Below are 57671 nucleotides of genomic sequence, written 5' to 3'. Positions count from 1 at the left end.
TGAAGAACCTTTCCCAAAGAACATGTATGCCAGTAAAATACCGAGTCCAGGCCCGGGGTTCGCTTCCACTAAGAACAGAATGGATTTACCCGCTTTGGCGGCCTGCTCGATTCCGATCGGACTTAAAATGCCGTGGTTGATCGCGTTATTCAGGAACAGGACTTTCGCAGGTTCTACGAAAACGCTTGCAATTGGCAGCAAATTCGCGTGGACAATGACTTCCACACCCGCCGCCAGCAATTTGTTAAGAGACAGGACGACCGGGCCGATCGCATAAAACGCGATAATCGTCAGCACCGCGCCGATAATTCCCGCCGTGAAGTTGTTGATCAGCATTTCAAAACCCTGTCTGACTTTATCTTTAAACACACGGTCTAATTGTTTAATGAGATAACCGCCCAAAGGCCCCATAATCATTGCCCCTAAGAACATCGGTATGTCCGCCCCGACAATGACTCCGATGGCGGCTGTCGCTCCGACGACTCCCCCGCGGTGATCGTAAATCATTTTTCCGCCCGTATATGCGATTAAAAGCGGCAGAAGATACGTAATCATCGGGCTTACCAATGTATTCAGCTGCGGATTCGGAAACCATCCCGCAGGAATAAACAGCGCGGTGATAATTCCCCATGCGATAAATGCGCCGATATTCGGCATGATCATACCGCTTAAATAACTGCCGAACCGCTGTATCTTTACTTTCATGCCAGCTTGCTGTTCTTGCTGCATATCATTTCCCTCCCTGTTTGCCTGCCTTAAGATGAAAATAAATAAGACACGGGGTTTTCTTTCGCCCCTGTGCCTTCATCATAAAACGCTTACAATCCTCATTCAATGAAAAGTAAAGAGGAGTTTGGCACAGAGACTGTGACAAATCCTTAACTAAAAAAAGACACCTCATCAAAGGTGTCTTACCGCTTCCTGTATATAATGTGTCCTTTTGTAACGACGAGTTTGGCAATGATCCGCTCACTGACAATAAACACCGGATACGCACATACGAGCGCAAAAATGGCGGCCGGCACATACCGCGCGGCCGGAAACATCGGCATGACGGCGGTTCTGGCCATCTGCACAAGATAAATCAAAAGCACGGTTATCGCAATGGCTACAGCCATAATTGGAGCTGATACTTTATATTCACGCAATTTCACATGGCAATGTCCGCACTGAAACTGGCACGGGATCATGGATGATCTGACCATGTCGCCTGTAATCGGCTTGCCGCAGTTCGGGCAGGTCGTTTCTTTCATATTTATTCCTCCATTCAACTCTTCTATTATAACAGAGTCTGTCTCCGCGTTTTACATTTGTGATTGTTCAACATATTTTCACACATTTTATCATCAGGCTCTTGTGCACATTTGTGAAAACATCTACTCTTAAAAGGAGGTTCATCACTCATTCGCATAAAAAGGAGGATGCAGAATTGCTTCCGATTAACAGACAGCAAACCTTGCTTGAATGGCTGAAAGAGGAGGGCGCGCTGAAAATCTCTGACATAAGCGAGAGATTCGGCGTCTCCGAGATGACCGTGTACAGAGACGTCAATCAGCTGGCGGATGCAAACCGGATTATCCGGACACCCGGCGGCATTACGCTCCCGCCCGCTTCAGAAAAAAGCGCCAATCAATGCGGCTATTGCCTGCGGCCGATTCAGCATTCATATTCTGTCCAGCTCATTACTGTTTCACAAGCCGTTGAGCAGATGTGCTGCATTCATTGCGCGATTTTGCGGTATGAGGATAAAAAGGAAGAAGTGTCTCATGTCATTTGTAAGGATTTTCTTCTCCAGACGACGCTGACGGCCGCTTCTGCTTACTTTTTAGTCCATGCCGATATTGACCTTCACTGCTGCCGGCCTCAGGCGATTCCCTTCTCAACGCGTGATTACGCAGAACGGTTTCAAAAAGGATTCGGCGGGGTCATTTGCACCTTTGACGAGGCGGCGGACATCATCTTACACGACAGGCAGAAGGGATGCACCTGCAGCAAGACATAACAACAACCAACCGGAAGGCGGTGTCACAAGCCATGAGACAGAACAAACGCTGGCTCATCTTTTTGCTGTTCCTTGTTTTGATTCCGAAAACAAGCTTCGCCCACGCCTACATCACAAACTCAAATCCGGGTGAGAACAGCGAATTAAAACAAGCGCCGAAGCAGATTGAAATTACGTTTAATGAACAGGTTGAAGAAGGCTTCCACTCCATTAAGGTCTATAATTCATCCGGTGAACGGGTCGATGCCGGCAAAACGGTGATTCAAAAAAGTGATGCCCGCATCATGACCGCGGCCTTGAAAAAAAATCTGCCGCATGATATTTACAGAGCGGAATGGAACGCGGTGTCGGCCGACGGTCACCCGGTATCCGGCGTCATTCCTTTCAGTATCGGGAAAGCCGGCGGTGAACTTCAGGAGCAAACATCATCGCAAGCGGCGCTTCATCCCGAAGCGGCCATCGACCGCGGTATTTTGTATACCGCTCTCTCCCTGTTTATCGGCACGGCGTTTTTTCATCTGTTTTGGTACAGAAAAAACGATTCATCAAAAGCAAAACGAACTGTAAAGCTGCTCGTGATTTCCTTATGTTTAACGGGGCTTGCGCTTGTCTGCCAGCTCCCGATTCAGACGAAAGAAAACGCGGGCGGCGCTTGGAGTTCCGCGTTTCAGCCGGACTATGTAAAAGAAACGCTTCTGAAAACGGCAGGCGGGTATGTCTGGATGATCCAGATCAGCCTATTTATCCTGCTTGCCCTGTCCATGATCCCGCTTTTGAAGAAGAAAGCTTTCCGCTCATTTGCGTACTGGACGGCGCCGCTGCTGTTCTTTTTCGCTTCGCTTTTGGCAAAAGCGTTCGCCGGACATGCGGCGGTTATTGACGAAAAAGCGGTCGGCATCACGATGGATTTTCTCCATTTATCAGCCGCGTCTGTATGGACCGGCGGTATAGCCGCGCTTGTGCTCCTTCTTTCTACAGAGTGGAGAAAAACAGATAAAACAGCTGCCTGGGAAACGGTCAGACGCTTTTCTCCTTGGGCGTTCGCCTCTGTCGGCGTGCTTTTATTTTCAGGTGTGCTGAACGGATTTTTCATTATCCGTTCGTTTGATTCACTCTTTCACACCGCTTACGGCAAGACGCTCCTTTTGAAAATCGGGCTGTTTGTCATCATGCTTGCGCTCGGCGCCATTCACGTATGGATGACGAAGTTCCGCAGAAAAAGGAGCATCAGCGCAACGATAAAGGCCGAATGGGCAATCGGCATTGCGGTGTTATTTACAACCGCCGTCTTCACAAGCCTGCCCAGCCCGCCGCCGCCCGCGCCATTGCCTTTTAACGGCTCAGAAATGATCGGAAACGGGGAAACCCTGTCCCTGCATATTACGCCGAACCAGCCGGGTAAAAATGAATTTCAAGTCATTGTCACCGATCATAACGGCGGCTTGGTGAAAGACATTCAGCAATTTACGGTGACGGTTTATCAGACGGGCTTCAGCGGCAAACAGCATGAAAGCACCTTTGATTTGAAAAAGACGAAGGAAGGCACATTCGAAGCCGCCAACCTGTCCATCACCGAAAAGGGAAACTGGAAGATCAAAGTCCACGGACTGACAAGCGATTTCAATGAAATCAACCAAGTATTCTCAACGACAAACTAAGGAGTGTATCTCATGTTGAAAAAAAAGGCTTTCGTATTCATATTTGCCGTGACCCTGTCACTCACCGGTTTTACGGCTGCAGCAAGCGCCCACGTCTCCGTCAAACCCGCGGAATCCGCGGCGGGTTCCTGGGAAACGTACACAATGAAAGTGCCTGTGGAAAAAAATGAGCCGACAACGAAAGTCGTGCTGAAAATGCCCGCGGGCGTTGAATTCCAGCAGTATCAGCCGATTCCGGGCTGGAAAACGTCCGTAGCAAAGCATGATGACAAGGCGGTCTCCGTCACTTGGGAAGCAAAGGACGGCGGCATTCAGCCCGGCCAATTCCAGCAGTTCACATTCGTTGCGAAAAACCCTGAAAAGACCGCGGATGCGGCTTGGGACGCCTACCAATACTACAAAGACGGCAGCATTGTAGAATGGACGGGTGATGAGAACGCCGACACGCCTCACTCGATTACGAAAATCACAAAAGCGGCGAACGTGACGGATGCGCACGGAGCTGAACAGTCAAATGAAGAAAGCAAATCCGGTGTATCTGCGCTTGATATTGCGGCCATCGTTCTGTCAGCTGCAGCGATTATCCTTTCGATCGCGGCGCTTGTAAAGAAAAAACGCGCGTAAGCAAAAAGCGATCCGGCTCTAAAGAGCCTGAGATCGCTTTTTTTCTTATCCGCGGCCTGCCTGGAATGAAGGATATTTGGTCATTCCGCCGTCAGCAAACAGTGTAATGCCGGTCACGTAGCTCGATTCCTTTGAAGCGAGCCAGACGGCGACGGCCGCGATTTCTTCCGGCTCACCGATATATCCCATCGGAATCATGCTTTCCACATCTTTTTTCTGGACGGGGTCCGCGAATTTTTCCGCATTGATCGGCGTATTGATCGCGCCCGGTCCGATATTGTTAACACGGATGCGCTTCGGCGCGTACTCAAGCGCCAGCGTTTCCGTCATCAATTTAATGCCGCCTTTACTTGCCGCGTAGTGGACAAACAGCGGCCACGGAATCATTTCGTGCACGCTCGACATGTTAATGACGTTTCCTTGAATATCATTTTCTACGTAATATTTAATGGCTTCGCGGCTTCCCAGAAAAGCGCCGGTCAGATTGGTATTGATGACTTTGTTCCAGTCTTTTAACGGCATTTCATGCGACTGAACCGGGTTTTCCATGCCGGCGTTATTGATCATGATATCCAATGTGCCGAATTCTTTCACCGCGGTCTGGACGATGTTTTTCACATCTTCTTCTTTTGTGACGTCACCTTGAATGATGACTGCTTCACCGCCCGCTTTTTGAACCTCTTCTTTTACGGTTTGGGCCTCTTTTTCATTACTGTAGTAGTTAATGACGACTTTCGCCTGCTCCTGTCCGAAGCGGAGCGCCATCGCTTTTCCTAATCCTGATGATGCTCCCGTAATGGCTACGACTTTTCCTTTTAAATCCGTGTACATGTTCAAACCTCCTGCATGTTGTTATGAATTTGATTTTGCAATGCCTAAGAATATTGCGGCCACGATGATCAGGATAATCCCGATGGCAATGGCGACCAGCTGGCGCTTCGTTTTGCTCTCACGGAGGATGAAGATTCCGCCGAGCGTGCTGATGACGATTCCCATTTGAGACAGGGAAAAACTTGTCGCAACACCGACGCGCGGCTGTGAGATGAACAGAAACATATTCCCGAGCGCCCAGATGATTCCCGGCAGAATGTTCTTGAGGGCGTACTTATTAAACGGTTTATGCTTGTACGTCAGGAGCAGCCCGCCGATAACCATCCCGATCGCCTGCGGCAGAAGCGCTGACCAGCCGGATACGCCGAACAGCCGGGCCACGACGACATAGACCAAATAACCGAGCGTAGAGATCAGCAGGATGACAATGCCTTTTTTTAAGTTTCCCGGTTCTCCGTCCGCCCGCCCTTTTTTATCTTCTAAAGATGTGAGCACTATACCGACGATGATTAAAATAAGGGCGAGAATACCCAGCGTAATCGCAATGGGGGTTGACCATTCTTTGAATACGATCACCCCGAACAAAGAAGTCGAGACGAGCTGCATTCCCGTTGATATCGGCATCGTTTTTGAAACGCCCATCAGCTGGATGCTTTTTAGCTGATTGCTTTGGCCGAGCGACCAAAACAGCCCGGATATGATGCCGACAATAAAAATGCGCCCAGACAGCACCGGATGGACAAACAGATACAGTACAAACGAAACGATGAGCGCCCCGATTGTCGTACCCAGCGTCTGGCTGTAAGGCCCGCCGCCTAATTTGACGTTAAATAACACGATGCTCCCCCAAAACAAAGCCGGGAGAAGAGCCAGTAATATATCCATGATGGCGACCTTCTTTCAATCGTATTTGCTGTTATTTTGTCTGGAATTGAACCGATTATTCTCAAATCAGAACAAAAAAGCCTGCCGGCGATTTTACCGGCAGGCTGCCCATTAAAAAAAGCCCCGCTCAGAAGCAGGGGCTCTTTTTTGGCTATTAAAGTCCGATTGACATGTATTTGGTTTCCAGATACGGCTCAATGCCCTCCGTACCGCCTTCACGGCCGATGCCGCTTTCTTTCATTCCGCCGAACGGCGCTTGAACCGCTGACGGGCCGCCGTCATTCCAGCCGATGATGCCGTATTCAAGCTGTTCTGAAATATAGATGCCGCGGCGGTAGTTTTCTGTAAAGAAATAAGCCGCAAGCCCGAACGGCGTATCGTTCGCAAGCTTGATCGCTTCATCGATATCTGAGAACGTAACGATCGGCGCAACCGGGCCGAATGTTTCTTCATGCATGATGTTCATGGATGTATCTACGTTTGACAGCACGGTCGGCGTCACGAAATAGCATCCTTTTTCATCGTTTTGGTCATATGTTCCGCCTGTCAGCACTTCTGCGCCTTTTTCCACGGCGTCATTAATTTGAGCGACGATTTTATCGAAGCCTTTTTTGTTGATGACTGGGCCGACGTTTACGCCTTTTTCAAGACCGTTTCCGACTTTGAGTTTCGCAGCTTCTTCACTCAGTTTTTTCGCAAACTCGTCTTTCACGGATTCGTGTACGATCAGACGGTTCGCACAGACGCAGGTTTGGCCGGCATTTCTGAATTTAGAGGCCATTGTTTGGGCTACCGCCAGATCAAGATCAGCATCTTCATCTACGATCAGCGGCGCATGTCCGCCAAGCTCCATCGACATATGTTTTACGGTGTCGGCGCTGTTTTTCATCAGGATTTTACCGACAGGCGTTGAGCCGGTAAAGGTAATTTTGCGGATTTTCGGGCTGCTGGTAAAAACGTTTCCGATTTCGGCTCCGTCACCGATCACCACTTGCAGCACGTCCTTCGGAATTCCCGCTTCATATGCGAGACGCGCAAGGGCGTAAGCGGAAAGCGGCGTATCCTCCGCGGGTTTGATGATGAACGTACAGCCTGCGGCCAAAGCGGGTGCGGCTTTTCTTGTAATCATCGCATTCGGGAAATTCCACGGCGTGATCGCGGCTACCGGGCCGACCGCCTGGCGGGTGACGATGATCCGTTTGCCCGTTGTCGGCGCAGGTACGGTTCTGCCGTAAATCCGTTTTGCTTCCTCGGCAAACCATTCAATATAGCCGGCGCCATATAAAACTTCTCCGACCGCTTCTTCGTACGGTTTGCCGTTTTCTTTCGTAATTAATTCCGCAAGTTCTTCTTTATTTTCAACAATCAGCTCATACCATTTTCTCAAAAGTGAGGCACGTTCTCCCGCTGATGTTTTGGACCATGATTGAAACGCTTGATGTGAACGTTCAATCGCTTTTTCAACTTCTTCGGCCGTCTGCTGGGGGATGCTTTCGATCGCCTCTCCCGTTGCCGGGTTGTACACTGTTAATTGTTCTGGCATATTGAACATTCCTTTCTCTGCTATAGTAAAGCCATTGAATGCTTGTTGATATATCTCACACTTTCATGATAGCAGACCCATCCGCAGGCATACCAATAATTGAACTCACAGAGCTGCTTCGATAATGGAAAGGCCTTCTTTGAGCTGTTCATCCGTCACGACAAGCGGCGTCAGAAATCGGATAATATTGCCGTTAATTCCTGCCGTCAGCAGCAGCAGTCCGTTCTCATTCGCCGTTTTAGCGATCGCCGCGGCTTTTGCTTTGTCCGGTTCCCGCGTGTCCGGATCTTTGACAATTTCGATGGCCGCCATCGCGCCGAGTCTGCGCACTTCTCCGATACACGCATGCTCTTTTTTCCACTCGAGCGCTTGATGCTCGATGATGCGGCCGATCTCTTCGGAACGCTGATTAAGCCCTTCCTCTTCAATAATATCCAGGACGGCAAGCGCAGCCGCACAGCCGAGAGGACTTCCCGCATATGTGCCCCCAAGTTCCCCCGGCGCAGCGGCATCAAGCATTTCCGCCCGGCCGATGACGCCGCTCAGCGGCAATCCGGCCGCAAGTGATTTGGACACGGTGATCAAATCAGGGACGGCCCCGAAATGCTCGATTGCAAAATACGTTCCCGTTCTCGCAAATCCGGTCTGAATCTCATCTGCCACGAAAACGATGCCGTGCTTTTTACAAAAAGCGGCGACGTGCTGCACGAAACGTTTTGAAGGAATGATGAAACCGCCTTCTCCCTGAACCGGTTCCATTACGATACAAGCGACCGTTTCCGGCGCAACTGCAGCGATAAAGAAATCATCAAAAGCGCTGATGATAAAGTCGTCATACTGCTCGTCAGTCATGCCGGCCGGCTTTTGATAATAGTAAGGAAACGGCGCCTGATACACTTCCGGGGCAAACGGGCCGAATCCGTATTTATAAGGTTTCACCTTGCTTGTCATGCTCATCGTCATGTTCGTACGGCCGTGAAACCCTCTTGTAAATGACACGACAGCCTGGCGCTTCGTATATTTTCTGGCGATTTTCACGGCGTTTTCGACCGCTTCCGCTCCGGAGTTGAGAAAAATCGCTTTTTTCGCATGATCTCCCGGCGCAAGGGCGCAAAGTTTTTCGGCAAGCTCAATATAAGACGGATACATCATGACGTTAAATCCCGGGTGAATCAGATCCTCCGCCTGTTTCTTCACCGCCTCCACCACTTTCGGATGGGAATGGCCGACATTCAGCGTTCCGATCGCGCCGGCAAAATCAATGAATCGTCTGCCGTCCAAATCGTATAAAAGCGCCCCTTCCCCTTTTACCGCCATGCTGCGGTTTCCGTTGCCGACCCCTTTGGAAACGAATTGATCCCGTTTTTGCTGCCACTGGGCAGTTGTCACTTCCGTTGATGCTGTTTGACTCATAGATTTCATCCCCCTGCATTGTTTTCTTATCATTCTGACTTCTTTTTGGTATGATGAAAAGTACCAAAATTAATTTATCTATGGTACCAGAAAGGGGGGATGGACTTTATGCTGACAATTTCCATTGATCATTCGGAAACGGCGGATTATATATACCAGCAGATCTATCAGCACATAAAAGCGGCCGTTTTGAAGCGCAGCCTGATGCCCCACACAAAGGTGCCGTCTAAACGGGAACTTGCCGAGACACTGAAGGTCAGCGTGAATTCAGTGAATTCGGCTTATCAGCAGCTGCTTTCGGAAGGTTATTTATATGCAGTTGAAAGAAAAGGTTTTTTCGTTGAGGAAATTGATACGGTTTATCATGAAGAAACGCCTTCGCTCTTATTGCCTGAAGATTTAAAAGAGCGGGAGACGGATAAAAGCGGCTGGATTTCATTTTCACATATGAGCGTGGATACGGCGCATTTCCCCCTGAAAAGCTGGTTCCGCTGTGAGCATAAAGCAGCCGCCCGTTCATTTCATACACTCGGAGAACTCGTCCATCCGCAAGGCTTATATGAAGTCCGTGAAACAATTTCGAGGCTTATTTCCCTGACAAGGGGCGTTACATGCCGCCCGGAACAAATCGTGCTCGGGGCGGGCACGCAAATGCTGATGCAGCTGCTGACGGAACTGCTGCCAAAAGACGCGCTGTACGCGATGGAGAACCCGGGATACATGAGGATGTACCGGCTGCTGCAAAACCTCGGGAAAAAGACGGCCACGATCAGCCTCGATGAAAAAGGCATGTCCATGGCCGAAATCGAAAAGCGCCGGCCCAGTGTATTGATCACCACGCCGTCCCATCAATTTCCCTCAGGGGTAATCATGCCCGCTTCCCGGCGGATTCAGCTTTTAAACTGGGCCGCCGAACAGAACGGCCGCTTCATTATTGAGGATGACTATGACAGTGAATTTAAATATGACGCCGACACGATCCCAGCGCTTCAAAGCCTTGACCGGTTTCAAAATGTCATCTACATGGGGACCTTTTCAAAGTCCCTTTTCCCCGGCCTGCGCATCAGCTACATGGTTCTGCCGCCCGGGCTTTTGCGGACGTTTAAAGAGAGAACGTATGACCTTAATACGTGCAGCACGCTTGCCCAGCTGGCGCTTAAAGAATTTATCGATTCAGGTGAATATCAGAAACATATAAAAAAGATGAAGCAGCATTATAAGAACATGCGGGAGCGCCTTATTTCGGCTTTGGACGAAACCTTCGGGGAAAGAATCCATGTAAAGGGCGCCAATGCCGGGCTTCATTTTGTCACGGAGTTTGACTGCGCCCGTTCAGAAAAAGAAATGTTGGCGCGGGCGGATGCAGAACAGCTCGATCTGTTTGCGATGAGCCGGTTCCGCCTGAAAACGGGAGGCGATTCAAATAAGCCGCAGCTCATTCTCGGCTTCGCCCGCCTGAAGGAGAGCGATATTCAAGAAGGCGTCGCAAGGCTTTACCGGACGGTTTTTGGCGCATAAAAAAACCCCGGAATTCGGGGACTATTTACCAGCGGTCCGGCTCTGTCTGCAAAATCGCCTCCAGCAGGCCGGGAAACGCCGCTTGTAAATCATCTTTGCGCAGGGAATAATAACGGTGCTTCCCGTCTATGCGCACTTGGGCGATCCCCGCTTCCCGGAGCACTTTAAAGTGATGGGACAGCGTTGATTTGGCGACCCGGACATCCGCACATGTGCCGCACGTTTTTTCAGTTGTTTCCGCCAATTGTTTGACCAGCTCTAAGCGGAGCGGATCACTCAGAGCATGAAGAACCTTTGTCAGCTGTAAGCGGTCGGTTTCAGGATGATTTGGAATGTTCATGAGTCAAATGTAACACATAAAAGCGGCGGGTGACAATTTAGGCGGTGAGGGTTTTTTCTTTACCATTCACTGCGAAACATGTTACAGTTAGTTCGATAATATTCGAACTATAACAAATAAACCCAATCAGGAGGAATAACAATGATCGTCTTACAGGCTTACATGAAAGTAAAAGCGGATAAACGCGAGGAATTTTTAGGAGAAGCGCAATCACTTGTTCAGCATTCACGCGCGGAAGAAGGAAATGTGCAATACGACCTTTTCGAAAAAGTCGGTGAGGAAAATACGTTCGTCATGCTTGAGCAATGGAAAGATGAAGAAGCGATGAAATCCCACAACGCAACTGACCATTTCCAAGGATTCGTGGCAAAAGCAAAAGAAGTGCTGAGTGCGCCGCTTGACGTCGTCCGCACAGAACTGTCAGAGTAACGAAAGGATGAATGACATGAACGAAGTCCTTCAAATATTAACAGACCACCGTTCCATCCGCAGCTACACAGATGAACCCGTATCGGATGAGCAGCTGGATCTTATCATCCAAGCAACTCAGGCAGCGCCGACTTCCATTAACGGCCAGCAATTTACCGTTATTGCGGTGAAAGATAAGGAGCGGAAGAAAAAAATATCCGAATTGGCCGGCGGCCAGCCGTGGATTGACCAAGCGCCTGTTTTCCTTTTATTCTGCGCTGATTTTAACCGCGCCAAAATTGCGCTTGAAGAATACAATGATACGCCGCTTGAGATCACGAACGGTTTAGAGTCCGTTCTTGTCGGCGCAGTAGACGTCGGGATTGCGCTCGGTACGGCAACAGCCGCGGCTGAATCAATGGGACTCGGCACTGTGCCGATCGGAGCCGTGCGCGGCAAGCCGGATGAACTCATTGAAATGCTGAAACTCCCGAAATACGTTTTCCCGGTTTCCGGTCTCGTCATCGGCCATCCGGCAGACCGCTCCGCGAAAAAACCGCGTCTGCCGCAAGCAGCCGTTCTGCATCATGAAACGTATCAAGAGGAAGATTTAAGAACACATATCGAAGCCTATGACAAGCAGATGTCCGAATACATGAAAAACCGCACAGGCGGACAGGAAACAAGAAACTGGTCACAAGGCATCACTTCCTACTATAAGCAGGTTTATTATCCTCACATTCGTGAAATGCTTGAAAAACAAGGATTTAAGACGGATAAATAAACGTATCAGCCTGCCGGAAACGCTCCGGCAGGTTTTTTCTATTTCTCAAACAAAAGCGTTGACACTGCGCAAAAATTTTTGTTAATATTTTCATCATATACTCATTGGTTTTCTGTGAACCGATGGGTTTTCTATTGTGACGAAAGAAGGAATCTGGGCTTATGAATGATAAGAAAACGGATATTCTGCTGGCGGCAAGAAAGCTTTTTTCGGGGAGAAGCTTTTCGTCGGTATCGATGCAGGCGATTGCTGAGGAGTGCAAAGTCTCCAAAGCATCTTTATATAAGCTGTTTGAATCGAAGGAAGACCTGCTTCTGGAGCTGCTCGATTTTAACCAGAAACAGATGGTAGCGGCCGCTTCACTATTGAATGAAGAAACAAGCCTGTCTCCTGAGGAACGGTTTGCCAAAAAACTGATGGCTGAGCTTGAAGGCTTCAGGCGCAATCAGCAGTTTTTTAATATGCTGATGTACGGAAGCCCTTCCTCTATTAATGACCGGGTAAAACGGCATATTCACAGGGCCCGTTCCACTTTTATCTGCTGGCATCGCGATTCACTGATTCAGACGTACGGCGAAGACATCATTCCTTATGTATGGGAGCTGGTGATTGTCCTGCAGGGGCTCCTGAGAGAATGCATCACGCTGATTAAGCTGGAAAAAGAACCGCTCGACCTGGAACCTCTCACGGAGTTTATCATCCGCCATCTCAATCTCATCGTCGAAAACAGGAAAACCGAAACCGCTTTGCCGCAGGAGATGATTGACCTTTATATCGCCTCCGCTTCCTCATTTGAGCCGAAAGACAAAACCGTATTGCTGGCTGAAAGCCTGAAGGAGCTGAAAGAAGCCGTCTCAGCCCTTCCTGAGGAGAAATATGATGCCGCGGGTCTCGCTTCCGCGGCGGCCATGCTGGAGAAAGAATCAGCGGACAAACAGCCGCGGGATTTTCTCATAAAAGCGCTCATCGGTTATTTGGAACAGGCCGGACCGCTGCACCAGCCGCTTGCAGCCGTTAAAACATTGCTCAAACTATAAAGAAAGAAGGAATCAGCTTGAATAAGAGTATTGAAACTGCACCATACAACCGCTCTGTCATTGTCGGGATTCTTTTGGCGGGAGCGTTCGTCGCCATTTTGAACCAGACGCTGCTTATTACGGCGCTGCCGCACATCATGAATGACTTCAATATAGACGCCAACAAAGCGCAATGGCTGACAACATCGTTTATGCTGACGAACGGGATTTTAATCCCGATTACAGCGTTTTTAATAGAGAAATTTACGAGCCGCACCCTCTTGATTACCGCCATGAGTATTTTCACGGCCGGAACCATTGTCGGTGCATTCGCTCCGAACTTTCCGGTACTGTTAACAGCCCGGATTATCCAGGCGGCCGGCGCCGGAATTATGCTGCCGCTCATGCAGACGGTATTTCTCACGATTTTCCCGATTGAAAAGCGCGGCCGCGCAATGGGTATGGTCGGCTTGGTGATCTCGTTCGCGCCGGCAATCGGTCCGACGCTTTCCGGATGGGCGGTCGAAGCATTCTCTTGGCGCTCTTTGTTTTATATCATCTTTCCGATCGCGGTCATCGATTTGCTTTTAGCGATTATTCTGATGAAAAACGTCACGACATTACGAGAAACACAGATTGATATTTTATCCGTGATCTTATCGACCCTCGGATTCGGCGGCCTGCTTTACGGCTTCTCAAGCGCCGGTTCATCAGGGTGGACCAGTACTGAAGTGCTGACCTCGCTGCTTGTCGGAGCGGTCGCGCTGATTTTCTTTATCGCAAGACAGATGAAGCTCAAAAAACCGATGCTGGAATTCCGCGTGTTTTCTTTCGGGATTTTCAGCCTGACCACCCTGCTCGGCACGCTTGTTTTCGCGCTGCTGATCGGAACGGAAACCATTCTCCCGCTCTACACGCAGAAGGTCCGGGGCGTATCCGCGTTTGATACCGGATTAATGCTTTTGCCGGGCGCGGTTGTGATGGGGATGATGTCTCCGTTTATCGGCCGGATTTTTGACAAAATCGGCGGAAAGGGCCTTGCGATGACCGGATTCTTTATCATCCTGCTCACGTCCCTGCCGTTTATGAATCTGACGGACTCGACTTCTCTCATTTGGATTGTCGTCGTTTATACCGCGCGGCTTTTGGGAACAGCCATGATTATGATGCCGGTGACGACAGCGGGAATCAACGCCCTGCCGCGCCACTTAATTCCGCACGGCACAGCCATGAACAATACCGTCCGCCAAATCGGCGGTTCTATCGGTACGGCGCTGCTTGTTTCCATTATGAGCAGCCAGGCCGCACACGCAAATACGTCAGCTCCGGCAAACGCCGCTCTGCACGGCATGAATGCGGCATTTGTCGTGGCCGCCTGCATCGCGCTGGCCGGCTTCCTGCTATCTTTCACTTTGAAGAAAAAACCGCGTCAGCCTGAGCAGCAGCAGGCCGTCACGCGTTAAACCAAAAAGAACCCGATCACGTATGTGACCGGGTTCTTTTTTTACTTCTCGATTCCGTCTTTTACTTCTTTCACCATTTGCGCCATGGATTCCAGGCCGCCTCCTGATAAATACCATGTAGCTGAGTCAAGGTAGACAACATGGTTGTTTTTCACGGCTTTCACCGATTTCACATAATCATTTTCAACCACTTGTTTTGTTGAAGATTTTGTGCCGATCGCTGTTCCGCGGTCAACGACAAACATGTAATCAGGGTTTGTTTTGGCGATATATTCATAGGAAATGCTTTGTCCGTGCAGTGAGGCTTCGATGTTTTTGTCAGCCGGTTTAACGCCGAACACATCATGAATGAAGCCGTATCTTGATTTAGATCCGAACGCGCTGATTTTGCCGTCGTTCGCCATCACCACTAAACCGTTTTTATCCGTGCTGCTTGTCTTTTTCTTCAGATCGGCAATGGACTTGTCAATTTTCGCAAGCTTATCTTTCACTTCATTTTCTTTGTTAAAGATTTTGCCGATCACTTCGGTGTTGTGTTTGAATCTGTCAACGTAGTTTGTATAGTCATCATCAAGATAAATCGTCGGCGCGATTTTTGAGAACTCTTTATAAGAATCAGATTGTCTGTGGGCGATAATGATTAAATCCGGATCAATATCTGCGACTTTTTCAAAATCCGGTTCTTTTAAACCGCCTGTATTGGCGTAATTATCACTATTGTATGAAGATAAGTATTTTGGAAGGTTTTGTTTCGGAAGTCCCGCCACATGGTCCTGTAAACCGAGTTCATCCATCGTGTCCAGCATTCCGAAGTTGAATACGACGACTTTTTTCGGGTTCTTCGGCACTTTGACTCCTTCTTTGTTCATGTCGTCCTTAATCGTGATCATTTCTTTTGATTTGCCGGATGTTTTGTCCCCGTTTCCGCATGCAGAAACAACAAAAATCGTAACTAGCGCAATGAATAGCAATGCGAATTTTTTCATGTCTCTCACCTCATCTGGTTTTTAAGAAAAATACACACCGATCCGCTGACTGTCAATCTCTTGAATCGGGATGGTCATATCATAAATGTCTTCAAGCACGGAAGTGTCAATAATCTCCTCCGCCGGCCCTTCTTTGACGATCCGGCCGTTTTTCAGAGCAACGATATGGTCTGAGTATACGGAAGCGAAGTTGATATCGTGAATCACTACGACGACCGTTTTTCCGAAGTCTTCCACAAGCCGCTTCAACAGCTTCATCATTTCAACGGAATGCTTCATATCTAAATTGTTCAGCGGCTCATCGAGAAAAATATAATCCGTGTCCTGAGCGATAATCATCGCGATAAACGCCCTCTGGCACTGTCCTCCGCTGAGCTGATCGAGATATTTATCCTTTAAGTCATCAAGCTTCATATAACTGAGGGCCTGGTTGATGTGCACCCAATCCTCATCCGTCAGTTTCCCCTGGGAATACGGAAATCGGCCGAAGCTGACCAAGTCTTTAATCGTCAGCCTGATATTGATTTGGTTCGTCTGTTTCAGGATGCTGATTTTTTTCGCCAGGTCATTGCTTTTGCAGGAACCGATCTCTTGCCCGTCAACCGTGATTTCTCCGGAATCCGTCTTAATCAGCCGGCTCATGATAGACAGCAGCGTGCTTTTTCCCGCGCCGTTCGGACCGATAAACGAGGTCAGCCTGCCCTTTTGAATGGAAAGAGATGTTTTCTCAAGGACGACTTTCCCGCCGTATTGTTTGCTTACATTTTTGACCTCTACCATGATTTATTCTCCTTTAACAGCAGATAGATAAAATAAATCCCGCCGGCAAAATTAATGATGACGCTCAGCGTTGTGGAAAACGTGAACACTTTTTCCACGACGAACTGGCCTCCGACAAGCGCAATGATGCTGATCAGAACAGACCCCGCGATTAAATACGTGTGCCTGAAGGTTTTTAAAAACTCCCTCGCCAGATTGACGACAAGCAGCCCTAAAAACATAATCGGCCCGACAAGAGCCGTAGAGACAGACACAAGAATAGCAACAACAATGAGCATCTGCTTCACAAGCTTATCGTAATCAATCCCAAGGTTGACTGCGTGTTCCCTGCCAAGCGACAGCACGTCAAAAAACCGTGTGAACCGCCAGACATAAATGCCTGTCAGAAGAAAGACGGCACCGGCAAATCCTAAAAGATCGGTGTTGATATTGTTAAAGCTGGCAAACATTTTGTCCTGAACAACCTGAAACTCATTCGGATCAATCAGCATCTGCATAAAGGATGACAGACTGTTGAACAGCGTGCCGAACACGACGCCGACAAGCAGAAGGAAAAACACGTTCCGCCCCTCGCCTTTAAACATGAGCTGATATAAAACGAGTGACAAGAGCACCATCAGCCCGACGGAGATGACGAAATTAAGGTTTTTGTTCATCATGACGATATTCATTGAACCGAACAGGAACACGATAACGGTCTGAATGAGCATATACAGGGAATCGAGGCCTAGAATGCCTGGTGTCAGTATGCGGTTATTTGTAATCGTCTGGAAGATGACCGTTGAAAATGCGATCGCTCCCCCGGTGAGCATCATGGCGAGCACTTTGAAGCACCGTCTCGGCAGGGAGTATTCCCAGTTGCCCAGTCCGTAGAACAAAAAGAATCCGATACATATCATGGCGAGCGCCGCCAACAGCGTAATTTTTTTATTATGACTCATATGCTTTTCTCCTTAGCAGCATATACAGGAAGATGCCGCTGCCGATAACACCGACCATCAGGCCGATGGAAATTTCGTAAGGGAAGATGATCACCCTTCCCAAAATGTCGCAAAACAGCACAAAAACAGCGCCCAAGAGAGCTGTGTGGGGCAGGCTGCTCCTCAGGTTGTCCCCTTTGTAGATCGACACGATATTGGGAATGATCAAACCGAGAAACGGCAGCATCCCGACGGTCAGAATCACAAGTGACGCGATGAGCGACACGATAATCAGACCGATATTGACGACGCGTTTGTATTTCATGCCGAGATTGACGGAAAAGCTCTCTCCCATTCCCGCCACCGTAAATTTATCCGCATAGACATAAGCGATGATCACCAGCGGGATACTCAGATATAAAAGCTCGTACCGGCCTTTGACGACCAATGAGAAATCCCCCTGCAGCCAGGACGACAGGTTTTGGATCAGATCGTATTTATACGCGATAAACGTGGCGACTGAACTGACGATATTCCCAAGCATTAAACCGACGAGAGGAATAAAAATCGCATCATTGAACTTGATTCTCTCGAGGATTTTCATGAACAGGAAATTTCCCGCCAACGCGAAAATAAAAGCGATAGACATTTTCACAAGCGGACTCGCTGACGTAAAAAGCATTAATGAAATCAAAATCCCGAGCCTTGCCCAGTCCATCGTTCCCGCAGTTGTCGGCGATACAAATTTATTCCGGCTGATCTGCTGCATGATTAATCCGCAGATGCTCAGGCTCATGCCGGCAATGATAATGCTCACCAAACGCGGCAGCCGGCTGTCAAATAATGTACTTGCCTGTTCTTTATTTAAATGAAAAATATCCAGCGGCGACAAGTCTTCTACACCGATAAAAATAGAAGTACACGCCAATACCGCCAGTAGCAAAAGTAAGTAACGTAGCTTCATGCTGCCTCCCCGCACCCATCACAAACGGTATGACTCATTGCCAAACAACTCCCATATATCCCCACTCGTAATGATTATCATTATCAACGACAATTATAATCTTATCATCTTTCCAAGCGCAGTCAATACGGTTTTGCTTTTAAAAGCGGTCATCCGCGGGCCGTACACTAAATTCTTTTACAATCAGTCTATCAAGAATTTTCAGGATTTACTATAACCTTCATTTGGCTGCTTATCATTTTTTGCACAGGATGACACACTTTAAGGAAGCAAATCTGACAAACAGCGACGAAATTCCTCTCCGAGAATACAAATGTTCTTACCACGTAGAAAAAACCCTTGATTTACCTCTTTGAAAGAGAGATAATAAAAATTAAATTTGTGAGAAAATTTAAATATTAGGGGATGTAAATCATGAAAGTTGTAAAATTCGGAGGCAGCTCCCTTGCGTCAGGAGCCCAGCTTGAGAAAGTGTTTCAAATCGTGACGGCCGATCCCGCGCGGAAAGCCGTCGTTGTATCGGCGCCGGGAAAACGCTTCTCGGACGATACAAAGGTGACGGATCTGTTAATCCGGTGTGCGGAGCATTATTTGCAAAAAGGAGCGGCGCCCGAGCTTGCCGAAGCGGTCATTGAGCGGTACGCCGCCATCGCGCGCGAGCTGGATCTCGATCCCTCTATTATAGAAAGAATCCGCCGTGACTTATTCGCTCTCTTAAACAGCAGCAAAGCCAATCCCGATCAATATATGGATGCGGTGAAAGCGAGCGGCGAGGACAATAACGCGAAGCTGATCGCGGCCTACTTCCGCAGGCAGGGCGTGAAAGCCGAATACGTAAGCCCGAAAGAAGCGGGGCTGTTTGTAACGAATGAACCCGGCAGCGCACAGGTGCTCCCTGAGTCTTATGATCATTTGTACCGTCTGAGAAACCGTGAAGGCTTGATCATTTTTCCTGGTTTTTTCGGCTATACGAAGGAGCATGAGATTGTGACGTTTTCCCGGAGCGGTTCAGATATTACCGGCTCCATTCTCGCCAACGGCTTAAAGGCCGACCTGTACGAAAACTTTACCGATGTGGACGCCGTCTATTCCGTCAACCCGTCGATCGTGCAGCACCCGAAAGAAATTAACGAACTGACGTATCGGGAAATGCGTGAGCTCTCCTATGCCGGGTTTTCCGTTTTTCATGATGAAGCGCTGATTCCCGCTTTTCGGGCCGGCATCCCCGTTCAGATTAAAAACACGAATAATCCTGATGCGAAAGGAACGCGCGTCGTCAGCAGCCGTGACAATACGAACGGGCCTGTCATCGGCATCGCAAGCGACACGGGCTTTTGCAGCATCTACATAAGCAAATATTTAATGAACCGGGAAATCGGCTTCGGCCGCAAAGCCCTTCACATTTTGGAGGAAGAAGGATTGACGTATGAGCACGTTCCATCCGGGATTGACGATATCACAATCATCCTTCGGCACAATCAGATGGACTTAGAACTGGAAGAGAAGCTCGTCACCCGTCTGAAGCAGGAACTTCAAGCAGATGAAGTCACCGTCAGGCACAATCTGGCGCTGATTATGGTAGTGGGCGAAGCGATGCGCCAAAATGTCGGCACAACCGCCAGGGCATCCAAAGCACTGTCGGGAGCCGGCGTCAACATCGAGATGATCAATCAGGGATCATCGGAAGTCAGCATGATGTTCGGGGTGAAAGAAGAACAGGAAAAACACGCGGTGCGGGCACTGTATGACGAATTTTTCGCCGGGGTCTTACTCTCATAGGGCACAGCCTCTTTTTTTCTCTTGTCCACTACTATCCCTTACAAAACAGCTTCTGAAACATATTGTATGGTATAGACAATATGGAGGTGAAGCATAATGGGATACTCAGGAGAAGGAATTAGCTCTTTCGCTTTGATCGTTGTTTTATTTATCCTGTTAGTAATTGTAGGTACTGCCTTTGTTGGCGGTTTCTAAGCATCACTCCGTCTATATGAGGACGCTGCGGGTTTTGACCTGCGGCGTTTTCTTTTTTTCTTTGAGCCGCTTCCGTACGCAAAAAAAGACTGCCGAGAACATTCTCTGGCAGTCTTTTCTTTTGTTCAGGTTATTTTCTTCTCACGTCATTCCTCTTTCAGTTACATGGAAGTCAGCCTGATCTGTCTGGCCTGCACCTGCAACTGTAAAAATCGCGGCGGCTGCTAAACAAATAACAAACCATTTAGATTTCAATTTCATACAAACCCTCACTCCTTTGTATTTGTTTTCTTGCCTCTTCGACTTTCAGAAAATAGTCAGAAGAAATTTTAAAGCAATTTTGTTCATAGTAATATTTAGCTGCTTCTAGTGCTAAATCCTCTATATCGGCGTACAAATTTTTATTCTCCAGGTAACGGAAACATGCGCTGATTTTTTCCTCATCCGGTTTCGCCTGATACAGAGCCTGCAGCCATTCGAATTTTACCGTGTAAACGGGATCGTCTGTTTCTTTAGCATATTCATATCCCCGCTTGTGATATTCCGACGCTTTATCTTTTTTTCCGAGTTTAAAGTAAATGAGTGTGATTAGAAAATATGCTTGAGGAAGAGAATTGACGATTCTTTGTGATTCAAATGTATCAACCGCCCGTTCAAAGTACGGAATCGCTTCGTCGGTGCGGTCCTGATTGTAGTAGCACAGTCCGAGGTTATACAGCGCCCTCCCGACAAGCTGCGCTTTTTGTTCTTTTTCAGCCATTTGCAGAGCGTGCTGAAAATGTTTGGCCGCCTGTTCAAAACGTCTTTCATCCATTAAATTGACGCCGAACACAAAATGGCATTGAATGATCCGGACGTTGTATGTGTCCTGCTCTACGTAAATTTCATAAGCATTCTTTATATGTATCAAAGAAAAATACGTTTGTTTCATATGATAATAAGCTTCGGCCACCTTAAAATAAAACTCTGCCCGCTCCACGTGATCCGATACGAAGGCCAGTTTTTTCTCTGCCTGTTTATAATACGTAATTGCTGATATAAATTCTCTTTTATCAAATTCAAACATGCCTTTGAAAAAGTTGACGTAATAATCGAGAAGCCCTTTGAGGCCGGCCTGGCTGTTATCAATGTTATCAAGAATTTCCGACAGGGTCGGCTGGTCTTCTATCTTCAGTTTTTCCAGCGGCTCCAAGTAGTCCAGCATCAGCTGATGGCGAAATTCCATGAGGGAATAATAAAGCACCAAGTTCGAATCAGGCTCCATATGGTCAAGCTCTTGTTTGATCTCGGCCTTCAAGATCTCCGCATCCGGCACGCTGAATGTTCTTATGTATCGATACCACTCGTTAATCTTCTGCCCGACTGCTGAAGAAGGAATTAACCCGCTCTTCATTCCTTCACCCTCCCCATCCAAGACCTGTTTACCAGTTATTTTATCACGTTTCCGTGTCTTTCCATCCCGAAAAACACGCAAACTTTGTTTCGGCAGAGCGCAATTTTGCGCAGTGAAGATGAAACAGCCGGCAGCCAAACAGGACTGCCGGTTTTAACATGATTCATGTTTCGTATTCAGCGGAAGGCGGATTGTAAAGGTTGTGCCTTTTTCCTTTTCGCTTTCAATGTCTATCGTGCCTTTGTGCATTTCGACGAGCTGCCTGACGATGGACAGGCCGAGTCCGTATTCGCCGTATGCCGTATTCGTTCGGGACACATCCGCCTTATAAAAACGCTCCCATATGTGCTCGATTTCTTCTTTCGAAATACCGATTCCGGTGTCTTCAATTTCAATAACCGTTTCCTTATAGCCTTCATACCCGCGCAGCGTAATGTCTCCGTTTTGCGTGAATTGAATGCTGTTTTTCGTAATGTTGACGAGAATCTGGATCAGCCTGTCATAATCGGCGAACACTTTGACGCCGTCCTCCGCTTCAATCCGGAGCCGGTTTTGTTTTTCCTCTGCCTGCTGATTGAGATGCTCTTTAATAATCTCAAACACCTCGATGAGCGGCAGACTCAGCTTGTCCAGCTTGATCTGCTGGGATCTGATTTTTTCATAATCCAGGTTTTCTTTCACGAGCCTGAGCATCCGCTTCGTTTCTTCGCTGATCAGCGAGAAGCATTTCTCTTTATCTTTTTCCGGGATGGTGTTGCTGTTAAGGCCCTCCACCAGCCCGTTAATGGTCGTCAGAGGCGTTCTCAGCTCATGGGAAACATCGGCGATAAATTGGCGCCTCCGCTTTTCAAGGCGGTCAATCTGCTCTCTCGATTGCTTCAGATTTTTAGCCATCGTATTGAAATCTAACGCCAGCATGCCGATTTCATCGCCGCCGCTGTTCTTGAGCGAAATATCGTAATCACCGGAAGCCACTTTTCCCGTCGCATCCCGCAATGTCTGAATCCGCTTGACGTGAAACTTAGATAAAAGCCAGCTTAACAAAATCGTGATGATAAGGGTGCTGATAATCGCGTAAATCATATAGCGGTTGACCTGGCTGATCATCTGCTCGACCCCTTTGACGGGAGACACGAGCAGCACCGCGCCTTTAAATTGACCGTTGATAAAAAGCGGTTTTGCGACGAGCGATACTTCTAAGCCTTCCGTATTAAAACGATTCACCTCCGCTCTGATCTGAACGGTTTTCCCTTGCTTCAGCATGTGCCACTCTTTACTTTTCAGCTTCTCGCGCGGCGGCATATCGTCAGGAAAAAAGTAAGGCCGCTGATGTTCATCAAAAATAATAAACCTTGTCTCGCGCGTTTTTAACATGTCCTGATACGGATACAGGCGGCGCAGATCAAGATCGCGTCCGTTCAGCTCACTTGTGATCTGCTGGGCGTAAGAAGACAGCTCATCCACTTTATTTTGATACGCAAAATCTTTTACAAAATGCGAAAACAGGGAAATGATGATGAAAAAGGCCAAAATCAAAATGCTGACATGGCTCAGCAGCAGCTGATATAAGTATTTAATCCTCATCAAATTTATATCCTACCCCCCACACCGTGTATAAAAACGTTTTTTCGTCACTGGACAGTTTTTTGCGCAGCCGTTTAATATGAACATCAACCGTACGTTCATCGCCGTAAAATTGATAGCCCCACACCTGCTCAAGCAGCTGCTCTCTCGAAAAAACCTGGCGCGGGTTCTGCGCGAAATAAAAGAGCAGATCAAATTCCTTCGGCGTCAGATTCTCGACAGGTTTTCCGTGCAGAAACACTTCCCGCGTCTTCTTATTGATTGAAAAACACGCTGTTTCGATCAAGTCATCGCTTTTTACGGCCTGCCCCGTCGCCCGGTATCTTCTGATCACCGCTTTAATTCGCGCTACAAGCGTCAGCGGGCTGAACGGCTTGGTGACATAGTCGTCAGCCCCCATTTCAAACCCGATCACCTGATCAGACTCCGTGTCCTTTGCGGTCAGCATAATAATCGGCACACTGCTCGTCTCTCTTATTTTTCGGCAGATCGTCACTCCATCCATAGACGGAAGCATTATGTCCAAGATGACCAAATCCCACTCCTCTTCTGTGAACCGCTGATAGCCTTCCACTCCGTCATGGACAAATTCGGCTTCAAATCCTTCTTTAAAAAAGAACATTTCCGTCATGGTGCATACGCTTATATTGTCTTCTATCATTAATATCTTCATTGGTTCCTCCGCTTATCTTGACGCTTTTACTCATAATAGCACCATTTTACCCGGATATTTTCGCGTTTCACAATTGTTAGTTTTTATTTCATCACCCGGAAATAGTTTGTTCATATTTTTTTCATACATTTCTCCTACTATATACATATCGGATAACCGGTTCTAAAGAAGGGTGTTTTCACAATATATGACACCCACATGGAGGAACAGACATGAACTTTATTAAAAGAGCCTTTTGGAGCATGAAGGCAAAAAAGGGAAAAACGTTTATGCAGCTGGTTGTGTTTTCAGTGATTTGCATTTTTGTCCTGTCCGGTCTTACGATCCAGTCAGCGGCAAAGAAATCAAGCGAACTGGCAAGGCAGCAGCTCGGCGGGAGTGTCACACTCCAGGCTGACCGCCAAAAGCAAATGACGCAGCAGCAAAAAGACGGTGAAAAGAGGACGTTTGAATCAACGCCGATTTCCGTTTCGGATGCTAAGAAGCTTACATCCTTACAGCATGTTAAAAATTACAACTTCCTCACGACAGCGTCAGCAAACGCAGAAAGCTTTGACGCGATAAAAAGCTCAGGCGACTCAGCCGATAACAGTACCGGCGGAAGACGTTTTCAAGGCGGCGGAAGACAGATGATTTCAGCGGACATTTCGGTCGAAGGCGTGCTCTCTACGGTGTTGCTTGATGATTTCACAGGCGGGAGCTCAAAAATCACTGACGGCCGCGCCATCACAAAAGCAGATGCGGACGCAAAAGTCGCCGTGATTAATGAAACGCTGGCGGATCAAAACAAGCTGAAGGTCGGCGGCTCCATTACGGTTTCCTCAGCAACGGATGATTCTGTGAAAACGAAGCTTAAAATTGTGGGAATCTATAAAACAACATCATCAGGAGACGATCAGGCAGAGCATTTTTCATTCTTAAATCCTGACAATAAAATCTATACGCCTTACACCGCCGCGGCGGCGTTAAAAGGGTCTGATAACAAAAACAAAATCAGCTCAGCCGTTTATTATATGGATGATGCAAAATATATTGATTCATTCGTTGCGGCTGCGAAAAAAACATCTATAGATGATAAAACCTACACGCTGACGACAAATGATCAGGTGTATCAGCAAATGGTCGGCCCGATTGAAAATGTCGCGTCATTTTCTAAAAACGTGGTGTACCTTGTATCCATCGCGGGCGCGGTCATTCTCGGGTTGATCGTGATGATGTCGATCAGGGAACGCAAGTATGAAATGGGTGTCTTGATGGCGATCGGCGAAAAGCGCCGGAAGCTCATCGGACAATTCTTAACGGAAATTCTGATTGTCGCGGTTATCGCCATCGGGATCGCATCCGTCACGGGCAGCCTTGTGGCGAATCAGCTGGGAAATCAGCTTCTTTCCCAGCAGGTCAGCTCAGCCGATGATTCACAGCAGCAAACAAGCGGCTGGGGCAGCGGGGAAATGCCGCGGGGAGGCGGCATGTTCGGTCAGCATTCATCCGGTGCAGATGTCATCAGTACAATGCAGGTAAACGTTTCGCTGAATGACCTTCTGATTCTCGGCGGGATCGGCGTCGCAATTGCCGTCATCGCCACATTACTGCCGTCTGTATCAGTCATGCGGCTTCACCCTAAAACGATCCTGACCAAGCAGGAATAAGAGGAGGCAGCATAATGAGCCTATTAACCTTTCAAGAGACTGGCTACTGGTACCAAGATAAATCACAGCCGCTGTTTCAGGATATAACGATCAGCTTTGAAAAAGGGAAGTTTTATACAATTGCCGGCGCCTCCGGAACGGGAAAAACCACGTTTCTGTCTCTGGCGGGCGGCCTTGACACACCTAAAAAGGGAAGCATCCTTTATAACGGCGAAGACATCTCCAAAATCGGATTAACCAAATTCAGAAATCAATATGTCTCTATCGTCTTTCAATCTTATAATCTGATTCCGTATATGACGGCGCTCCAGAACGTCACAACGGCGATGGAGATTACCGGATCTAAGGAGAAAAACAAAGATGCGTTCGCGCTCAGCATGCTGGATAAAGTCGGCATCACCGAACAGCAGGCCCGTCAGCGGGTGCTGACATTAAGCGGCGGACAGCAGCAGCGCGTTTCAATTGCGCGGGCTTTCTGCTGTGACACGGATTTGATTTGCGCGGACGAGCCGACGGGAAACCTCGACGAAGATACGTCAAAGGAAATCGTCCGGCTCTTTCAGGACCTGGCGCATAAAGGCGGCAAATGCGTTATCATGGTCACGCACGACGAACAAATCGCCAAAGTGTCTGATATCAACATCCGCTTATCAAGAGGAAGTTTCACAGTAAAAGAAAACGGCACGGCCGTGTCCTGATACCGCGCCCCTGCCAGCGCAGACAGGGGCGCACCCTATATCCCCCTATTCAATAGAAGTGAACGTAAAAAAAGCGAGGGCTGCATCCCCTCGCTTTTTTATTTATATCAGCTGTAAATAGCGTTCAATATTTGATTGACCGGCTGCTTTGATCAATTCTTCCGCCTTTTCCTCTTCCCCCGGCAAAGCGAGCCGGAGTTTGTCTTCAATGTCTTTTTCAGAAAGACCGTTTCCCGGTGCTCCCTTCGGACAGTCGATACGTGTTTCATAGACATGATTGCCGGAAGCCGTGACCCGTACAATTGTAAAACGGCCCTTCGGAACGGCGTTGTCAGCCGGCTGAATTTGATCATCATAGCTTCGGTGAATTCTCGCAAACCCCTTTTGAAGGGATTCCGGAATCGGCTCGGAGGTGAAGTGTTTTGCTGAAAAATCTTTACCGTGCAAAGCCAAGGCAATCACATATTCCACGCTGAAGCGCCCCGCTTCGCCTGTTTTCGGGCGCCGTTCTGTCAATGCGGCATCCCCGCCCGGCGGATAAATAACGTCGGTCCGTTCCATTTGGCCGAAAGTGAGGCCGTGCTCAGCCTTCAGCTTGAGAATGGCGTCCGCCGCGTGATGGGCCGCCGAGCAAAACGGATAAACCTTAAACCAAAGCCCAGGGCTCACAATCCGCCAAGGTTTTCCCCACCCGTTTAAAAGCACGGTTTCTGCCCGTTCAAGATCGCCGTACAGCCCGAAGAAGCCTTTCTCCCCGTCAAGCGCATGATCCGACCCGCCAAAACCGGCCTTCGCAAGCTTTACGGCGAACAACCCGGCTTGAGCGGCCAGTCCGGCATGAAGCGGCTTCATTTCTGTTCCGAACTGCACACGCATGCCTCCGGAACGGGCGGCCGCAAATCCGATCGCTTTTTGCAATTCGTTTTGATTGAGGTTCTCCGCGAAACCGACGGCGCAGGCCGCCGCAATCGCGCCTAACGTTCCCGTATTATGCCAGCCTTTCTCGTAATGGTGTCTTCCCGCTGACTGACCGAGCCGCGCCATCACTTCGATGCCTGTCACGTAAGCACCGAGAAAACGGCTTTCGTCTATATGGCCGGATGATGCCGCTGCGATCAGAGCCGGAAGGATGACCGCGCTCGGATGTCCTCTTACATCAGAATGAACATCGTCAAAATCAAGCGCATGGGCGATGAATCCGTTAATCAGCGCGGATTGGGACGGCGTTGCTTTTTGGTTTCTGCCGATAAGCGGAGCTGTCGGCGCCCCGCCTTCTTCTTCGGCCAGTTTTATCAGCTTCTCAATGCCTTTATCCCGTCTCCCGGCAAAGGCTGCCGCTGTAAAATCAAGCAGGCCTTTGCGCGCTTCTTTCATCGCATCGGCGGATGTTTCCGGTACAGACGACATGACGTCCTGAGCAAGCCCGGCCGTCAGATGTTCCGTATTCATTCCGTCTGCTCCAATACATTGACGGCCAGCCGGGCGAAAAACTCAGCCGCTTGCGGGAGCGCTTTTTCGTCGAGTGTGAAGGCGGGATGGTGCCATTCTTCCGTTCCGTTTGTTCCCATCCAGACGAAGAAGCCGGGGATTTTTTCTTGATATAACGCGAAGTCTTCCCCGCCGGGAGACTGTTCTGCCCGAACCGTTTGAAGCCCGAGATCTTCAGCCGTCTGTTCCGCCGCCTGGATGAAACGGGCGTCGTTTACCACTGACGGAAGATAAGGATACCAGCGGAATTCGGCTTCTGCCCCGAATCCGGCCGCGATTCCTTCGGCAACCCGCTTCATATGTTTCGGAACAGCGTCACGCGCTTCTTTTTGAAACGTCCGGACGGTGCCTTCCATTTCAACATGGTCCGGGATGACATTCCAAGAGCTGCCGCCTTGAACTCTTGTGATGCTGACGACGGCATTGTGAAGCGAGCTGATATTTCTGCTGACAACTGATTGCAGGCCGCCGATGATCTGCCCTGCCGCCTGAATCGGATCAATGCTGTTATCAGGGATTCCGGCGTGGCCGCCTTTTCCTTTAACAGTGATTTCAAAGCGGTCCACACTCGCCATCAGCGGGCCTTCTTTCAGGCCGACCGTGCCGACGGGGAGGTCGGGTTTGTTATGCATGCCGAATATTGCCGATACACCGTCAAGCGCGCCGGCTTCAATGACCTGTCTCGCTCCGGCGGCGATTTCTTCCGCGGGCTGAAAAATAAACCGCACCGTTCCTTTCAGCTCGTGCTTTCTCTCATTTAATAAGAAAGCCGTGCCGAGAATAGATGCCGTATGGAAGTCGTGGCCGCAGGCATGCATGACGCCGCTGTTTCGCGAAGCAAACGGAAGGTTTGTTTTCTCTTCGATCGGCAATGCGTCAATGTCCGCTCTGACGGCGATGACGGGGCCGGTTTTGTCTCCTTTGATTTCGGCGATCACTCCGGTTTGAAGTTTCGGAACATCAACAACCGTGATACCCTCTTCCTCCAGCCAGCGGCGGATTTTATTCGTCGTTTCGTATTCCTCGCCTGACAGCTCAGGGTGTTCATGAAGGTCGCGGCGGATATTGATTAAACGTTTGTTTAATGATTCATACGTTTCTCTTGCCATTTCTTCTTCGTCCCTTCCTATACAAGCTCAGCAGGCTCTCCCACTTGCTTTATAAATTTTTTCGTCCGTTCGTTCTGCGGATTGTCAAACAGCTCTTCCGGTGTTCCCTGCTCGATGATGCGTCCGTCCGCCATAAAAATGACCTGGTCGGCCACTTCACGCGCAAAAGCCATCTCATGTGTGACGATGACCATGGTTGTCTGTTTTTCGGCAATTGATTTGATGACTTGAAGCACACCGGCTACAAGCTCAGGGTCAAGGGCCGAAGTCGGTTCATCCAGTAAAATCGCGTGAGGGTCAACGGCCAAGGCGCGAGCAATGCCGATCCGCTGCTGCTGCCCGCCTGACATCGTAATCGGGTAGCTGTCCGCTTTTTGCTCTAAACCGACTTGCCGCAATAGATCCATACCGATCTGTTCCGCTTCTTTTTTCGGTTTCTTTTGCGCGGTGATCAGCGCTTCTGTCACGTTTTGCAGTGCGGTTTTGTTTTTGAATAGGTTGTAATTCTGAAACACCATCGCCGTCTGCTGGCGAAGCTTGTGTACATCTTTGCGCGAATAGGACGCTGCATTCAGCTTGGCATCACCGATTTCAATGATGCCGTCATCCGGGCGCTCCAGCAGATTCAGACAGCGGAGGAGCGTTGATTTTCCCGAGCCGGACGGGCCGATAATGGCCGTGACTTCGCCGCTTTTGATCTCAAGATCGATTCCGTCAAGTACGGTAAGGTCTTTAAATGCTTTTCGAATATGTCTGACTTGTATCATCCTGAGCCTCCTCCTATGTGCGATAAGGCTTGCTGATCGCCCGTTCGAGCAGATCCTGCAGCACGCTGTAAATAATCGTAAGAATCCAGTACATGATCGCAACGGCTAAATACGTCTCAAAATATTTGAGGTTGCCTGATGCGTACATTTTTCCTTGGGCGAACATCTCCATCACTCCTAATGTAAAGGCGAGCGATGTTTCTTTTAACAGGCCGATAAACGTATTTCCCGTTGCGGGAAGCGCGTTTCTGACGGCCTGCGGGAAAATGATCCGTCTGTATGCCTGTGATTTTGTCATTCCGACGGACAGGCAGGCTTCAAGCTGCCCCTCATCGACTGAGTTGAGCGCGGCGCGGAAAATTTCAGCGAGGTAGGCGGCATTTTTCAGGCTTAGCCCGATAATCGCCGCCGTTAACGCCGTCATCTTGCTCATTCCTGGGAACAGCTGAGGCAGTCCGTAATAAATTAAGAAAAGCTGGACGAGCGTCGGCACGCCCCGAAAAAATGAAATATACACCTTTGACAGCTGGTGAAGCACAGGAATACGATTTTTTGTTATAAGCGCTAATATAAGGCCGCCGATCACGGCAAATACCATGGCCGCGACGGCCATTAGTAATGTGATCGGCAGGGCTTCGATTAACGCGGGAAAAGCTGAAAACATAAATCCCCAATCAATGCTGTTCATTCTCGATTTTCACCGCCGTTTCTTAATGCTTTGCTTCCGTTGTGATATCTTCTTTAAAGTACTTTTCAGACAGCTTTTTCAGCGTGCCGTCTTTCCGCAGTTCTTCAATGGCTTTGTCTACTTTTTTGCGGATTTTATCGTGAGCCGCATCCTTCGCAAACGGGAAGGCGACTTTTTCATAGACAATCGGATCTCCTGCTAGTTTCAGAGGCAGGCCGGTCTTTTTGATCTGGGCAATCAGGACGCTGCGGCTGTTTACGTAAGCGTCAACGCGCCCGTAAGCCACGTCTTTCAGCGTGCCTTCTTGTGTTTCATACGTTTTAATGTTGATTTTTTTATCCGGGTCCTTTCTTTCAAGGTTTTTCGCGTGGTTTGAGCCAAGAACCGCTGCCACTGTTTTTCCTTTTAGATCATTGACTGATTTGATGTCTTTGTTATCGTTTTTGACGACGATTTGTGTGCCCGCATACGAATACGGTTCTGTGAAGTTATACGTTTTCTTGCGTTCGTCCGTGACAGCGACCTGGTTTGAGATGGTGTCGAGTTTGCCGGTCTGAAGCTCGCCCATCAGTCCGCTGAATTCAAGCAGCTTCCAGTCCAGTTTCATGTTGATTTTTTTTGCTACGGCTTCCATGACATCCACGTCAAAGCCCGTCAGCTTGCCGTTTTCTTTATATGCGAACGGATAGCTTTGCCCCGTGGCGCCGACATGCAGTACGTTATCGCCGCCTTCGCTTTCTTTGCCGTTACCGCATGCTGATAAGACCGCCAGAAGAGCGGCAGACAGCAGCAAAGCCCATGTTTTCTTCTTCATTGAAATCCCGCCTTTTCCTATTTCTATGTTAATCGTGCAATTGTTTTTTTAAATAGATGGTGATGTGCCCTTTTCCTAAATCTTTTTCGCCTGCGCGGACGTAGCCTTTCCGCTCGTACATGCCGATCAGCCACGGATGCTTGTCCGCTGTGCCCAATGATACGAAGGGCGCTTTTAATGTATCGCGGAGCACTGTATTCTCCAGCCACGCCAGCATGTCTGACCCCGTCCCTTTTTTTCCGGTTTCAGGGTCGACGGCGAACCACCAAATATGAGGGACACCGTACGGACCGGGATTCGGCCCCCACGGCATCCGCAAAGAAATCGTCGCCACGATGCGTCCGTCTTCCTCCAGAACGTAACAGGCGTTTTTTTGTATGTTATTCAAAACGAGCTCTTTATCCGCCGTTGCCGCGGCAAAGTTGATGCCGAGCTTGCGGATCGGTTCATATGCCCTCAGTGTCAGTGAAAGCAGTTCATCAGCGTCCGCTTCCGTTGCGAGCCGGTATCGTTTTGACATAATGAGCCCTCCTTTAATCGGCATATCGGTTTGCCGGTTTTTCCAGTCCGAAATGTTCTCTCAGCGTCGTTCCTTCATACTCTTTTCTGAACACGCCCCGCTCTTGTAAAATCGGAATCACTTTGTCTACAAAAAGAGTGAGACCTTCAGGCAAAAGCGGAGGCATGATGTTGAAGCCGTCACAAGCTTGTTTTTCGACCCATTCCTCCATCTTATCGGCAAGCTGTTCAGGCGTTCCGACAAAGATGTGATGGCCTCTTGAACCCGCCACATATTTGTACAATTCGCGGATGGTCATGTTATCGCGTTTGGCCATCTCCTGAACGAGCTTGAACCGGCTTTTAACGGCATTTGACGCTTCCGCATCCAATTCAGGCAGCGGGCCGTCAAGCGGGTAAGCGGAAAGATCGACGCCGCCCAGATAGTTTTGCAGAATGTTCAGGCCGACAGACGGGATGATGAGGTCTTGAAGCTCTTCATATTTGGCCCGCGCTTCTTCTTCGGTATCGGCGATAACTGGAAAAATCCCCGGCATGATCGCGATTTTTTCAGGATCCCGGCCGTAAGAAGCCGCTTGTTCTTTAATAGATTGATAGAATTCCTGAGCAGATTCCAGATGATTTTGCGCGGTAAAAATGACCTCCGCGGTTTTGGCTGCCAGCGCCTTTCCGTCTCCTGATGAGCCAGCCTGAATAATGACCGGGCGTCCTTGAGGCGTGCGGGCGACATTCAACGGCCCTCTCACTGAAAAATAGGTTCCTTTATGATTCAATTCATGCATTTTGTCTTTTTCGAAAAATGTCCCTGACTCTTTGTCGCGGATAAAGGCGTCTTCCTCCCACGAATCCCATAATCCTTTGACGACTTCCACGAATTCTTCCGCGCGCTGATATCTGAGATGATGCTCAAGATGCGTTTCGCCGCTGAAATTAAGCGCGGTCGATTCAATTGATGATGTGACGACATTCCAGCCCGCGCGGCCGTTGGAAAGATGATCCAGCGATGCAAATTGTCTCGCGATATGGAACGGTTCGCTGTATGTGGTAGACGCGGTCGCCGTCAGACCGATGCGGGATGTGACCTGAGCCAGCGCCGACAGCAGGGTAAACGGCTCAAAGCGCGTCAGCACATTCGGATGCGATTTGCTGTCTATTGATAAACTGTCCGCCAAAAACAGCATGTCCAATTTCCCCCGCTCCGCTGTTTTCGCCAGTTCTTTGAAATAATCCAAATTCATGCTCGCGTCCGCCGGCGCCTCAGGATGTCTCCAAGAGGCGACATGATGGCCGGTGCCTGCGAGAAACACACCGAGTTTGATTTCTTTTTTCTTTGTCATGACGATCTCCTTCTATAATGAAATACGGTGCGGAACATATTAACACCACTAAACCTATATTTCCTATTAAATTTATAAGAATAAATCAAAATGTACAATTGTCAGGCAAGTTTGTCAATGCATTAAGAAAAAAATCATGATTTTAAAAATAACCCGGCGCACCGGCCGGGTTATTTCTTCGAAACTGTATAGACGCTCCCTTTGACTTTTTTCTTAATGACGGCAATGATAAGCAGCAAGACGGGGAACAGCACTTGAAACGGAAGATGAATATAGATCGGGACAATTTTTAACCCTTCGTTCATGTGTTCCGACAAATTGCTTGCGATGCTGATGGAGAGAATCAGCACCCCCAATCCGACCGGGAAGGCCAGCTGGGACGGATTTTTTTCTTTAAACAGCGTGGACACGCCCACGACAACCGCATATGTAAAAAGGCTGACTTTGAAAAAACCGCCGATGACGAGCACGAGCATGAAAAAGACATCCAGCCGGTCTAAAAACTCTTCCACTTTAATCGTCTGTATGGTGCTCAGCAGCGGGAATTGAGAGCGGAGCATTAAGTTGACGTCAAGCACACAAATATTAATCGCCACTGACATCGCCAAAAACAGACCGCTGATGATAATCGCCAGAACCCCTGTTTTCTTCACCTTTTTCCGATCTTTTAAGTAGGGGAATATCATGACAAACACGATCAATTCACCGAAAGGGATGAACATGGTCTGTTTAAATACGGAATAAATGACCGTCCCCATCCCGTCCGCTAAAACAGGCTGGAGAAATCTCAGGTTTATCGTACCGGAGCTGATAATGAGGATCAGCCCGATGGCCGTCAGGAAATACATAATGCTAAACAGCAGCTCGCCGGCTCTCGCTATGACTTCAATTCCCTTTCTGACCGCAAATATCGCGGCGAGCATCAGCATGCCATTCACAATTAGAAGGGGCGTGTCCTGATATGCGAAGGTGACAAGCATTTCGCCAAAATCCCTCAATATGCGGGCGGCGATATAAGCAAAATAGAGAATATAAAGAAGAGAGACCGCCCAGCTCAGATGCCTGCCGATCAGTTCGGTCATGTAATCTCTCGGAGAGGACTCAGGAAAATATTGATACAGCGCCTGATATACGTAGAAAAGTCCGAGACCGGTAACGCACCCGAGAAGCACGGACAGCCATGCATCCCGCCCGGCCATCGTGCCCGGCGGGATCAATAACGAACTGCCCAATTCAAACAAAATGATCATCACAAACAGCTGGCGTGTGCCGATTTTCGCATTTTCCATACGCTTCGCTCCTTTCTCCTCAAATCAATCGTGATCAAGCTTGTCTGAGAGAGGATTATTCCGCAAGCCCGTTCTTCTGATAATGACTTCCGTTTTTACGTCCACGGGGAGGTTGGGGAAAATTTCTTCATCCCATTTCCCTTCGAGCTTTTTCCATTTGTCCGGATGTTTCCGATAGATCAGGTCTCCGAACCCGACGAAATCATTCTTATGGGCTTTAATATCTTCAAGTGATTTGGTGATATCTCTATCAAGCTGCGTGCTGAGCGCCTTTTGCATGACCATGATCACTTTCGGATCAGACAGATGGAAAGGGTATCTGACAGCGTCCACCAGCCCTTCAACCTGAGCACGAACGTGAATATGCGGTTTTCCGTCCTGAAAAGTAGCCGTCACCTTTGTATTCTGACGGGTGACCTGCAGACTGATTGCATGCTTCACGTTCTTCCAATCCGCATTGATAAACGTATGCTTGATTTTGTTCAGCAGCCATACAGCGCCGACACTGTCGTCATCCTCAATCCAGTAATCCAGTCTCCCATCCTTTTTGAACACTGCCAGCCCGTCCGCTGACAGCACCGCTTTCGGTTCAGTCGTCTGCGTATTTTCCATCGTAGGGCCGGCTTTATCGTCTCCGTGCATTTCATAACCCGGAATAAACGGCGACCCGGTCGGAGAAGCAAGATCAATCAGAACGTCCTGAAGGCTTGTTTTCACGACTCTGCCGTATTGTTCCTGTGTGAAGCTGAGCGTCTTGTTCACTTTATTGGAAGGGATTTTATCAATCGGCGTCAGCACTTTAATAATGTCTTCAGCATTGCAATTATGCGCAATAACCGCGGTTGCGGTTGTTCTGAATTCGGTATCACGGTCAAGATTGTCCAGAATAAAATTGAGTCCTTCCTCTTTCGCGAGCTTTTCACTGAACACCACAAGATTCGTATGCGCAAAATAGAGCCTTCTGGACACCTTCATCGAGGCTTTTCTCAAAGCTTCCGTCATATTGTCTCCGGACACGGAATAGACGGAAACCGGCGGCCGGTCTCCCGCTCCGCCGCCCTGCAGGCCGCCGGCTACGTTTCCCGGGTTGATAATCTGAAAGTGAAGGACATATTTTCCCGATTCGGTACGGTCAATACCGATGGCGGAGATTACGGCCAAATCGGTCAGCTCTCTTTTATCCCAGCATCCTGATACAAACATAAGGGAAACCATCGTACAAAGGAGGAGTATCCATTTACGTCTTTTCATTGCCGCCGCCCTCTTCTACATCTTTATTAACCATTCCTCTGGAGGTCTCCGGTTTCGGTCTTTGATGTTCCCCTTGGCGCCTGTTGTTTTTCTGCACGAGCAGCTCCGGCCTTTTTTCATCCGCCCATAACGGAGCGCGGAAAATGGAATCCTTCAGCCCGCCCGGGGTCAAAGGAGCGAGCGGGGACATATACGGAAAACCGAACGAACGCAGTCCGCACAGATGGACAAACATTATGATAATGCCCAGAATCAGCCCGTAAAATCCCATGACGGCCGCGATCAGAATAAAGACAAACCGGATCAGGCGCGCAGATATCGCCATGTCAAAAGCCGGAGTCGCAAAGCTGGCAATCGCCGTCAGCGCGACAACGATCACCATGGCCGGGGAGACGATGCCGGCCTGTACAGCAGCCTGGCCGATGACAAGCGCTCCGACTATGGAAACGGCGGAGCCGACCACTCTCGGAAGACGGACGCCCGCTTCCCTGAGAATCTCGAAGGCCACTTCCATCGTCAGCGCTTCAATTACGGCCGGAAACGGCACGGTCTCCCGCTGGGCCGCGATGACGATCAGCAGCTGCGTCGGAATCATTTCTTGATGAAAGGTCGTCGCCGCCACGTAAATCCCCGGCGCCACCAGTGAAATGAAGAAAATCAAAACTCGAAGCAGCCGGATGCTCGTAGCGATATCAAATCGGGAATAATAATCCTCAACCGACTGAAAAAATTGAATGAATAAGGCTGGCGCGATGAGAACAAACGGCGTTCCGTCCACAATAATCGCAAATCTTCCCTCCAGCAGATTCCCCGCCACAACGTCCGGCCGTTCCGTATGATACACAGTGGGAAATACGGAAAACGGCGCGTCTTCAATAAGCTGTTCAATGTAGCCGGATTCCAGAATGCTGTCGATGTCAATGTGCTTCAGCCGCCTGCGGACTTCCTTAACCAGCTTTTTTTCACAGATTCCGTTAATATACATCAGCGCGACGTCCGTATTCGTTTCGTGCCCGATCTCCATTTTTTCCACCCATACATCAGGATTTTTTACATACCTGCGGATCATGGAAATATTGGTTTGCAGGGATTCAGTGAATCCCTGCCGCGGTCCGCGGAAGGACACCTGGGTGCTCGGTTCTTCAATGGACCGTTGCTCTCCCCCTTCCGTGCTGGCGATCAGCGCCTTGTCAGCCCCGTCGACAAAAATGAGCGTGCTGCCCGCCACCAGCCCGGCATAAAGGCTTTTCCATTTCTCTTCCTCTTTTACTCCGCCGATCGCAAGCGTTTTTTCATATATCAGGCAGACCGCCTGTTCCGGCTGAACGGACGGGATGTCAATTAGATCCTCCAGCAGGGATTGGCTGATAAGCTGCTCGTCTACCAAACCGGCGATATACACGATCGCTGCCGGAAGCTCTTCTTTTCCGATTTTCAGCCGGCGGATGACGACATCGGCACTGTTGCCGAATCTCTCAGACAGCTTCTTCATATTTTCCTTTAAGCTGATGGAGATCGGCTCTTCCCGCTCTTTGTCTGATTTGGTTTCCGCTTCTTTTCTGTCTTCATTGTCACCGTTCTTTTGATCGTCTTTTTTTCGTTTCTTCTGCTTAAAAAATGGCGGCATATCGCAAAAAACCTTTCCTTGTTTTTTTCATATTCTTCCTGTACGGCAAAAGATTATGCACGGCGGATAGTCTGTATAAGTTTTGCGTAATCGAAAAGGATAAAAAGGGAGAGTGATGCGCATGAAAATATTGGGAGTTTCAATTTTTTTGCTGGCTGCCTGTCTGATGATTTCGATAGGAATGGATATGCTGCAAGGATTCAGTCTCTATGGAGCGGTTCGAAACAACCTGTCCGCTTTTAAATTGATGACCTTCTCGGAATGGCTGATGCTGTTTTTCTTCGCCCTCTTTTTAATGAAAGAAATGCTGGCTTTATATAAATCAGGTAAAAAAGATGCCTGACAGGCGCACGTCTGTATGGTGTCAAAAAAGAACACATCCCTCCCTTTGTCGGAGTTCATGTGTTCTTTTTATTTTTCCGGCGGGGATTGTTTTCAGATGACGATATTTCCGATTTCCGTATCTGTCGTGTGTTTCACAATGACGCCTTTGATAATGCGATTGCCGATGATTTTGGTGCTTGCCGAGGAACTGGTTTGGATGGCGGAAGCAGAAGCGGCGGAAAGGTTGTTGATGGTATTGCCCGAAATGAGGGAATTGGAGGCACCGTTCAAATAGATGCCGATCGGGCTGCCCGCCGTTCGGTTGATCGTGATCGTATTGTCTATGACTTCATGCGTGCCTGAGTTCAGATACACGGTAACGATAAGCGGTGATGATTCAAAGCGGTTGCCGATGACAGAGGTCCCCGAGGATGTTGAACTGAAAATGGGGTAGTTTTTGTAGCTTTTGAAGAGATTTCCCTTGATGACAGCCCTGGCGTCATTTGTAACAGATACGGCATAGGACTCCGCGGCGCCCTGAAACGCATTCGGGATGAGCGTATTTCCTTCAATGACGGCATTTCCGCCTGTGACCCATATGCCCCGGCTGAATGATTTCAGCACATTCTGTTTTACGGTGATATTGCCGGCTGACATGCTGATTCCGTCTGTTACCTGATTCAGTGTGTTATTCATAAAGACGGCGTTATCCGAGAGCGTCGCCCGCATCCCCGTGCTTCGTCTCGTTTCGGAACGTCCGTTTTCAATGACATTGCCGTCAACGGTCACATCTTCCGCCTGATAGACGGAAATACCCGCATTTTCAAATTGATTGATTTTGTTGTGAGTGACGAGGACGCTTTTTCCTCTTACATCTATTCCCGTGGAAAAACCGGTAATCAGATTGTTGGAAATGACGGCATTGCTGCTGTCCTGCCCTTGGGAGACACCTTGTCCGGCGATTCCGGTCCTTGAGCCGCCGTTTGACCAAAAGAGAACATTCCCGGAAATGACGGTATGTGCGCTGTATCCGTAGCTGATTGTGTTGTCGGAATGATTTCCTTCAATTAACACATTATATCCGTTAAAGTTGGTGACTGAGCTTGCGGCGTTTCCGTAAAAGAAGTTGTTTCGGATGGTGATGTGAAGAGCCTCTTCATAATCAACATCGCCTTCTCCGTACGATTCAATGTCGATTCCGAATTTCGGAGCCGTTCCGTTCCCTTGCCCGGCGTCTTCGATCACGCATTCTTCCACCGTGATGGTATTGCAGCCGGTGATTGAAATGTTGTTCCGTCTTGACTCCCTGATCTCACAGCGGCGGATGGTCACATGTTCTGATGTTTCGTAATCACTGTTTGTTTTTAAACCGAGCGGGCTGACAATAATGCCGTCTCCCGTAAAATTCGATATTTTCACATTTTCGATCAGCACATTGCTGCTGCCTTCAATACAGATGCCAAACCCCCATTCATGAGTCGACCGTAATGGAACATTGGTATACGTGTGTTCATCCCGTTCCCCGATGATGCGGCCGCCGGTGATGGTGACATTTTCCCGCCTGCCTATATAGAAAGCCGAATAACCCCAGGAGCTGTTCGGCGACACTTTAATCGTGCATTCCGGATCCATGATGATGGAGAGATGGCTCGGCACATTAATTCCCGCGTTCCTAAACGGCTGGCTTTTGTCACCGCCAAGCGTGCCGTTGATTTTATATGTTCCGGGCGGAAAAAACACCGTATGACTGCCCTCGCTGACAGCCTTGGCCAAGCATTGATTGATGGCGGCCGTCACATCGGCAGTCCCGTCTGCTGCCACACCGCAATCCGTTATATCTAAAATACGATTCGGCAAGTAATAATCTCCTCCTTCCTCTCTTATTTCATCTTATTCCGTCATAATCCGCTCCGCCTGTACATACTTTAAATTTTATTAAAAAAGTTTATATAGATAGTTTAGTCAGATTATATGACAAAATAAGCCATTGGAATTAGGAAAATCCATCTATATTCAACGTTTTAATATCTTTTCATTCTGGAATTTTTTGAATTCAGTATAAATTATATTGACACAAGTATTATATAAGAATATGATTTTTGTAATACACTTTTTTAAGAAAGGGTTGGCTCAGGTGGCATCTATTGAAAAGGAATCTATAACAGAAACTGTGCCGCAACGAGGCTTTTTCGGTCATCCCCGCGGCCTGTTCACACTGTTTTTTACTGAGTTTTGGGAGCGTTTCTCCTACTATGGTATGAGAGCTATACTGCTTTACTATTTATACACGGAAGTCGCTCATGGCGGGCTCGGATTTGATAAAACCACCGCAGTTGCCATCATGTCCATATACGGGTCTCTCGTATACATGTCGAGCGTCATCGGCGGATGGCTGGCCGACCGGGTATTCGGCACGGCAAACACCGTTTTTTACGGCGGAATTTTAATTATGTTCGGGCACATCGCTCTTGCCTTCCCTGGCAGTACGGCGGCGTTTTTTACAAGCATGACTCTGATCATTATCGGAACCGGCCTGCTTAAACCAAACGTATCCAGCGTTGTCGGAGCTTTATATACGAAGGAAGACGAGCGCCGCGACTCAGGTTTCAGTATCTTTTACATGGGGATCAACCTCGGCGGATTGCTTGCGCCGCTAATTGTCGGAACACTCGGACAGAAGTACAACTACCACTTAGGCTTCGGATGCGCCGCGGCCGGTATGTTCCTCGGACTGATTGTTTTCGCTCTTACGAGAAAGAAATACCTCGGCAAAGCAGGCTCCAATGTACCGAATCCGATTTCTAAATCATCAGTGATCGGAACGGGAATCGGAATAATCATTGCAGCAGCGGTTATCATCGTTCTGATTCAAACCGGCTGGCTGACGATCCAGCGTGTGATTGACATCGTCAGTATCCTCGGCATTGCCATTCCGGTTATTTACTTTATTGTGATGTTCATGAGCAAAAAAGCGACAAAAACGGAAAAATCACGGCTTGCAGCTTATATTCCGCTGTTTATTGCGGCGGTTATGTTCTGGGCGATTCAGGAACAGGGCGCGACGATTCTTGCTTTATATGCCGATCAGCGCACGAGACTTTCTTTTGCGGGCATACATCTTGAGTCATCATGGTTCCAGTCTCTGAACCCATTATTCATCGTCATTTTCGCACCGGTGTTCGCTTGGATCTGGCTGAAGCTCGGCAAACGCCAGCCTTCAACACCGATTAAATTCGCGATTGGCATTATTCTTGCCGGACTGTCATTTTTAGTCATGGTGCTTCCGGTTATGGGCGGAAGCGGCGAGCTTGTGAGCCCGCTTTGGCTTGTGCTCAGCTTCCTTTTGGTTGTGCTTGGTGAGCTTTGCCTTTCACCGGTCGGTTTATCCGTCACAACGAAGCTCGCGCCTGCCGCCTTCTCAGCGCAGACCATGAGCATGTGGTTCTTAACAAACGCCTGCGGTCAAGCCCTGAACGCAAAAGTAGTCGGTTTGTTTGATAAGGTTTCTGAAGCGGCCTACTTCGGCTCAATCGGTCTTATTTCGATCATTCTCGGTATTATTTTAGTACTTCTTTCTCCTGTTATTAAACGGGCGATGAAAGGCGTACAATAACTAAAAAAGCCTGCGGACGGTTCCGCAGGCTTTTTTTTGTGCGTCTATCGTTTTAATTCCTCAAGCGTTTCGCTCCACCTCTTCAGGACACCTTCCGGCTCGTGAAGACGGATGACCGGTCCGGATGTCAGATCCGCGTATTTCGCCCGATCTTCCTTGACGGTGATCACGCGGCAGCTGAACCGCTCCCTTTCGTATTTCGCCTCTTTCAGCGGCGGAAGCGCCGCACATTCCAATGTCACGTAATATGCGGCTCCTCCGTGCCAAGCGATGAAAAGAGCTTGTCCCGAATGCAGCAGGCTGTTTACGGTCGTCGTGTTTTTCCATAAGGCGAGCCGGAGATTTGTGCGGCTTACAGCCACTATTTCACCGGCGCTGATCATGGCCGCGTGCGGACGGCCTTCTTTTGTCACGGATTGCAGCACAAATGCGTCGTGCTGTTTTTTTTCAAGCTCCGTTCCGTCTAAAAGCGTGTAAAGCGCCGCCGGCAAGTGCTCCGTCAGCATTACGCTTTTCTTTCCGGGACAGCGGGAACATGTGTGGCCGTCTCCGTTTCTTTCGGATCAATTTTAAATGCCGGGTTGAATGCCGCCGGATTGGTGATGCTTTCCGGTTCACAGGATCTCCATGTGAAGAAGCAGGTTTGGCATTGGTATATTTCCCAAGCGCCTTTGACCGGCGATTGGCTGACGGTTTCTCCTTTTTTCGATTCACAGCGCGGGCATGTTTTCATAGCAAACTCATCCTTTCTTATTGATTCATTAAGTCCATCAGTTTTTGTTCCCACTCTTTCGTTGTCAGCGGAGAATCAAGCGGCTGCGAATAATGGCCTCTTGTTTCCGGCGCGACAGGCGTCGTGGCGTCAAGAATCATTTTGTGTGTCATCCCAGCCGGATCGGATCCCGGGTCAAGCGGAAGGACAGACAGGTCAGGAATGATGACTGCGTCGTGTTTCGGATGCATTTTCGTTGAGAGCGCCCACATGACTTGCGGGAGGTTAAACGGATCGACATCCTCATCCACGACAATGACCATTTTGCAGTAGCCGAGTCCGTGCGGCGTGGTCAGGGCGCGCATGCCGACCGCCTTGGCAAAGCCGCCGTAACGCGTTTTCGTTGAGATGATGGCGATCAGGCCGTGCGTATACATCGCGTTGACGGCGACGATTTCGTTCGGATAGGCTTCCTTCAGCTGCTGGTAAAGCGGCACGCACGTATTAATGCCGATCATATAATCGCACTCCGTCCACGGCATGCCTAAGTATAAATGTTCAAAGATCGGATTGTTTCTATGATATACCCGTTTGATTTTGATGACCGGCATGCTGCGGCCGCCTGAATAATGGCCTGTGAACTCACCGAAAGGGCCTTCGTATTCCCGTTCTCCCGCAAGGATCTCTCCTTCCAGAACGACTTCGGCGCCCCAAGGGATGTCTAAATCAGACAGCTTAGATTTGACGATTCTGTAGGGCTCCCCTTGAATCGCGCCGGCCATTTCATACTCGGATTGATCGTATAGCAGCGGAGTTGACGCGGCCGTCGTAATCACCGGCTCACAGCCGAGCGCGATCGTAACGGGAAGATTGACGCCGCGTTCTTCAGCCTGGCGAAGATGAATCGCAATATCATGCTGAGGCACGGGCTGAATGCCGAGGCGGTCTTTTCCCTTCACCTGCATTCTGTAAATGCCGACATTCTGCTTGCCGAAATTGTCCGGATCTTCAAGATCGCGGGAAATGACGCACGCTTTATCCAAGTAATACCCGCCGTCCCCCTGGTTGATTCTGAATAGCGGAAGGATGTCAAAAAGGTTGATGTCCTCAGTAATTTCATTTTCATGAAACGGCGCGGTTTCTTCACGTTTGACCGCTACCGGGAATGAATCGTACCGTTTGGCGAACTCAAAGAATTGTTCTTTTACAGGCGTATCTTTCGGCATGCCCAGCATCATCGCGTGATTCGGCCATGAGCCGATGACATTCAGGGCGACCTGCGCATGGTGATGTCCGTAAATATTGTTAAACAAAAGCGCGGGGGTTTTATCCCCGAGGTTGCTGGCTGCACGCGCGGCGGCGCCCAGATCCGGCTCCGGTTTTACCTCTTCGTTGACTGTCAGCAGCTGCCCTTCTTTTTCAAGAGCGGCGAGAAATTCCCTAAAATCCTGATAGGCCATTATCAGATTCCTCCTTTTTGTTTTTCAATTCCGTACCACCGTTTCGCTTCCGGCAGACGGATCCCAAACTGGTCGAGCGTCCGGAACACGATGTGGTCGATCAATTCGTCCATGTCAGCCGGCTTGTTGTAAAAGGCCGGCATCGGCGGAAGAATGACGGAACCCATTTTTGTAAGCGCTAGCATATTTTCTAAATGAATTTGGCTGAGCGGCGTTTCTCTTGTCAGCAGCACAAGTTTTTTCCTCTCTTTCAGGATGACGTCTGCCGCTCTTGTCAGCAGATTGTCAGCCATTCCGGTGCGGATGCTTGCAAGTGATTTCATGCTGCACGGAGCGATGATCATCCCGTCCGTTTCAAACGAGCCGCTTGAAATCGCCGCCGCCTGGTCTTTGTGAGAATACGTATAGGACGCCAGTTTCTCGACATCTTTTAACGTATAATCGGTTTCATGTGTGATGGTGACATTTGCCCAAGGTGACACGACAAGATGGGTTTCGATCTCCGCGGCTTTTAAATATTCTAAAAGCCTGATCCCGAATATGGCCCCCGTAGCCCCGGTCATTCCGATGACGAGCTTCATATTGACCCTCCTTTACGCTTGAAATATGGTGTCAAAACCATCATACTCCTGATATATCCATATGAAAAATATTCGTTAAATCTATGTATCATACTTTAAAGGTATAAAATAAAGGAGCGTTGTTCATGGATATCAGGCAATTGCGTTATTTCGTCACCATCGCCCAAGAGCAGAAAATCACGACGGCCGCCAAAAAGCTTCATATGGCGCAGCCGCCGTTAAGCAGACAGCTGAAACAGCTGGAAGATGAATTGGGCGTCATCCTGTTTGACCGCAATAAAAAGAAACAAATGACCCTTACATATGAAGGAAATGTCTTTTTGAAAAGAGCAAAAGAGATTCTTCATAAGTTTGAGGACGCCATTATCGAGGTACAAGAGCTGAAGGAGGAAGTGGCCGGCACGCTTGCCGTAGGGTCAACCATTTACTGTGCCGCGCTCATGCTTGAAAAAGTGTCACAGATGAAAGAACGGTATCCGCATCTCACCTTTAACATTTGGGAAGATGAACCCGTCTCACTGCTGGAGCTATTGGAATCCAGACAGATTGACGCCGCCGTCACCACCACCTTAATTAAAAACGATGGCATTGAATCGAAGGAACTTGAAGACATTCCGTGCGTCTTGGTGCTGTCCGAGCATACGAAACGTCTGTGCGGTGAAACGATTAAGCTGAATGATATCGCCTCTTTGCCTCTGATCCTTTTGCGCACCGTCAATGGAAGGGGTGTGTATGATCAAGTCCTCCATGTTTGTGAACAGTACGATCTTGACCTACGGGTTGTCTGTGAATGCCATGATTCCGCGACGCTCTTGAGCCTCGTATCATCAGGATTCGGCGCCACGATTCTGCCTTTGACGATGATTCCCGTCCATATGCGTTCGCATGTCAAAACGGTTATCATCGAGGACAACCCGTTTGTCATGACGCCGGCCGTCATCTGGAGAAAAGACAGCTATCTCCCGAAGCCGGTCAGACAGTTTTTGGAATTATTTTGATCGTGAAACACGGAGATTTCACACTCATGAAAACCAATTACTTGACTCATACTAAAAAAAAGTTATCCTTTACAATTGGGAGCTATTTTTTCTCAATAAAACTACTCAGAAAAGTGGGGAATAAAGAAGATGAAAAAAGCATTGTTCGCTTTATTCATGATGGTCAGCATCGCGGTGCTTGCAGCCTGCGGAAACTCACAGGGCAGCGGATCTAAGTCAAAAGACAGCGATCTTTGGGCTTCTGTCAAGAAAAAAGGCGTACTGACCGTCGGTACAGAAGGAACGTACGAACCGTTTACCTTCCATGATAAAAAGACTGATAAACTGACCGGATATGATGTGGAAGTGATTCAAGAAGTCGCGAAACGTCTCGGTCTGAAAGCTGACTTCAAAGAAACGCAATGGGACAGCATGTTTGCCGGTTTAAACTCGAAACGGTTTGACGTCGTCGCCAACCAAGTCGGCAAAACAGGCCGTGAGAACCAATATGATTTTTCTGATAAATACACAACGTCAAATGCTGTCGTCGTGACGAAAAAAGACAGCACGATTGCGAAAGAAGCTGATGTCAAAGGAAAAACAGCGGCTCAATCATTAACAAGCAATTACAATAAATTAGCGAAAGATGCCGGAGCGAAAGTTGAAGGCGTTGAAGGCATGGCGCAATCCCTTCAGCTCATTCAGCAGGGCCGCGCTGATCTGACTTACAACGATAAACTTGCCGTACTGAACTACTTAAAAACGTCCGGCAATAAAAACGTGAAAATCGCGTTTGAAGCAGGCCAGCCGCAACAGACATATTTCGCATTCCGAAAAGGAAGCGGCGAACTTGTGACTCACGTCAACAAAGCGTTAAAAGACATGAAAGAGGACGGGACTCTTTCTAAAATAGCTAAAAAATGGTTCGGCGAAGATGTTTCTAAGTAACATGCCCGAGCCGGTGATTGCGGCAGCCATTCCTTGGGACCTGGTGCAGCAGTCATTCTGGCCGATTCTTTCCGGGGGAATCTATTACTCGATTCCCCTTACTATTCTTTCCTTTATTTTCGGAATGATCATCGCGCTGATTACGGCGCTCGCCAGAATGTCAAATATGAAACCATTGAGATGGGTGTTCAGCGTATACGTATCAGCAGTGCGCGGCACTCCTCTTCTCGTTCAATTGTTCATCATTTTTTATCTGTTCCCGACCTTTAATATTACGCTGGACCCTTTCCCAAGCGCAGTCATCGCGTTTTCATTAAACGTGGGCGCCTATGCTTCTGAAATCATCCGGGCATCTATTTCATCCGTGCCGAAAGGGCAATGGGAAGCCGGTTATACGATCGGCATGACCTATCGCAAGACATTGTTCCGCGTGATCCTGCCGCAGGCGTTTCGCGTGTCCATTCCGCCATTATCAAATACATTTATCAGCCTGATCAAGGATACATCTCTCGCGTCACAGATTCTTGTCGCGGAGCTGTTCAGAAAAGCGCAGGAGATCGGTGCGCAAAACCTTGATCAAATCTTGGTCATCTATATTGAAGCCGCCTTTATTTATTGGATCATCTGCTTCTTGCTGTCAATCGTACAGCATGTGATCGAACGGCGTCTCGACCGTTATGTGGCCAAATAAGGAGGTTTCGATATGCTTTCCGTCAAAGGATTGAATAAATCATTCGGCCAGAATGAAATTTTAAAAACGATAGATATGGAGATAGAAAAAGGGAAAGTCATCGCCATTCTGGGACCGTCCGGTTCAGGAAAAACGACGCTTCTGCGCTGTCTGAACGCGCTTGAGATCCCCAACCGCGGCGAGCTGGCATTCTCCGATTTTTCTATAGATTTCTCTAAAAAAGTGAAGCAGGCTGATATCCTCCGCCTCCGCCGCAAATCAGGCATGGTCTTTCAGGCGTATCATCTGTTTCCTCACCGCACGGCGCTTGAAAACGTCATGGAAGGACCCATTCAAGTGCAAAAGCGCGACAAGGAGCAAGTCAGAAAAGAAGCGATGGAGCTTCTTGAAAAAGTCGGGCTGAAAGACAAAATGAACTTATACCCGTTCCAGCTTTCCGGCGGTCAGCAGCAGCGTGTCGGCATCGCCCGTGCGCTTGCGATTCAGCCCGAGCTGATGCTGTTTGACGAACCGACGTCAGCGCTTGATCCGGAGCTGGTCGGCGAGGTGCTTAAAGTCATTAAGGATTTGGCGAACGAAGGGTGGACGATGGTTGTCGTCACGCACGAAATCAAATTCGCGCAGGAAGTGGCCGATGAAGTCATCTTCATTGACGGCGGCGTCATTGTGGAACAAGGACCGCCGGCCCAAATTTTTTCCGCGCCGAAAGAAGAACGTACGCAACGGTTCTTAAATCGTATACTGAATCCTTTGTAGGATCCGGAGAAGAAGCGAAACACTGATTTCGCTTCTTCTTTTTTTCGGCGTTTATGCTACAATGACAATTAATGAAATTTTATGAAAGAAGGGACCTCTTTGAAGCGGGAATTCGTGATGCGCTGGACGTTTTATTTTGCCGGTCTGTTGATTTTGTCTTTCGGGGTATCTTTAACCATTAAAGGAAAAGCTCTCGGCATCAGCCCTTGGGATGCCTTTCATTATGGGCTTTTTCAGCATTTCGGGCTTTCCGTCGGCCAATGGTCCATCTTGGTCGGGGCGGTGATCGTCGTTTTAACCTGCCTGTTCACGAGAACGCTTCCGAAAATCGGCGCCATCTTGAATATGGTGCTGATGGGAATGTTTATTGATTTCTTTTCGTTTCTGCTTCCTGAGGCGCACGCTTTTTCCTTAGCAGCCGTGTTTTTTTCTTTCGGATTGCTGCTGATCGGCTGCGGCGTCGGGGTTTACGTATCAGCCGGGCTCGGTGCGGGCCCCCGGGACTCTCTGATGATGCTGATATCTGAAAAAACGGGCTGGAACGTGCAATGGGTGCGGAACGGCATTGAGCTGACGGTTCTGGCCGCAGCTTGGACGATGGGCGGACCGATCGGAGCCGGAACGATTATTACAGCGGTTTTGACTGGGCTGATTCTGCGCTTTTCTTTGCCGCAGTCCTCTAAACTGTTAACATATGCGATCTCAGGGCGGGCAACGTCCGTTCATTAAAAACAAAGCCGAAATGGTTTTGTTTTTTTATTTTCGGACAGCTTGCGTCTGATATGATAGGATGGTTTTGACAATATTTGCAGACGGAGGATCTGGACATGAAGATTTACGGAGTATATATGGACCGGCCGCTTTCTCCAGAAGAAGAAGATCGGATGATGGCGGCCGTGTCCGCCAATAAGCGGGAAAAATGTCGGCGCTTTTACCATAAGGAGGATGCTCACCGCACCTTGATCGGCGATATGCTGATCCGCACCGCCGCGGGGAAGGCTTACGGACTTGATCCGGCCGCGATTTCATTCAGCGTCCAGGAATACGGAAAACCGTATATCCCCGCGCTTCCGGACATGCACTTTAACATTTCCCACTCCGGGCGCTGGGTCGTGTGTGCCATTGATTCAAAACCGATCGGCATTGATATTGAAAAAATGAAGCCCGGCACGATCGATATCGCCAAACGGTTTTTTTCGCCGACGGAATACAGTGATCTGCAAGCAAAACACCCCGACCGGCAGACCGATTATTTTTATCACCTGTGGTCGATGAAAGAAAGCTTTATCAAACAGGCCGGAAAAGGGCTTTCCCTGCCGCTTGATTCATTCAGCGTCCGCCTCAAAGACGACGGCCATGTGTCCATTGAGCTCCCGGACGGACATGAGCCTTGTTTCATCCGCACATATGATGCGGACGAGGAATATAAGCTGGCCGTTTGTGCCGCTCATCCCAATTTTTGTGACGGAATTGAGATGAAAACGTATGAAGAGCTGCTGTAAAAATAGAAAAAGGAGGGTGTCCCCCTCCTTTTTTGTCAGCCTGATATTTCCGCCTGTTTCTGCAGCTGCTTTGCTTCTTGATAAATTTCTTCGAACAGATCCGCGATGTGTTCTTCTTCGACGCATGAAAATGCGATTCGCAAATCCGTTTCATTGATGGATATCGTCCCGATTCCTCTTTTTTCAAGCAATGAGACTCTCAATTCACCGGCGTTTATATCTTTCAGCCGGACACACATGAAATAGCCCGAGTTAAACGGATAAGGCGTCCATACGTCTTCATAGTGCTTGTTTTCTGCAAGAACGGCTTTCACTTTGTCAGCCCGTTTTTTCATAATGTTATATTTCAGCGATTTTTCTTTTTCGTATTCCGGTGACTGCATCGCCCGCAGCATAAATGTTTGGGAAGGATGCGGGGCGCTTGAAATCGTCCCTCTGATAATCCCTTTTGTTTTTTCCTCGAGCACGCGCAGCGCTTTTTCGCTTTTGGTGCTGTACGTAATAAAACCGACGCGGAAGCCCCACGCGTAATTTTCCTTCGTCGCGCCGTCTATTTTCACGCAAAGCACCCGGTCGTGCACTTGGGCGAGTTTGCTGAAGATGGATTCCTGAATGGCCGTTTCATCGTAAAACAGATTGTAATACGCATCGTCTACGAGCACGACAATCTCTTTGCCGGCCTCCGCCGCCTCCAAGATCACGCTGACGATTTCTGACGCTTCCTCTTCTCCCGGCGTATAGCCTGTCGGATTATTCGGGAAATTCAGCACGACAATCGCCTTCTCTTCCTGCTTTTTCAGCAGCTCGGACAGCCCTGCCGCATTAAAACGCCCATCGTGCTGAAAAAGCGGGTACGTCTCAATAGATGCCTTGCGCCGGACGCCGAAAATGAAGTTGTAATTTCCCCAATATTTATCAGGCAGAAGGAGCGTATCCCCCTCATTGACGAACAAGTCGGCGGCAATGCTCAGCCCGTGTGTCAAAGCATTTGTCACGATCGGCGTGCTGATGTCTTTGCCGGCTAATGAAGGATTTTCGAGACGCATTTTTTTCAGCCATTCCTGTCTGAGCGGCTCTTTTCCCTGCGGCGGAGCATAATCGTAGATATCATCGGGGTTATAGGCGGACAATGTCTCTTGAATATGGGAAAAGTGCATGGACTCCCCTTGTGAGGTGGCGATTCCGATCGTGGCATTATACTTTCCGGCCTTGGCTTTCGCTTCCGCTGATTGCGTCAGCACCCCTTTCGGATAAAACAAATCTTTGCCCAAATCAGAAAGCATATGAAGCACGTGCGGGTTTTCTTCAGATAATGTTCTGTTCAGCTCTTTTGCTGCATCATTCATGTACGACAATCCCTTCAAAATTATATTCCATCAAATCATAACATAAAATTTTTGATAAATGAGAAAACGATCGGGCAGATTTTGTTACAAAAAACAGACAGCGAATGCTGTCTGTCATAACCTATAACAATTGGCCTGCAGTGCTCCTGTTAATAATCTCATAGATTCGTTCCGCCACTTTTGCAGTTTCACTTAATATGAACATGTGGCCGTCCGAAAACTCGTGAAATACGGGATTTGCGGCCCATTTTTTCCATCCGTCCGCATCTTTGATACATTTTTTATCCTTCCGCCCATTAAAAATATGGACGGGTGATTGAATGGTGTGAAGATCAGACGGCCGGAAGCTTTCAAGCGCGCGGTAGTCGGATCTGAAAGAAGGCAGGAAAAATGACATGACCTCCTTATTTTCCACTAACTCCTGCGGCATTCCGCCAAGCTCGATAATATGGGCGAGAAATTTTTCATCATCAAGATGAGAAACCTTTTTCCTTTCCGCATGCGGCGGCTGAATGGCTGAGATGATCACGGCCTCCGGGTAAATGCCTTCCCGCTCCAGCTTTTGCGCCAGCCTGAAAGCGACCATGCCTCCCATACTGTGCCCGAACAGCACAAACGGACGGTCAGGACGGAGATTCAGCTCCTGCTTGTACAAGCTGACGAGCTGTTCAAAATCCTCAACGGCGGACATTTGATTTGTCCCGTGTCCAGGCGGTTCCGCGGCAAGCATCTCACATTCACCTTGGAGATAGGTGTGGAGCGGGCGGAATGATGCTGAATAGCCTCCTGCGAACGGAAAACAGATGAGCTGCGTTTTTTCTGTGGTATCGAACGATTTAAAGAGCTGGACCATTAGCGGCTTCCTCCTTTTCTATCGTGAAGTTGTCAGCTTCAGATGTTCATTTCTTAGGAATTCGAGCAAAAATGCCGCATTCCTTTCGAGACATTCACCCTGAAGCATTTCTGCGTGAGTGCCGCAGCCTTTTTTCACACGGTATTCACCTGCCGTAGCTTCCTCCCACGAAGCGAGCCACGGCGGCATCGCAAAGTCCGGTTCTGATGTTAATAGATCTATGTCCGCATTGACGGTGCCGGTGCTGACGGCATGCACGAAATAAGAATAAAATGCATTTGTTTTTTTGGCGAGTCCTTCTTTGACGGCTTCGTTATTCAGTGCTTCATTGTCCCTGTTTACCTTCATCAGCGCCTCGACATCACTTTCTACTGTGCGGCCTTCCAAGTCGCTGACGCCTTGTTTTTTATAGGAATCAACCATGATCAGCCGCTCCACTTTACGTCCTTCGGCTTCAAGCCGTTTGGCGGTTTCAAAGGCAAGCGTGCATCCTGCCGAGTATCCGAACAGCTTGACCGGGCCTTCCGGCTGCAGCTGATTGATCAGCTCTGTGTAGCGTTCGATACGGCTGTCTTCCTCGATAAAATCGAACGCGCAGATTCTATAGCCGGACAGATGTTTTGCCAGCGGCTGGTACATCAGCCCGTAACCGAGAACAGGCGGGAACGCAAACAGTGTGTCAGACTGATTTTTATTCATGAGGGTGAGGTCTTTCATCCCTTTTTCTTCACCGTGAAGCAGATAATCGGCAATGCCTGCGATTGTCGGCGCTTCGAACAACAGCTTCACCGGGATGTCCGTACCGAGCTCTTTTTTAATACGGGACGCAGCCGTCATCGCTTTTAAGGAGTGCCCGCCGAGTGCAAAGAAATCATCATGAATGCCTATCTGCTGTCTGCCGAGAATTTCGGACCAGATGTGTGCAATCATTTCTTCCGTCGCATTTCGGGGCCCGATCCATTCTTTCGCCAGCTGAGCGGGATCAGGTTTTGGCAGCATCCGTTTATTGACCTTCCCGTTTGTCGTTAAAGGAAGCTCCTCTAAGAAAGTAAAGGTTTGCGGCACCATGTAAGCAGGAAGCTGTTTTTTCAGGTGCCCTTTTACGTCTTCAGCTGACAGCTGCGCCCGGTTCACGAGGTAAGCATTGATTGATGCATCTCCAGACTCATGGCGGTCAACAACAACAACCGCATCTTTCACACCCGGGTATTCCTGCAGCTGCTTTTCAATTTCTTCAAGCTCGATCCGGTGTCCGCGTATTTTGACCTGATCGTCAATACGGCCGGCGTATTCAATACTTCCATCCGGCAGCCAGCGTGCCAAATCCCCTGTGCGGTAAAGCGTTTCTCCCGGCTTGAACGGATTTGGGATAAACATTTGCTCCGTCAGATCATGACGGTTCAGATACCCTTTTGATACACCCATTCCGCTGATGCACAGTTCACCGACAGCTCCGAATGGCTGAAGCTGATTTTGCTCGTTAAGAATATAAACACTGGCATTGCTGATCGGCTTTCCGATCGGCAATGAAGAGATGGAATCCGGTAAATCATGCACGACGTGAGCTGTCGCAAACACTGTTCCCTCAGTCGGCCCGTAGCAATTAATCAGCTTGCCCGGCCCCAAGATCTTAAGCGCTTTTCTGACGTGAGGCACAGACGCGCGCTCACCTCCGAATAACACGCAGCGAAGCCCCCTCAGCCAATCCTCTCCCGCATCGGTGAGAAGATTGAAAAGTGCAGTCGTCGCAAACATGACATTGACATTCTCCTGCCGGATCAGATCAGTCAGCCGTTCTGTATCAAGCAGTGTCTGTTCATCTGCGATAATGAGACGTGCCGCATTCAGTATTGACGCGTAGAAATCAAAGGTAAATGCGTCAAAGGCATAATTCGAAACGGATAAGAACGTATCTTTTTCAGAAAATGCCATGTAGTCTACATGCTTGACCAATCCTTGAATATTGGCATGAGTGGTGATATTGCCCTTCGGCTTTCCGGTTGTGCCGGACGTATACATAATATATGCCGGATCATCGGGTTCAATTGCGGCTGCAGGGTCGCTTGCCTGCTCTTCGAATCGTGCAGGATCATCAATGAAGAGTGTTGTTCCTGTATACGGCAGCTGATCCGCTTTTTCTTTCATCTCCTGATGTGTCAGCAGACAGGCTGCATCACTGTCAGTCAGCATATACGAGATTCGGTCCTCCGGCAGCTTCGGATCAACCGGGAGATAAGCCGCTCCTGCTTTTAGTACGCCGAGAATGCCGATCACCAGTTCAAGCGAGCGCTTCGTGTACAACGCGACAACGGAGCCTTTACCCGCACCTTGCTTTTGCAAACGGCGTGCAAGGCGGTTCGCTTCCTCATCTAATTCGCGATAAGAAAGAGTCTGGCCGGAATACGTAAGCGCCGGCGCGTCAGGATGAACATTCACCGCCTCTTTGAACCAATCCGTCAGAGGCTTCGCCTGATGGTTTTGAGCAGGCGGGTTTAAGCCTGTAAGCAGAAACTCTCTTTCCTTTTCATCAACAAGACTGATCGTATGAACAGGCTGATCCGGCTTCTGGATGAGCTGCTGAATCGCTGTGAGAAGCTGTGATTTTAAGCGCTGGATAAATGCCTCATCAAACACATTCTCATTATAGGCAAGCTTAATCAGCATCTCGTCTCCCGGGGAAGCCATCAGGTTGAGATCATAATTCGACTTCTCAAAAACATGGACATCCTCCATTTCAAAGCCGTTTTCATTGTTTTCTTCATTTTTTGCATCCTGAAGCGGATAATTTTCAAACACAATGATGTGGTCAATCAGCTTTGGCTGATCGGCCTGGCTTTGGATGTCATAGAGCGGCACGTATTGATGCGGCTCAGACTGCAGCGATTGTTCCTGCAGCTGCTTGAGCAATCCGTTAAATGTGGTATCCTCAGACAGTTTCACCCGCCTCGGGACAACATTGATAAACAGCCCGACCATATGTTCAACGCCTTTGATTTCTGCGGGACGCCCGGAAACGACTGTGCCGAAGATCAAATCGCCGGACTGCTGGTAGCGGCTGATTAATACGCTCCACACTGCCTGCAGCGCCGTACTCAAAGTGGTATGCTGTGATTTTGCAAGCTCGTTAAACGCCTTTGTGTCCGCCTCCGGCAGTGAGAAGAGCAGCTCTTTCGGCTCATAGCCGTCCTTTTGTTTCTTTCTTTGCTCCGCAAATGTCGTTTGTCCTTCAAATTCCTCTAAGTACTCGCGCCAGTAATGCAGTGATGCTTGTTTATCCTGCTTTTCAAGCCACTTGATATAGTCCTTATATGGTTTGACCGGCGGCAGGCTGTATGGCTTTTGTTCGCGCAGGGCATTGTATACCTTGAACAGATCCTGCACGACGATGCCAAAGCACCAGCCGTCCAAAATCATGTGATGATAGCTCCACACCCATTCAAAGCTTTCTTCAGCTTTTTTAAAAATAGCCGCACGCATCGGAATATCCCGCGTCAAATCAAACCCCTTGATCTTATCCTGTTCTTTGTATTCATTGATTTTGGCTGCTTGCTCGCTGCCCGGTAATTGTGTCAGATCGATTTCTTCTATCTGAAACTGCCGTTTTTTCAATACGACTTGGACCGGCCTTTTTACTTTTTCGTGAATGAACACGGTACGAAATACATCGTACCGGTCCATGATCACATTCATGCTTTCTTCAAGGCATTTGATATTTAAGCTGCCTTTTACTTTCATTGTCATTTGTTCGATATAAAAGCTTTGGCCGGGATTCAGGAGAGTATGAAACAGCATTCCCTCCTGCATCGGCGACAAATAATACATGTCCTGAACTTGATCTTTTTTGAACTGGCTCATCTGCTCCGCTCCCCCCTTCTGTTAACTGTTTTTGTCACGTTAAATTCTCCTCAAGCATGTCAAAGATGTCTCCCATTTCATCCATCTCCAGATCCTGCGCGCTGAAGTCGCTCGGCGTAAATTCTTTCTCCTCTTTGGCCGTGCAATGGCGGATGATCATTAAGAGGTTTTCTTTAAATCGCTGCATCTGTGCTTCGACTGTGCTTCTTTCATATTCTTCCTGATTGTATGAGCAGGAAATGACGAAGCGGCCGCCTGTAACCATCCCGCTGAAGCTCAGTGCGTATAACGCCTCTGACTCTTCGCTGACTTGACGCCCCATATCATATGGAGACGGTTCAAACCATTCAGTTTTCACTTCATTGTCAAACTGCCCCAGGTAGTTAAAACTGATTTCAGGCGTGACGCCTTTTTCTGTTTCATCGGATGACAGATACCGGAGAATCCCGTATCCTACGCCTTTATCAGGAACGCGCCGCACCGTCTCTTTTACCGTTTTAATGACGGAAGAGACGCCGTCTTCCTTGCTGATCTGCAGAATCAACGGATATTGAGCCGTAAACCAGCCGACCGTCCGTGAAATATTGACATTCGGTATGATTTCTTCCCGGCCGTGCCCTTCTAAGTTGATGCCGACTTTACCGTTTTCCGTCCATTCACCGATTGTTAAGCCGAGCGCGCTAAGCAGAATGTCGTTGATTTCCGTTCCGTACGGATGATGAACATCTGTAAGCAGCTGCGCCGTTTCTTCCTCGGTTAGTTCACATTTCACGGCCGCCGTATGTTTGACGAGCCGTTTTGTCGGCTCATGGTCTTTCGGCAGCGGCTGGAGTTCTTCTGCATCTGCCTGCGCCCAATAATCCGCCTGCTTCTTCAGCTCTTCTGATTGCGCAAACGTGCTCAGCGCCTCTGCCCAATCCTTAAAGGAGTGGGTTTTCTGCGGAAGGACGATGCTGTTTTGCTGCTGCGCCTGTTTATAACCTGAAGCGAAATCCTCAAGCAAAATTCTCCATGAAACCCCGTCCACGACGAGATGGTGAACCGCAATTAACAGATGATCGCCTTGTTCTGTCCGATATTGCTCTGCTTTTAACAGCGGGCCGTTCTTCAGATCAAGACTGCCCTGAAGCTGATCGGCAAGCCGCTGAATCTGGCTTTTCAGCATGTCTTCGTCTGTTCCGTACAGATCAACGATTTCAAAGCTTGCCTTGCATTCACTGACAGGGAGGTATGTCTGAATGATGCCTTCCCTTTCTTCACGGTAAACCATCCTCAGTGCATCATGGTGTTCCATCAATGCTTGCAGAGTTCTTTCCACCAGAACCGGTTCAAAGCCGTCTTTTGCGTGAAGCATGACGGATTGGTTCCAGTGGTGTTTGTCCGTAAAGTTTTTCTCAAAGAACCAGCGCTGGATCGGCGTTAATTCCGCTTCGCCTTCGACAGGTCCCTGGTCGGCCTGCTTGCCTTCCGTCCGCTCCACGTAAGAGACGAGCTCTTCAATGGTCGGGTGCTGGAAGAGATCTTTCATCTCAAGCTTGTAGCCGTGCTGATTCAGGCGGCTCGCCATTTGAATGCCTTTGATCGAGTCGCCGCCGAGCGTGAAGAAATTATCGCTTACGCCGATCTGATCCAGTCCGAGTACTTCCTGCCAAATGTCAGAAAGCAGCGTCTCCATCTCTGTTTCCGGCGCTTTGTACGCGGCGCTTCCCGCCTCAATGTCCGGCGCCGGCAGGGCTTTTTTGTCAATCTTGCCGTTTGCGGTGACCGGAAGCTCGTCCATTTCCACCCAGAACGCAGGGACCATGTAGTCCGGAAGCGTGTCTTTCAGCGCGGCTTTGAGCGCTTCGATATCGTCCTGCTGAGGTGCGACATAGGCGCAAAGCGCGGTATTGCCCGCTTTGTCTTCCACCGCCGTCACCGCCGCGTCATGAACGTCCGCAAGCTGCGCGAGGCGGACTTCGATTTCTGAAAGCTCGATCCGGTAGCCGCGCACTTTGACCTGCTGGTCGATGCGGCCGATGTATTCGATGCCGCACTGCGCGTTCCATTTGACGAGGTCCCCGGTCCGGTACATGCGCTCGCCTGGCACAAACGGATCTGCGGTAAACCGCTTCGCCGTTTCTTCCTCACGGTTCAGGTATCCGCGCGCAAGTCCGCGGCCTGCCACGCACAATTCACCGGCAATGCCTTCCGGCTGCACCTGATCGCCGTCCCCGAGAATATACGCTCTCGTATTGGCAATCGCCCGTCCGATCGAAAGCGATCCTTCCTCCGGATTGATGACGCCGCTTGTCGCAACGACGGTGTTCTCCGTCGGGCCGTAGTTGTTGACGATCGTGTACGGCTGTTTCACCGCCCGCTTCAGCTTGTCGCCTCCGACGAGAAGCATGCGGAGAGAGGTATTTTCCAGCTCCATAAATTGTTCGGCCAGCTGCGTCGGCAGGAAAGTGATCGTCACGCCGTGCTCTTCGAAATAGTGATTTAAGCGGGTGATATCCAGCCGGATCGCTTCATCAATGACATGAAGCTCAGCACCGATGGTCCATGTCGGGAACATCTCCCAGATGGAGGCGTCAAAACCGAAGCCAGCGTATTTGGCGCTTTTATCCTCGGCCGTCATGGCGAATGCGTCGTGATGCCAGAAACACAGGTTCACCAGCGCGTGGTGTTCGACCATGACACCCTTCGGCTGTCCGGTCGTTCCTGACGTGTAAATCATATAAGCGAGATGATCCGCCGTGGTTTCCGTCTGCGGGTTCGCTTCATCGTTTTCATCAAGCGGCAGGCTCAGAATGGAGCGGCTGCCGTCAAGCAGGATCGTGTCTCCTTTGTAGCTTTCCGGCACGTCGAGCGCTTCCTGCGTGAGAAGCAGCTTGGCGCCGCTGTCCTGCAGAATGTAGCTGATGCGCTCTTTCGGGTAATCCGGGTCAATCGGCACAAATGCCGCGCCCGCTTTCAGGACGCCGAGTACGCCCGCAGCCATTTCCAAGGACGGTTTCGTCAAAATGCCGACACGTTCGTCAGCTGTAACACCGCAGTCCATGAGAATGCGCGCGAT

At 49.0% G+C, this 57671-nt stretch carries 52 protein-coding genes and 2 pseudogenes (1 of these 54 running past the window's edge); 20 read left to right on the top strand and 34 right to left on the bottom strand.

The window, feature by feature from the left end; translation table 11 throughout:
* Positions 1 to 729, bottom strand: partial view of a PTS mannitol transporter subunit IICB gene (locus ACH32G_RS16105; RefSeq protein ID WP_448814576.1) — the 5' portion only. 705 nt of this gene lie to the left of the window's left edge; the window shows 729 of its 1434 coding nt (coding positions 1-729); the start codon lies at positions 727 to 729; its stop codon lies beyond the left edge, outside the window.
* A 182-nt stretch (positions 730 to 911) separates the two neighbouring features.
* Positions 912 to 1253, bottom strand: coding sequence for a hypothetical protein (locus ACH32G_RS16100; protein WP_016937241.1), 342 nt, complete (start codon positions 1251 to 1253; stop codon positions 912 to 914).
* A 176-nt stretch (positions 1254 to 1429) separates the two neighbouring features.
* Between ACH32G_RS16100 and ACH32G_RS16095 the strand changes: the two genes are divergently transcribed.
* From ACH32G_RS16095 to ACH32G_RS16085, 3 genes are read left to right on the top strand one after another with little or no spacing between them, the layout of a single operon-like run.
* Positions 1430 to 2002: a DeoR family transcriptional regulator gene (locus ACH32G_RS16095; RefSeq protein ID WP_047476249.1), complete on the top strand. Its 573-nt coding sequence runs from the start codon at positions 1430 to 1432 to the stop codon at positions 2000 to 2002.
* Positions 2003 to 2034: 32 nt separating this feature from the next.
* Entirely contained in the window at positions 2035 to 3660 is a 1626-nt protein-coding gene (locus ACH32G_RS16090; protein WP_448814575.1) for a copper resistance CopC/CopD family protein, read from the top strand.
* A gap of 12 nt (positions 3661 to 3672) precedes the next feature.
* The gene (locus tag ACH32G_RS16085) at positions 3673 to 4284 is read left to right on the top strand and encodes a YcnI family copper-binding membrane protein (RefSeq protein WP_045926241.1); all 612 of its coding nucleotides are present in this window, start codon (positions 3673 to 3675) and stop codon (positions 4282 to 4284) included.
* A gap of 45 nt (positions 4285 to 4329) precedes the next feature.
* On the opposite strand, the gene gdh is transcribed toward ACH32G_RS16085, so the two are convergent.
* The 4 genes from gdh to gabT form a co-directional block, all read right to left on the bottom strand.
* Positions 4330 to 5115: a glucose 1-dehydrogenase gene (gdh, locus tag ACH32G_RS16080; protein WP_016937245.1), complete on the bottom strand. Its 786-nt coding sequence runs from the start codon at positions 5113 to 5115 to the stop codon at positions 4330 to 4332.
* Between the two features lie 21 nt (positions 5116 to 5136).
* Positions 5137 to 6000, bottom strand: a complete 864-nt coding sequence (locus tag ACH32G_RS16075) for a RhaT/GlcU family sugar-proton symporter (protein ID WP_016937246.1) — start codon at positions 5998 to 6000, stop codon at positions 5137 to 5139.
* Between the two features lie 154 nt (positions 6001 to 6154).
* Positions 6155 to 7543: a succinate-semialdehyde dehydrogenase gene (gene gabD / locus ACH32G_RS16070; protein ID WP_016937248.1), complete on the bottom strand. Its 1389-nt coding sequence runs from the start codon at positions 7541 to 7543 to the stop codon at positions 6155 to 6157.
* 105 nt (positions 7544 to 7648) lie between these two features.
* The gene (gene gabT / locus ACH32G_RS16065) at positions 7649 to 8956 is read right to left on the bottom strand and encodes a 4-aminobutyrate--2-oxoglutarate transaminase (RefSeq protein ID WP_448814574.1); all 1308 of its coding nucleotides are present in this window, start codon (positions 8954 to 8956) and stop codon (positions 7649 to 7651) included.
* Between the two features lie 108 nt (positions 8957 to 9064).
* Here gabT and gabR point away from each other — a divergent pair, with 108 nt between their 5' ends.
* Positions 9065 to 10474, top strand: coding sequence for a MocR-like transcriptional regulator GabR (gene gabR, locus ACH32G_RS16060; protein WP_095242045.1), 1410 nt, complete (start codon positions 9065 to 9067; stop codon positions 10472 to 10474).
* A 25-nt stretch (positions 10475 to 10499) separates the two neighbouring features.
* Here the strand turns inward: gabR and ACH32G_RS16055 are convergent, their stop codons facing one another.
* Positions 10500 to 10814 carry an ArsR/SmtB family transcription factor gene (locus ACH32G_RS16055; RefSeq protein ID WP_003156322.1) on the bottom strand — a complete coding sequence of 105 codons (315 nt, stop codon included), beginning with the start codon at positions 10812 to 10814 and terminating at the stop codon, positions 10500 to 10502.
* A 141-nt stretch (positions 10815 to 10955) separates the two neighbouring features.
* Here ACH32G_RS16055 and ACH32G_RS16050 point away from each other — a divergent pair, with 141 nt between their 5' ends.
* The 4 genes from ACH32G_RS16050 to ACH32G_RS16035 all read left to right on the top strand — a co-directional run bounded on the left by ACH32G_RS16050 (position 10956) and on the right by ACH32G_RS16035 (position 14485).
* Positions 10956 to 11243, top strand: coding sequence for a putative quinol monooxygenase (locus ACH32G_RS16050; RefSeq protein ID WP_012116809.1), 288 nt, complete (start codon positions 10956 to 10958; stop codon positions 11241 to 11243).
* A gap of 16 nt (positions 11244 to 11259) precedes the next feature.
* On the top strand, positions 11260 to 12006 hold the full coding sequence (locus ACH32G_RS16045) for an NADPH-dependent oxidoreductase (protein ID WP_095242043.1): 747 nt from the start codon (positions 11260 to 11262) through the stop codon (positions 12004 to 12006).
* Positions 12007 to 12167: 161 nt separating this feature from the next.
* Positions 12168 to 13043, top strand: coding sequence for a TetR/AcrR family transcriptional regulator (locus ACH32G_RS16040; protein WP_326351734.1), 876 nt, complete (start codon positions 12168 to 12170; stop codon positions 13041 to 13043).
* Positions 13044 to 13060: 17 nt separating this feature from the next.
* Positions 13061 to 14485, top strand: a complete 1425-nt coding sequence (locus ACH32G_RS16035) for an MDR family MFS transporter (RefSeq protein ID WP_045926245.1) — start codon at positions 13061 to 13063, stop codon at positions 14483 to 14485.
* Positions 14486 to 14526: 41 nt separating this feature from the next.
* Here ACH32G_RS16035 and ACH32G_RS16030 read toward each other — a convergent pair whose 3' ends face one another.
* Genes ACH32G_RS16030 through ACH32G_RS16015 form a run of 4 tightly spaced genes read right to left on the bottom strand, consistent with a single transcriptional unit; the run spans position 14527 to position 18135 of the window.
* The gene (locus ACH32G_RS16030; protein WP_327815929.1) at positions 14527 to 15471 is read right to left on the bottom strand and encodes a siderophore ABC transporter substrate-binding protein; all 945 of its coding nucleotides are present in this window, start codon (positions 15469 to 15471) and stop codon (positions 14527 to 14529) included.
* A 21-nt stretch (positions 15472 to 15492) separates the two neighbouring features.
* On the bottom strand, positions 15493 to 16251 hold the full coding sequence (locus ACH32G_RS16025) for an iron ABC transporter ATP-binding protein (RefSeq protein WP_047476235.1): 759 nt from the start codon (positions 16249 to 16251) through the stop codon (positions 15493 to 15495).
* Positions 16245 to 17192: an iron chelate uptake ABC transporter family permease subunit gene (locus ACH32G_RS16020; RefSeq protein WP_049627887.1), complete on the bottom strand. Its 948-nt coding sequence runs from the start codon at positions 17190 to 17192 to the stop codon at positions 16245 to 16247. The genes ACH32G_RS16025 and ACH32G_RS16020 overlap by 7 nt, the downstream gene beginning before the upstream one ends.
* Positions 17182 to 18135: an ABC transporter permease gene (locus ACH32G_RS16015; RefSeq protein ID WP_045926248.1), complete on the bottom strand. Its 954-nt coding sequence runs from the start codon at positions 18133 to 18135 to the stop codon at positions 17182 to 17184. Before ACH32G_RS16015 ends, ACH32G_RS16020 begins: the two co-directional genes overlap by 11 nt.
* A 414-nt stretch (positions 18136 to 18549) precedes the next feature.
* Between ACH32G_RS16015 and ACH32G_RS16010 the strand changes: the two genes are divergently transcribed.
* Together ACH32G_RS16010 and ACH32G_RS16005 are read left to right on the top strand one after the other, a co-directional pair.
* The gene (locus ACH32G_RS16010; RefSeq protein ID WP_366969981.1) at positions 18550 to 19914 is read left to right on the top strand and encodes an aspartate kinase; all 1365 of its coding nucleotides are present in this window, start codon (positions 18550 to 18552) and stop codon (positions 19912 to 19914) included.
* 96 nt (positions 19915 to 20010) lie between these two features.
* Entirely contained in the window at positions 20011 to 20109 is a 99-nt protein-coding gene (locus tag ACH32G_RS16005) for a YjcZ family sporulation protein (RefSeq protein ID WP_016937260.1), read from the top strand.
* A 141-nt stretch (positions 20110 to 20250) separates the two neighbouring features.
* Here the strand turns inward: ACH32G_RS16005 and ACH32G_RS16000 are convergent, their stop codons facing one another.
* From ACH32G_RS16000 to ACH32G_RS15985, 4 genes are all read right to left on the bottom strand, one after another.
* Positions 20251 to 20370, bottom strand: coding sequence for a PhrC/PhrF family phosphatase-inhibitory pheromone (locus tag ACH32G_RS16000; protein WP_016937261.1), 120 nt, complete (start codon positions 20368 to 20370; stop codon positions 20251 to 20253).
* A complete protein-coding gene (locus ACH32G_RS15995; RefSeq protein WP_016937262.1) occupies positions 20354 to 21502 on the bottom strand; it encodes a response regulator aspartate phosphatase in 1149 nt (382 codons plus the stop codon). The genes ACH32G_RS16000 and ACH32G_RS15995 overlap by 17 nt, the downstream gene beginning before the upstream one ends.
* Before the next feature lie 153 nt (positions 21503 to 21655).
* Positions 21656 to 23089, bottom strand: a complete 1434-nt coding sequence (locus tag ACH32G_RS15990; protein ID WP_264819627.1) for a sensor histidine kinase — start codon at positions 23087 to 23089, stop codon at positions 21656 to 21658.
* Positions 23076 to 23759 carry a response regulator transcription factor gene (locus ACH32G_RS15985; protein WP_047476231.1) on the bottom strand — a complete coding sequence of 228 codons (684 nt, stop codon included), beginning with the start codon at positions 23757 to 23759 and terminating at the stop codon, positions 23076 to 23078. The genes ACH32G_RS15990 and ACH32G_RS15985 overlap by 14 nt, the downstream gene beginning before the upstream one ends.
* Before the next feature lie 212 nt (positions 23760 to 23971).
* Between ACH32G_RS15985 and ACH32G_RS15980 the strand changes: the two genes are divergently transcribed.
* Entirely contained in the window at positions 23972 to 25408 is a 1437-nt protein-coding gene (locus tag ACH32G_RS15980; protein ID WP_448814573.1) for an ABC transporter permease, read from the top strand.
* Between the two features lie 14 nt (positions 25409 to 25422).
* Complete coding sequence (locus ACH32G_RS15975) at positions 25423 to 26106, top strand: ABC transporter ATP-binding protein (RefSeq protein ID WP_448814572.1); 684 nt, start codon at positions 25423 to 25425, stop codon at positions 26104 to 26106.
* Between the two features lie 102 nt (positions 26107 to 26208).
* On the opposite strand, the gene ACH32G_RS15970 is transcribed toward ACH32G_RS15975, so the two are convergent.
* From ACH32G_RS15970 to gerKA, 10 genes are all read right to left on the bottom strand, one after another.
* Complete coding sequence (locus ACH32G_RS15970; protein WP_448814571.1) at positions 26209 to 27555, bottom strand: MmgE/PrpD family protein; 1347 nt, start codon at positions 27553 to 27555, stop codon at positions 26209 to 26211.
* Entirely contained in the window at positions 27552 to 28703 is a 1152-nt protein-coding gene (locus ACH32G_RS15965) for a M20 peptidase aminoacylase family protein (RefSeq protein WP_016937268.1), read from the bottom strand. The genes ACH32G_RS15970 and ACH32G_RS15965 overlap by 4 nt, the downstream gene beginning before the upstream one ends.
* Positions 28704 to 28720: 17 nt before the next feature.
* Positions 28721 to 29470, bottom strand: coding sequence for an amino acid ABC transporter ATP-binding protein (locus tag ACH32G_RS15960; RefSeq protein ID WP_269774566.1), 750 nt, complete (start codon positions 29468 to 29470; stop codon positions 28721 to 28723).
* 13 nt (positions 29471 to 29483) lie between these two features.
* A complete protein-coding gene (locus ACH32G_RS15955; RefSeq protein WP_016937270.1) occupies positions 29484 to 30158 on the bottom strand; it encodes an amino acid ABC transporter permease in 675 nt (224 codons plus the stop codon).
* A gap of 22 nt (positions 30159 to 30180) precedes the next feature.
* Positions 30181 to 30972 (bottom strand): amino acid ABC transporter substrate-binding protein, encoded by a 792-nt coding sequence (locus ACH32G_RS15950; RefSeq protein ID WP_448814570.1) that lies wholly within the window; start codon positions 30970 to 30972, stop codon positions 30181 to 30183.
* Positions 30973 to 31000: 28 nt separating this feature from the next.
* Positions 31001 to 31492, bottom strand: coding sequence for a GNAT family N-acetyltransferase (locus ACH32G_RS15945; RefSeq protein ID WP_049627878.1), 492 nt, complete (start codon positions 31490 to 31492; stop codon positions 31001 to 31003).
* A 13-nt stretch (positions 31493 to 31505) separates the two neighbouring features.
* The gene (locus ACH32G_RS15940; protein WP_047476218.1) at positions 31506 to 32828 is read right to left on the bottom strand and encodes an LLM class flavin-dependent oxidoreductase; all 1323 of its coding nucleotides are present in this window, start codon (positions 32826 to 32828) and stop codon (positions 31506 to 31508) included.
* Between the two features lie 170 nt (positions 32829 to 32998).
* Entirely contained in the window at positions 32999 to 34117 is a 1119-nt protein-coding gene (locus ACH32G_RS15935) for a GerAB/ArcD/ProY family transporter (RefSeq protein WP_016937274.1), read from the bottom strand.
* Positions 34118 to 34141: 24 nt separating this feature from the next.
* Positions 34142 to 35368: a Ger(x)C family spore germination protein gene (locus tag ACH32G_RS15930; RefSeq protein ID WP_016937275.1), complete on the bottom strand. Its 1227-nt coding sequence runs from the start codon at positions 35366 to 35368 to the stop codon at positions 34142 to 34144.
* A complete protein-coding gene (gerKA, locus tag ACH32G_RS15925; RefSeq protein WP_448814569.1) occupies positions 35355 to 36995 on the bottom strand; it encodes a spore germination protein GerKA in 1641 nt (546 codons plus the stop codon). The genes ACH32G_RS15930 and gerKA overlap by 14 nt, the downstream gene beginning before the upstream one ends.
* Before the next feature lie 121 nt (positions 36996 to 37116).
* On the opposite strand from gerKA, the gene ACH32G_RS15920 reads away from it, so the two are divergent.
* Entirely contained in the window at positions 37117 to 37338 is a 222-nt protein-coding gene (locus tag ACH32G_RS15920; RefSeq protein ID WP_045926261.1) for a hypothetical protein, read from the top strand.
* Positions 37339 to 37430: 92 nt separating this feature from the next.
* On the opposite strand, the gene ACH32G_RS15915 is transcribed toward ACH32G_RS15920, so the two are convergent.
* Positions 37431 to 39176 (bottom strand): right-handed parallel beta-helix repeat-containing protein, encoded by a 1746-nt coding sequence (locus ACH32G_RS15915; RefSeq protein WP_448814568.1) that lies wholly within the window; start codon positions 39174 to 39176, stop codon positions 37431 to 37433.
* 277 nt (positions 39177 to 39453) lie between these two features.
* Here ACH32G_RS15915 and ACH32G_RS15910 point away from each other — a divergent pair, with 277 nt between their 5' ends.
* On the top strand, positions 39454 to 40932 hold the full coding sequence (locus ACH32G_RS15910; RefSeq protein ID WP_016937279.1) for a peptide MFS transporter: 1479 nt from the start codon (positions 39454 to 39456) through the stop codon (positions 40930 to 40932).
* Positions 40933 to 40976: 44 nt separating this feature from the next.
* Here ACH32G_RS15910 and ACH32G_RS15905 read toward each other — a convergent pair whose 3' ends face one another.
* From ACH32G_RS15905 to ACH32G_RS15890, 4 genes and pseudogenes are all read right to left on the bottom strand, one after another.
* Positions 40977 to 41438 (bottom strand): hypothetical protein, encoded by a 462-nt coding sequence (locus ACH32G_RS15905; RefSeq protein ID WP_016937280.1) that lies wholly within the window; start codon positions 41436 to 41438, stop codon positions 40977 to 40979.
* Positions 41438 to 41665, bottom strand: coding sequence for a non-oxidative hydroxyarylic acid decarboxylases subunit D (locus ACH32G_RS15900; RefSeq protein WP_016937281.1), 228 nt, complete (start codon positions 41663 to 41665; stop codon positions 41438 to 41440). Before ACH32G_RS15900 ends, ACH32G_RS15905 begins: the two co-directional genes overlap by 1 nt.
* 17 nt (positions 41666 to 41682) lie before the next feature.
* Positions 41683 to 43104 (bottom strand): phenolic acid decarboxylase BsdC, encoded by a 1422-nt coding sequence (bsdC, locus tag ACH32G_RS15895; protein WP_016937282.1) that lies wholly within the window; start codon positions 43102 to 43104, stop codon positions 41683 to 41685.
* Between the two features lie 2 nt (positions 43105 to 43106).
* Positions 43107 to 43726, bottom strand: a pseudogene (locus ACH32G_RS15890) (non-oxidative hydroxyarylic acid decarboxylases subunit B).
* Between the two features lie 84 nt (positions 43727 to 43810).
* Between ACH32G_RS15890 and ACH32G_RS15885 the strand changes: the two are divergent.
* The 6 genes from ACH32G_RS15885 (at position 43811) to ACH32G_RS15860 (ending at position 48559) form a co-directional block, all read left to right on the top strand.
* Complete coding sequence (locus ACH32G_RS15885) at positions 43811 to 44683, top strand: LysR family transcriptional regulator (protein WP_045926264.1); 873 nt, start codon at positions 43811 to 43813, stop codon at positions 44681 to 44683.
* Between the two features lie 129 nt (positions 44684 to 44812).
* On the top strand, positions 44813 to 45610 hold the full coding sequence (gene tcyA / locus ACH32G_RS15880; RefSeq protein WP_016937284.1) for a cystine ABC transporter substrate-binding lipoprotein TcyA: 798 nt from the start codon (positions 44813 to 44815) through the stop codon (positions 45608 to 45610).
* Positions 45597 to 46301 carry an amino acid ABC transporter permease gene (locus ACH32G_RS15875; RefSeq protein WP_016937285.1) on the top strand — a complete coding sequence of 235 codons (705 nt, stop codon included), beginning with the start codon at positions 45597 to 45599 and terminating at the stop codon, positions 46299 to 46301. The genes tcyA and ACH32G_RS15875 overlap by 14 nt, the downstream gene beginning before the upstream one ends.
* Before the next feature lie 12 nt (positions 46302 to 46313).
* Entirely contained in the window at positions 46314 to 47057 is a 744-nt protein-coding gene (gene tcyC, locus ACH32G_RS15870; RefSeq protein ID WP_060963627.1) for a cystine ABC transporter ATP-binding protein TcyC, read from the top strand.
* Positions 47058 to 47156: 99 nt separating this feature from the next.
* Positions 47157 to 47786: a YczE/YyaS/YitT family protein gene (locus tag ACH32G_RS15865; protein ID WP_016937287.1), complete on the top strand. Its 630-nt coding sequence runs from the start codon at positions 47157 to 47159 to the stop codon at positions 47784 to 47786.
* Between the two features lie 98 nt (positions 47787 to 47884).
* Positions 47885 to 48559, top strand: coding sequence for a 4'-phosphopantetheinyl transferase family protein (locus ACH32G_RS15860; protein ID WP_448814567.1), 675 nt, complete (start codon positions 47885 to 47887; stop codon positions 48557 to 48559).
* Between the two features lie 35 nt (positions 48560 to 48594).
* Here the strand turns inward: ACH32G_RS15860 and ACH32G_RS15855 are convergent, their stop codons facing one another.
* From ACH32G_RS15855 to srfAB, 4 genes and pseudogenes are all read right to left on the bottom strand, one after another.
* Positions 48595 to 49905 carry an aminotransferase class I/II-fold pyridoxal phosphate-dependent enzyme gene (locus ACH32G_RS15855; RefSeq protein ID WP_016937289.1) on the bottom strand — a complete coding sequence of 437 codons (1311 nt, stop codon included), beginning with the start codon at positions 49903 to 49905 and terminating at the stop codon, positions 48595 to 48597.
* A gap of 121 nt (positions 49906 to 50026) precedes the next feature.
* Positions 50027 to 50758 carry a surfactin biosynthesis thioesterase SrfAD gene (gene srfAD / locus ACH32G_RS15850; protein WP_016937291.1) on the bottom strand — a complete coding sequence of 244 codons (732 nt, stop codon included), beginning with the start codon at positions 50756 to 50758 and terminating at the stop codon, positions 50027 to 50029.
* Between the two features lie 18 nt (positions 50759 to 50776).
* Positions 50777 to 54613, bottom strand: coding sequence for a surfactin non-ribosomal peptide synthetase SrfAC (gene srfAC, locus ACH32G_RS15845; RefSeq protein WP_448814566.1), 3837 nt, complete (start codon positions 54611 to 54613; stop codon positions 50777 to 50779).
* 34 nt (positions 54614 to 54647) lie between these two features.
* Positions 54648 to 57671 (bottom strand): annotated as a pseudogene (gene srfAB / locus ACH32G_RS15840) (surfactin non-ribosomal peptide synthetase SrfAB); the annotation flags it as partial.

The organism is Bacillus sp. CIS52 (assembly GCF_053545315.1).
Note: the sequence above shows the minus strand (reverse complement) of the source record. Positions and strands in the feature narration are given on the sequence as shown.

Excerpts from the sequence above, each read along its gene's own strand:
- ACH32G_RS16100 (WP_016937241.1), bottom strand. The coding sequence starts at position 1,253 with ATGAAAGAAACGACCTGCCCGAACTGCGGCAAGCCGATTACAGGCGAC.
- ACH32G_RS16090 (WP_448814575.1), top strand. The coding sequence starts at position 2,035 with ATGAGACAGAACAAACGCTGGCTCATCTTTTTGCTGTTCCTTGTTTTG.
- ACH32G_RS16085 (WP_045926241.1), top strand. The coding sequence starts at position 3,673 with ATGTTGAAAAAAAAGGCTTTCGTATTCATATTTGCCGTGACCCTGTCA.
- gdh (WP_016937245.1), bottom strand. The coding sequence starts at position 5,115 with ATGTACACGGATTTAAAAGGAAAAGTCGTAGCCATTACGGGAGCATCA.
- ACH32G_RS16075 (WP_016937246.1), bottom strand. The coding sequence starts at position 6,000 with ATGGATATATTACTGGCTCTTCTCCCGGCTTTGTTTTGGGGGAGCATC.
- gabD (WP_016937248.1), bottom strand. The coding sequence starts at position 7,543 with ATGCCAGAACAATTAACAGTGTACAACCCGGCAACGGGAGAGGCGATC.
- gabT (WP_448814574.1), bottom strand. The coding sequence starts at position 8,956 with ATGAGTCAAACAGCATCAACGGAAGTGACAACTGCCCAGTGGCAGCAA.
- gabR (WP_095242045.1), top strand. The coding sequence starts at position 9,065 with ATGCTGACAATTTCCATTGATCATTCGGAAACGGCGGATTATATATAC.
- ACH32G_RS16055 (WP_003156322.1), bottom strand. The coding sequence starts at position 10,814 with ATGAACATTCCAAATCATCCTGAAACCGACCGCTTACAGCTGACAAAG.
- ACH32G_RS16050 (WP_012116809.1), top strand. The coding sequence starts at position 10,956 with ATGATCGTCTTACAGGCTTACATGAAAGTAAAAGCGGATAAACGCGAG.
- ACH32G_RS16045 (WP_095242043.1), top strand. The coding sequence starts at position 11,260 with ATGAACGAAGTCCTTCAAATATTAACAGACCACCGTTCCATCCGCAGC.
- ACH32G_RS16040 (WP_326351734.1), top strand. The coding sequence starts at position 12,168 with ATGAATGATAAGAAAACGGATATTCTGCTGGCGGCAAGAAAGCTTTTT.
- ACH32G_RS16030 (WP_327815929.1), bottom strand. The coding sequence starts at position 15,471 with ATGAAAAAATTCGCATTGCTATTCATTGCGCTAGTTACGATTTTTGTT.
- ACH32G_RS16025 (WP_047476235.1), bottom strand. The coding sequence starts at position 16,251 with ATGGTAGAGGTCAAAAATGTAAGCAAACAATACGGCGGGAAAGTCGTC.
- ACH32G_RS16020 (WP_049627887.1), bottom strand. The coding sequence starts at position 17,192 with ATGAGTCATAATAAAAAAATTACGCTGTTGGCGGCGCTCGCCATGATA.
- ACH32G_RS16015 (WP_045926248.1), bottom strand. The coding sequence starts at position 18,135 with ATGAAGCTACGTTACTTACTTTTGCTACTGGCGGTATTGGCGTGTACT.
- ACH32G_RS16010 (WP_366969981.1), top strand. The coding sequence starts at position 18,550 with ATGAAAGTTGTAAAATTCGGAGGCAGCTCCCTTGCGTCAGGAGCCCAG.
- ACH32G_RS16005 (WP_016937260.1), top strand. The coding sequence starts at position 20,011 with ATGGGATACTCAGGAGAAGGAATTAGCTCTTTCGCTTTGATCGTTGTT.
- ACH32G_RS16000 (WP_016937261.1), bottom strand. The coding sequence starts at position 20,370 with ATGAAATTGAAATCTAAATGGTTTGTTATTTGTTTAGCAGCCGCCGCG.
- ACH32G_RS15995 (WP_016937262.1), bottom strand. The coding sequence starts at position 21,502 with ATGAAGAGCGGGTTAATTCCTTCTTCAGCAGTCGGGCAGAAGATTAAC.
- ACH32G_RS15985 (WP_047476231.1), bottom strand. The coding sequence starts at position 23,759 with ATGAAGATATTAATGATAGAAGACAATATAAGCGTATGCACCATGACG.
- ACH32G_RS15980 (WP_448814573.1), top strand. The coding sequence starts at position 23,972 with ATGAACTTTATTAAAAGAGCCTTTTGGAGCATGAAGGCAAAAAAGGGA.
- ACH32G_RS15975 (WP_448814572.1), top strand. The coding sequence starts at position 25,423 with ATGAGCCTATTAACCTTTCAAGAGACTGGCTACTGGTACCAAGATAAA.
- ACH32G_RS15970 (WP_448814571.1), bottom strand. The coding sequence starts at position 27,555 with ATGAATACGGAACATCTGACGGCCGGGCTTGCTCAGGACGTCATGTCG.
- ACH32G_RS15965 (WP_016937268.1), bottom strand. The coding sequence starts at position 28,703 with ATGGCAAGAGAAACGTATGAATCATTAAACAAACGTTTAATCAATATC.
- ACH32G_RS15960 (WP_269774566.1), bottom strand. The coding sequence starts at position 29,470 with ATGATACAAGTCAGACATATTCGAAAAGCATTTAAAGACCTTACCGTA.
- ACH32G_RS15955 (WP_016937270.1), bottom strand. The coding sequence starts at position 30,158 with ATGAACAGCATTGATTGGGGATTTATGTTTTCAGCTTTTCCCGCGTTA.
- ACH32G_RS15950 (WP_448814570.1), bottom strand. The coding sequence starts at position 30,972 with ATGAAGAAGAAAACATGGGCTTTGCTGCTGTCTGCCGCTCTTCTGGCG.
- ACH32G_RS15945 (WP_049627878.1), bottom strand. The coding sequence starts at position 31,492 with ATGTCAAAACGATACCGGCTCGCAACGGAAGCGGACGCTGATGAACTG.
- ACH32G_RS15940 (WP_047476218.1), bottom strand. The coding sequence starts at position 32,828 with ATGACAAAGAAAAAAGAAATCAAACTCGGTGTGTTTCTCGCAGGCACC.
- ACH32G_RS15935 (WP_016937274.1), bottom strand. The coding sequence starts at position 34,117 with ATGGAAAATGCGAAAATCGGCACACGCCAGCTGTTTGTGATGATCATT.
- ACH32G_RS15930 (WP_016937275.1), bottom strand. The coding sequence starts at position 35,368 with ATGAAAAGACGTAAATGGATACTCCTCCTTTGTACGATGGTTTCCCTT.
- gerKA (WP_448814569.1), bottom strand. The coding sequence starts at position 36,995 with ATGCCGCCATTTTTTAAGCAGAAGAAACGAAAAAAAGACGATCAAAAG.
- ACH32G_RS15920 (WP_045926261.1), top strand. The coding sequence starts at position 37,117 with ATGAAAATATTGGGAGTTTCAATTTTTTTGCTGGCTGCCTGTCTGATG.
- ACH32G_RS15905 (WP_016937280.1), bottom strand. The coding sequence starts at position 41,438 with ATGCTGACGGAGCACTTGCCGGCGGCGCTTTACACGCTTTTAGACGGA.
- ACH32G_RS15900 (WP_016937281.1), bottom strand. The coding sequence starts at position 41,665 with ATGAAAACATGCCCGCGCTGTGAATCGAAAAAAGGAGAAACCGTCAGC.
- bsdC (WP_016937282.1), bottom strand. The coding sequence starts at position 43,104 with ATGGCCTATCAGGATTTTAGGGAATTTCTCGCCGCTCTTGAAAAAGAA.
- ACH32G_RS15885 (WP_045926264.1), top strand. The coding sequence starts at position 43,811 with ATGGATATCAGGCAATTGCGTTATTTCGTCACCATCGCCCAAGAGCAG.
- tcyA (WP_016937284.1), top strand. The coding sequence starts at position 44,813 with ATGAAAAAAGCATTGTTCGCTTTATTCATGATGGTCAGCATCGCGGTG.
- ACH32G_RS15875 (WP_016937285.1), top strand. The coding sequence starts at position 45,597 with ATGTTTCTAAGTAACATGCCCGAGCCGGTGATTGCGGCAGCCATTCCT.
- tcyC (WP_060963627.1), top strand. The coding sequence starts at position 46,314 with ATGCTTTCCGTCAAAGGATTGAATAAATCATTCGGCCAGAATGAAATT.
- ACH32G_RS15860 (WP_448814567.1), top strand. The coding sequence starts at position 47,885 with ATGAAGATTTACGGAGTATATATGGACCGGCCGCTTTCTCCAGAAGAA.
- ACH32G_RS15855 (WP_016937289.1), bottom strand. The coding sequence starts at position 49,905 with ATGAATGATGCAGCAAAAGAGCTGAACAGAACATTATCTGAAGAAAAC.
- srfAD (WP_016937291.1), bottom strand. The coding sequence starts at position 50,758 with ATGGTCCAGCTCTTTAAATCGTTCGATACCACAGAAAAAACGCAGCTC.
- srfAC (WP_448814566.1), bottom strand. The coding sequence starts at position 54,613 with ATGAGCCAGTTCAAAAAAGATCAAGTTCAGGACATGTATTATTTGTCG.